This is a genomic window from Leptolyngbya sp. FACHB-8, from assembly GCF_014695575.1.
Lineage (GTDB): Bacteria > Cyanobacteriota > Cyanobacteriia > Elainellales > Elainellaceae > Vacuolonema.
Genome location: NZ_JACJOO010000058.1, coordinates 57,672 through 111,318, shown reverse-complemented (window position 1 = coordinate 111,318; position 53,647 = coordinate 57,672). Strand labels below are relative to the sequence as shown.

Annotated in this window: 40 protein-coding genes (1 of these 40 running past the window's edge); 17 read left to right on the top strand and 23 right to left on the bottom strand. The window is 50.6% G+C overall.

Annotated features, from left to right (window positions below):
* Positions 1–294 precede the first annotated feature (294 nt).
* From H6F91_RS14895 to H6F91_RS14880, 4 genes are all read right to left on the bottom strand, one after another.
* Positions 295–840, bottom strand: coding sequence for a hypothetical protein (locus H6F91_RS14895; RefSeq protein WP_199307838.1), 546 nt, complete (start codon positions 838–840; stop codon positions 295–297).
* Complete coding sequence (locus H6F91_RS14890) at positions 830–1,426, bottom strand: phycobiliprotein lyase (RefSeq protein WP_190775060.1); 597 nt, start codon at positions 1,424–1,426, stop codon at positions 830–832. Before H6F91_RS14890 ends, H6F91_RS14895 begins: the two co-directional genes overlap by 11 nt.
* A 1,038-nt stretch (positions 1,427–2,464) precedes the next feature.
* On the bottom strand, positions 2,465–3,490 hold the full coding sequence (locus H6F91_RS14885; RefSeq protein ID WP_190775049.1) for a long-chain acyl-[acyl-carrier-protein] reductase: 1,026 nt from the start codon (positions 3,488–3,490) through the stop codon (positions 2,465–2,467).
* 345 nt (positions 3,491–3,835) lie between these two features.
* Positions 3,836–5,509, bottom strand: a complete 1,674-nt coding sequence (locus H6F91_RS14880) for an ABC transporter ATP-binding protein (RefSeq protein WP_190775050.1) — start codon at positions 5,507–5,509, stop codon at positions 3,836–3,838.
* Between the two features lie 215 nt (positions 5,510–5,724).
* On the opposite strand from H6F91_RS14880, the gene H6F91_RS28310 reads away from it, so the two are divergent.
* From H6F91_RS28310 to H6F91_RS14865, 4 genes are all read left to right on the top strand, one after another.
* Positions 5,725–5,847 (top strand): hypothetical protein, encoded by a 123-nt coding sequence (locus H6F91_RS28310; protein WP_277874393.1) that lies wholly within the window; start codon positions 5,725–5,727, stop codon positions 5,845–5,847.
* Positions 5,848–5,937: 90 nt separating this feature from the next.
* A complete protein-coding gene (locus H6F91_RS14875) occupies positions 5,938–6,804 on the top strand; it encodes a M48 family metalloprotease (RefSeq protein WP_190775061.1) in 867 nt (288 codons plus the stop codon).
* A gap of 1,017 nt (positions 6,805–7,821) precedes the next feature.
* Positions 7,822–9,489, top strand: a complete 1,668-nt coding sequence (locus H6F91_RS14870; protein WP_190775051.1) for an alpha-amylase family glycosyl hydrolase — start codon at positions 7,822–7,824, stop codon at positions 9,487–9,489.
* 151 nt (positions 9,490–9,640) lie between these two features.
* Positions 9,641–10,459, top strand: a complete 819-nt coding sequence (locus H6F91_RS14865) for an alpha/beta hydrolase (RefSeq protein WP_190775052.1) — start codon at positions 9,641–9,643, stop codon at positions 10,457–10,459.
* 182 nt (positions 10,460–10,641) lie between these two features.
* Here H6F91_RS14865 and H6F91_RS14860 read toward each other — a convergent pair whose 3' ends face one another.
* The 3 genes from H6F91_RS14860 to H6F91_RS14850 are packed head-to-tail and all read right to left on the bottom strand — an operon-like array spanning position 10,642 to position 14,219.
* Positions 10,642–11,586, bottom strand: a complete 945-nt coding sequence (locus H6F91_RS14860) for a lysylphosphatidylglycerol synthase domain-containing protein (RefSeq protein WP_190775053.1) — start codon at positions 11,584–11,586, stop codon at positions 10,642–10,644.
* A gap of 23 nt (positions 11,587–11,609) precedes the next feature.
* The gene (locus tag H6F91_RS14855; RefSeq protein ID WP_190789392.1) at positions 11,610–13,277 is read right to left on the bottom strand and encodes a phosphatidylglycerol lysyltransferase domain-containing protein; all 1,668 of its coding nucleotides are present in this window, start codon (positions 13,275–13,277) and stop codon (positions 11,610–11,612) included.
* Positions 13,278–13,289: 12 nt separating this feature from the next.
* Complete coding sequence (locus H6F91_RS14850) at positions 13,290–14,219, bottom strand: alpha/beta hydrolase-fold protein (RefSeq protein WP_190775055.1); 930 nt, start codon at positions 14,217–14,219, stop codon at positions 13,290–13,292.
* 315 nt (positions 14,220–14,534) lie between these two features.
* Between H6F91_RS14850 and H6F91_RS14845 the strand changes: the two genes are divergently transcribed.
* Both H6F91_RS14845 and aspS read left to right on the top strand, forming a co-directional pair.
* Positions 14,535–14,924 carry a tetratricopeptide repeat protein gene (locus H6F91_RS14845; RefSeq protein WP_190775056.1) on the top strand — a complete coding sequence of 130 codons (390 nt, stop codon included), beginning with the start codon at positions 14,535–14,537 and terminating at the stop codon, positions 14,922–14,924.
* Between the two features lie 477 nt (positions 14,925–15,401).
* Positions 15,402–17,201 carry an aspartate--tRNA ligase gene (aspS, locus tag H6F91_RS14840; RefSeq protein ID WP_190775062.1) on the top strand — a complete coding sequence of 600 codons (1,800 nt, stop codon included), beginning with the start codon at positions 15,402–15,404 and terminating at the stop codon, positions 17,199–17,201.
* Positions 17,202–17,256: 55 nt separating this feature from the next.
* Here aspS and H6F91_RS14835 read toward each other — a convergent pair whose 3' ends face one another.
* The 3 genes from H6F91_RS14835 to H6F91_RS14825 all read right to left on the bottom strand — a co-directional run bounded on the left by H6F91_RS14835 (position 17,257) and on the right by H6F91_RS14825 (position 19,931).
* Positions 17,257–17,943, bottom strand: a complete 687-nt coding sequence (locus tag H6F91_RS14835) for a biotin/lipoate A/B protein ligase family protein (protein WP_190775057.1) — start codon at positions 17,941–17,943, stop codon at positions 17,257–17,259.
* A 57-nt stretch (positions 17,944–18,000) separates the two neighbouring features.
* Positions 18,001–18,456: a YbjN domain-containing protein gene (locus H6F91_RS14830; RefSeq protein ID WP_190775058.1), complete on the bottom strand. Its 456-nt coding sequence runs from the start codon at positions 18,454–18,456 to the stop codon at positions 18,001–18,003.
* A 572-nt stretch (positions 18,457–19,028) separates the two neighbouring features.
* Entirely contained in the window at positions 19,029–19,931 is a 903-nt protein-coding gene (locus H6F91_RS14825) for a ferritin-like domain-containing protein (protein WP_190775777.1), read from the bottom strand.
* Between the two features lie 388 nt (positions 19,932–20,319).
* Between H6F91_RS14825 and cax the strand changes: the two genes are divergently transcribed.
* Positions 20,320–21,423: a calcium/proton exchanger gene (gene cax / locus H6F91_RS14820; RefSeq protein WP_190775776.1), complete on the top strand. Its 1,104-nt coding sequence runs from the start codon at positions 20,320–20,322 to the stop codon at positions 21,421–21,423.
* 212 nt (positions 21,424–21,635) lie between these two features.
* Here cax and H6F91_RS14815 read toward each other — a convergent pair whose 3' ends face one another.
* Positions 21,636–22,559: a glycosyltransferase family A protein gene (locus tag H6F91_RS14815; RefSeq protein WP_190775775.1), complete on the bottom strand. Its 924-nt coding sequence runs from the start codon at positions 22,557–22,559 to the stop codon at positions 21,636–21,638.
* A 524-nt stretch (positions 22,560–23,083) separates the two neighbouring features.
* Between H6F91_RS14815 and H6F91_RS14810 the strand changes: the two genes are divergently transcribed.
* The gene (locus H6F91_RS14810) at positions 23,084–24,364 is read left to right on the top strand and encodes an oligosaccharide flippase family protein (RefSeq protein WP_190775774.1); all 1,281 of its coding nucleotides are present in this window, start codon (positions 23,084–23,086) and stop codon (positions 24,362–24,364) included.
* A 273-nt stretch (positions 24,365–24,637) separates the two neighbouring features.
* On the opposite strand, the gene H6F91_RS14805 is transcribed toward H6F91_RS14810, so the two are convergent.
* The 9 genes from H6F91_RS14805 to H6F91_RS14770 all read right to left on the bottom strand — a co-directional run bounded on the left by H6F91_RS14805 (position 24,638) and on the right by H6F91_RS14770 (position 41,130).
* Entirely contained in the window at positions 24,638–26,203 is a 1,566-nt protein-coding gene (locus H6F91_RS14805; RefSeq protein ID WP_190775779.1) for a hypothetical protein, read from the bottom strand.
* Positions 26,204–26,962: 759 nt separating this feature from the next.
* Positions 26,963–27,091, bottom strand: a complete 129-nt coding sequence (locus H6F91_RS28305) for a hypothetical protein (protein ID WP_277874392.1) — start codon at positions 27,089–27,091, stop codon at positions 26,963–26,965.
* Between the two features lie 167 nt (positions 27,092–27,258).
* Entirely contained in the window at positions 27,259–28,164 is a 906-nt protein-coding gene (locus tag H6F91_RS14800) for an EamA family transporter (protein ID WP_199307836.1), read from the bottom strand.
* 387 nt (positions 28,165–28,551) lie between these two features.
* A complete protein-coding gene (gene mgtE / locus H6F91_RS14795) occupies positions 28,552–29,898 on the bottom strand; it encodes a magnesium transporter (protein ID WP_190770225.1) in 1,347 nt (448 codons plus the stop codon).
* Positions 29,899–30,448: 550 nt separating this feature from the next.
* Positions 30,449–35,326 carry a PAS domain S-box protein gene (locus H6F91_RS14790; protein ID WP_190770168.1) on the bottom strand — a complete coding sequence of 1,626 codons (4,878 nt, stop codon included), beginning with the start codon at positions 35,324–35,326 and terminating at the stop codon, positions 30,449–30,451.
* A gap of 88 nt (positions 35,327–35,414) precedes the next feature.
* Positions 35,415–35,654 carry a winged helix-turn-helix domain-containing protein gene (locus H6F91_RS14785; RefSeq protein WP_190770169.1) on the bottom strand — a complete coding sequence of 80 codons (240 nt, stop codon included), beginning with the start codon at positions 35,652–35,654 and terminating at the stop codon, positions 35,415–35,417.
* Positions 35,655–36,160: 506 nt separating this feature from the next.
* Positions 36,161–38,644 carry a CPBP family intramembrane metalloprotease domain-containing protein gene (locus H6F91_RS14780; RefSeq protein WP_190770170.1) on the bottom strand — a complete coding sequence of 828 codons (2,484 nt, stop codon included), beginning with the start codon at positions 38,642–38,644 and terminating at the stop codon, positions 36,161–36,163.
* A gap of 406 nt (positions 38,645–39,050) precedes the next feature.
* Positions 39,051–39,569 (bottom strand): photosystem I reaction center subunit XI, encoded by a 519-nt coding sequence (locus H6F91_RS14775; protein ID WP_190770171.1) that lies wholly within the window; start codon positions 39,567–39,569, stop codon positions 39,051–39,053.
* 367 nt (positions 39,570–39,936) lie between these two features.
* Positions 39,937–41,130, bottom strand: a complete 1,194-nt coding sequence (locus tag H6F91_RS14770; protein WP_190770172.1) for an MFS transporter — start codon at positions 41,128–41,130, stop codon at positions 39,937–39,939.
* A gap of 240 nt (positions 41,131–41,370) precedes the next feature.
* Here H6F91_RS14770 and H6F91_RS14765 point away from each other — a divergent pair, with 240 nt between their 5' ends.
* Positions 41,371–42,096: a hypothetical protein gene (locus H6F91_RS14765; protein ID WP_190770173.1), complete on the top strand. Its 726-nt coding sequence runs from the start codon at positions 41,371–41,373 to the stop codon at positions 42,094–42,096.
* A gap of 145 nt (positions 42,097–42,241) precedes the next feature.
* The gene (obgE, locus tag H6F91_RS14760) at positions 42,242–43,309 is read left to right on the top strand and encodes a GTPase ObgE (protein ID WP_190770174.1); all 1,068 of its coding nucleotides are present in this window, start codon (positions 42,242–42,244) and stop codon (positions 43,307–43,309) included.
* Between the two features lie 442 nt (positions 43,310–43,751).
* Here obgE and H6F91_RS14755 read toward each other — a convergent pair whose 3' ends face one another.
* Positions 43,752–44,399 carry a hypothetical protein gene (locus H6F91_RS14755; RefSeq protein WP_190770175.1) on the bottom strand — a complete coding sequence of 216 codons (648 nt, stop codon included), beginning with the start codon at positions 44,397–44,399 and terminating at the stop codon, positions 43,752–43,754.
* A 362-nt stretch (positions 44,400–44,761) separates the two neighbouring features.
* Here H6F91_RS14755 and H6F91_RS14750 point away from each other — a divergent pair, with 362 nt between their 5' ends.
* The 6 genes from H6F91_RS14750 to H6F91_RS14725 all read left to right on the top strand — a co-directional run bounded on the left by H6F91_RS14750 (position 44,762) and on the right by H6F91_RS14725 (position 51,331).
* The gene (locus H6F91_RS14750) at positions 44,762–45,124 is read left to right on the top strand and encodes a hypothetical protein (protein WP_190770176.1); all 363 of its coding nucleotides are present in this window, start codon (positions 44,762–44,764) and stop codon (positions 45,122–45,124) included.
* 783 nt (positions 45,125–45,907) lie between these two features.
* A complete protein-coding gene (locus tag H6F91_RS14745; protein WP_190770177.1) occupies positions 45,908–46,696 on the top strand; it encodes an HpsJ family protein in 789 nt (262 codons plus the stop codon).
* Positions 46,697–47,370: 674 nt separating this feature from the next.
* Complete coding sequence (locus tag H6F91_RS14740; protein WP_190770178.1) at positions 47,371–48,114, top strand: DUF502 domain-containing protein; 744 nt, start codon at positions 47,371–47,373, stop codon at positions 48,112–48,114.
* A gap of 159 nt (positions 48,115–48,273) precedes the next feature.
* A complete protein-coding gene (gene nusB / locus H6F91_RS14735) occupies positions 48,274–48,903 on the top strand; it encodes a transcription antitermination factor NusB (protein ID WP_190770179.1) in 630 nt (209 codons plus the stop codon).
* A 99-nt stretch (positions 48,904–49,002) separates the two neighbouring features.
* Positions 49,003–50,532, top strand: a complete 1,530-nt coding sequence (gene ftsY, locus H6F91_RS14730) for a signal recognition particle-docking protein FtsY (RefSeq protein ID WP_190770180.1) — start codon at positions 49,003–49,005, stop codon at positions 50,530–50,532.
* Positions 50,525–51,331 (top strand): 16S rRNA (uracil(1498)-N(3))-methyltransferase, encoded by an 807-nt coding sequence (locus H6F91_RS14725; RefSeq protein ID WP_347280040.1) that lies wholly within the window; start codon positions 50,525–50,527, stop codon positions 51,329–51,331. Before ftsY ends, H6F91_RS14725 begins: the two co-directional genes overlap by 8 nt.
* Here the strand turns inward: H6F91_RS14725 and H6F91_RS14720 are convergent.
* On the bottom strand, positions 51,321–52,643 hold the full coding sequence (locus H6F91_RS14720; RefSeq protein ID WP_190770181.1) for a Rieske 2Fe-2S domain-containing protein: 1,323 nt from the start codon (positions 52,641–52,643) through the stop codon (positions 51,321–51,323). The genes H6F91_RS14725 and H6F91_RS14720 overlap by 11 nt on opposite strands.
* A gap of 85 nt (positions 52,644–52,728) precedes the next feature.
* Positions 52,729–53,106 (bottom strand): hypothetical protein, encoded by a 378-nt coding sequence (locus H6F91_RS14715; protein ID WP_190770182.1) that lies wholly within the window; start codon positions 53,104–53,106, stop codon positions 52,729–52,731.
* A 409-nt stretch (positions 53,107–53,515) separates the two neighbouring features.
* On the opposite strand from H6F91_RS14715, the gene uvrB reads away from it, so the two are divergent.
* Positions 53,516–53,647: the start of an excinuclease ABC subunit UvrB gene (gene uvrB, locus H6F91_RS14710; RefSeq protein ID WP_190770183.1), read on the top strand. Its footprint extends 1,923 nt past the window's final position; the window shows 132 of its 2,055 coding nt (coding positions 1–132); it begins with the start codon at positions 53,516–53,518; its stop codon lies off the right edge, out of view.

Sequence of the window (53,647 nt, the reverse complement as noted above, 5' to 3'; positions counted from 1 at the left end):
AAACTCCTGACCTCGGAACTCGACAAGATTTCCCCTGAAAGGGTTGCGTCATTGACGTCCTACGATTTCATTCTCGAAGCCCTATTTGGCGCAGCTTCATATTAAAACGGTATTACAGCCTCTTCCAACAAATTCTGGCTAAACTCAAATCTTGCACCAGACCTCCGAACCTTTATTTCTTCGTCAAAAAGCGACAAAAACAAGGGTTCGGAAGCTTGGTTTTAGAAAGGTAAAGGTGCAGGATTTCCTACAGCCTGCCTGAAGAGTTGTAGGAAATCTTGCTGTGTTCCTAGTTCAACGATCCATCCAAAAATCTAGGGCATTGGCAGTGGGTTTGTAATGGGGCCAATGCCGTAAGTACTGATCGGTAGCGTTGCTAGGTGGCGCGGGTAACCCTAACCCTAAACACAGATGCGTAAGCACCTGCACAAAATTTTGCTCATGACCAGGATGCCCAACGTGAGCATGAGCATACTCATGCACCACCAGGCTCAACCAGCTCTCCGGCTCTACCCGCCCGACATCCAACAAAATAGTGACGGGAAGCAGCCGAATGTTGCAGCATCCATCAATTCCAAACTTTTCGTTAATAGGCGCAGCCAGGATGCGAATTGTACGCTGCTGTTGCGGGTAAAAGCATTGGTGGCAATGGTGCAGCAGCTGTTCCAGACGCCCATTAATGGCCTCAATGCGAGTACCAACCCAGGTACAGAGGCGAACGCGATCGCCCAAATTATCAGGAATATAAACCATCTCTGGCTCTAGAGCCAGAGATGCAGCGTGATGCAGGTAGGCGAGGCCCCGATCATAGGGGGATTCAGCAGAAATATTACCAACCAAAGCTCGAAGAATAGGTTTTAGCAGCAGGAACGGCAGTAGCGGACTCAGATGTGGGAGCTTCTTCACTCGCACGGAACTCTGTGCAGAAGGAGGCGGTGCTGAAGCCACCAAAACGCTTAACGGTGCTGCTGCGTACCCGCAGATCAGGAGAGATAAACCAGAAGCGCTCAACGGAACTCATGGTCTCGTAATCAGTGGTCAACACCAGCCCATTGTCGTCATCCACTTCGTAGTGTCCGATAACGGGTACGATTTCGGCATAGCCACGCTCCCGCAAAAGCTTGCCTTGCCGGGGGTTGTCAGCATCCGGTACCAATACAAAAACCGTAGAACCCTGGTGGCTCTCATCCCCTTCCTGGTCCCAGGACATGGCTCCGTGCCAGGTTACATACGCCCCTCCAATTGCAAGGCTGGGGTCAGTGTCATGCATCTGACAAATTTCTAAAACTTTAGGATCGTCTACCGGGAGGGTTTCTACTTGAATTTCGGAATCTCCCGTTTCTGCGCGGCGGAAGGGAAGGTGATGAGTGGTGCGTTGCGATCGCCACTTACCCTCACTCATCCGAAAAAATTCCATCGCATCCATCATGGGGCTCCTAACCTTTTTAAACACACGATTATTAATTTGGCCCCAGTCGCGCTGGGCCACATCTCTCAATCTATCCTAATATCAAACTTGCTCAAAGAACCGAGGCATAGACAGGGTGTGGTACGTTGTGCCACTCCTGTCTATGCCTCGGTTCTATAGATAAAAGAAAAACCCCCGGCCGCGAAACCAGGGGTTTTGAATCAGGGTGCATCTACCATTCCACTCTTCCAGGGAGACTGGATGTCATCAGGACACTGTCATACTTTTTGGAGGAGAAAACTTAAGCTGTGTTCTACGGTTTTCTTTTCGTAGATCAAAGCACAGGAAAAAACAACCTTTCAAGCAGATTCTATAGCGCTGTGCGGGTTGATTAAGTACGGTGGTGTGGGGCACTTCGTGCCCCACACCACCGTTGCTGTACTTAACGCACTTGCACATTGCTATAGAAAAAAGAAAACCCCTGGCCGCGAAACCAGGGGTTTGAATCAGGGTGCATCTACCATTCCACTCTTCCAGGGAGACTGGATGTTATCAGGACACTGTCATACCTTTTTTGACGAGAAAGTTGTACTTCACTTGAGTTCGGATTAAGAGCAATTTTCGAGGGATACGCTTGAAGCGTGCCCCTCGAAAATGCCGTTTTGGCGTGTGCCGCGAAAAATATAGCAAAAAGAAAACCCCTGGCCGCGAAACCAGGGGCTTTGAATCAGGGTGCATCTACCATTCCACTCTTCCTAAGCAGGCAGCTGCTATCAGGACACTCCCGTAATTTTTTGGGCAACGCCCCGGCATTGCAGAATGGAAATCAACCTATGCTTGGTGATGTGGCCTCACATCATCAAGCATAGGCAAACTTAAGTTGCATAAATCTTCCCCCAGGAAAAATCAGAAAAAAGAAAGCCCCTGGCCGCGAAACCAGGAGCTTTGAATCAGGGTGCATCTACCATTCCACTCTTCTTAGACGAGGAGATGCCATCAGGACAGTTTGCACAAAATCACGACAGATGAGTTCGAACAAGGCGCAATCTATAGCCACTAGGAAGGTAGAAGCAATGGCTGGAAGCCGTGCTTCAGGGACACTTTACCGATAAGGTCCATTTTATCCAGCGTGATCTGGTTGCGGCCCCAGGAGAAGTTGGTGTACAGCTTCTCGAACTCTAACAGCATCGATTCTGCGAAGCAGGCAAAGAGCTGACGAGCGGGGGCATCCATATTCACGATGTCCATGATTTTCCACTCGATGTCGAGGGAATGCTCTACAATTCCGCCGTTGAGAACGTAAACGCCAGAATGCTGAATCTGGCTCGCCATGTTCTTGGGATAGCCGCCATCAATCATCAAGCAAGGCTGCTTAAGACTGTCGAAATCGATCTCCATCCCTTTGGGCATGCTGGCGACCCATACAACAATATCGGCATGAGGAAGCGCTTCTTCAAGCGGCATAATCTTGCCTCGCCCCAACTCCTCTTGCAAGTTTTGCAATCGCTCCTGGTTACGGGCAATCAGCAGCAATTCTTTGGTATCAGTGCGCTCGTTTAGCCAGCGGCAGACGGCACTACCGATATCCCCTGTAGCTCCACAGACAGCTACAGTTGCTTCGGAAAGATTGATACCCAGTTGCTTCGAGGCCTGCTCGACCTGACGGCAGATAATATAAGCCGTGTGGGTGTTACCCGTAGTAAATCGGTTGAAATCCAGGGTGATATTACGTACCTGTGGAATTTGAGACAGGTTAAAGTTTTCGAAAATAATCGAGGAGAAGCCCCCTAACGCTGTAATATCAATGCCGTGCTTCTGAGCGTGGGCCATCGCATTAATGATTTTGCGAGTGGCGGCCTTAATGCGCCGGGTGGCGAGCATTTCGGGTAAAAAGCAGGACTCAACGTATTGACCTTCAATTTCCTGCCCAGTGACGCTTTTGACTCGAATGTGATCGACGGTTTGCGGAGGGGCGCTACACCAGAAATCGAGCCCCTGATCGGCGTACTCAGGGTAACCCAGCTCGCGGGCGACAGACTGGGCGTGTTCTAGACTTGTGAGATGACCAATTAAACCAAACATTGATTGTTCTGATTTCCCCTTATCGACAGGGATAGCGAAGGTGGATAATGCAGTTGAACTCGATAGCGGGCGGTGGGTTTGACGGACTAACCCCCGCTAACGCCGAAATTCGACCCGATATTGAGGTTTACACCGAACAATACGGTTAAAAACGTCAACAAGAATACTATCAAATTGATTTGACCTATGTTTCTCGCCCTGGGACGGTTTCCTAAGGCGGGACAAGGTTTTGTGCGCTCTGATGAAAATTATTTACCCCTCCGCTACTCCTACACGATAGAAATCAACGTAGGCTTGACGGTTCGGAGTGCAAAACACTTCACCCCATCATGACGCTACCTGAAACTAGATGGCTGGTGGGTGAGCCAGCAGAGGGGCGGCTTGGAGAAGGGTTTGGGTGTAAGGGTGCTGGGGATGGTTAAAAATTTGCTCGGTGGTTCCCAATTCCACAATTTTCCCAGCGTTCATAACGGCGATGCGATCGCACAAAAACCGTGCTAACCAAAGGTCGTGGGTAATGAACAGATAGGTCAGGTCAAATTCCTGCTTGAGTTCTAACATCAGGTCTAATACCTGGGCCTGCACACTGGCATCCAGCATACTGACGGGTTCATCACAAATCAGTAGCTTGGGGCGAGTGATGAGGGCACGGGCGATCGCCACGCGCTGTTGCTGGCCTCCGGATAGATCTCCAGGATAACGGTTGTAATAATCCTCGACCGGAGTCAGCCCAACTCGTTCCAGCATGGCTTTCACCTGCTCGCGGGCTGCATCCAGAGTGGCTAACCCATGAATCAGTAGGGGATCAGCAATGCTATCGCCCACAGTCATCAACGGATTGAGGCACGCGTGAGGATCTTGAAAAACCATCTGCATTTGCCGCCGCTGGGCTTGCAGCTCAGTGCGGGGTAGGCCCGTGATATCTTTGCCGAGGAAGTTAATACGGCCTGCGGTGGGAGGGATGAGTTGCAGGATAGTACGCGAGAGGGTGCTTTTGCCACAGCCCGATTCACCCACGAGCCCAAAGATTTCTCCGGGGTAGAGATCTAAGTTGATGTCGTCTACAGCTTTAATGACGTTTTCGGGTTGGCGGTTTAGCAGTCGGGCGACGAAATTTTGCTCCAGCATATAGTGCTTCCGCAGGTTATCCAGCCGCAGTAGGGGGGCAGGTGCAGCTTCTGCTGCTGCCCGAGCGAGGGGATCATCCACATGGATGCGGAGAGCCGCTTGCAACAGCATTTGAGTGTAGGAATGCTGAGGGTTTTTGAGGATGTCCTGGGTATTGCCGGTTTCGACCACTTTGCCCTGGTACATGACGGCGATGCGATCGCAATATTCCCCCACTAATGCCAAATCATGGGAAATCAGGACCAATCCCATATTGCGCTCCTGGCAGAGTCGGGTCAGCTCCTTCAAGATTTGGGCAGCGACAGTGACATCCAGGCTGGTGGTTGGCTCGTCAGCGACGATGAGTTTGGGATTGAGCAGAAGGGCGAGGGCGATCGCCACCCGTTGCCGCATCCCCCCACTAAACTCATGAGGAAACTGGCTCCAGCGGTTGGCTGGAATTTTCACGGCTTCTAGCGTGGCGATCGCCTTGGTCTTGGCTTCTTCCTTAGAAAGTTCAGGTTGGTGCGCCTGTAGGGTTTCCAAACAATGCTCGCCGATGGTCATCAATGGATCCAATCGAGTCATTGGGTCCTGGAAGACGATAGATACCGCTTCTCCCCGAAACTTGCGAAGCTCTGCCGGAGATAGGTCAAAGACCGATTGACCGTTGAACAGAACGTGCCCTTCCACCTGGCTGGAGGATGGAAGCAACCGCATGGCCGCTCGTCCTAAAGTCGACTTACCGCAACCCGATTCGCCAACCAGGCCTAGCCGCTCTCCGGGATTGAGCGTTAAGGTCACATCATCCACAGCCCATTGAATAGTTGCCTCACCATTCGCAGCGGCCTGCCCTCGCTGGTGCGGATAGGCCACACGTAAATGCTCAATGTGGAACAGGGCATTGGTCATAAGTGAGTGAGCGAGTGGAAGTGGCGACGTTGCTTATTATACGAGGCAGGGGGGCGCAGGGGCAGACGGGGCTGGAGGCGTAGCTTGTTGGAGAGGAAGGTTTTTGTTTGCGAGCAAGGAGGTGTGGGAAGCCGTACGGTTGAGTGCGCCTGTCCGGTATAGGGAAAGCGGGGTGAGGGTTTTAGAATTTATGAAGAAACGTAACACAGATAGTTGTGATAAGTTCTGCGATCGCCCCAGACTTGCTGAAATACTGGGCTAAAACCAGTTTGAAGCAGCACTGGCCTCAATCGAACTCTCCCGAACTGGCCTGGAATGCGATCGTTATCTTTCCCTAAGTGGGTCCTTGATTCAGAAATTTTTGTGGTTGAAATCAACAAAAATTTCTCCATCATTCCCTGCGGGGTAACGTCCTGACGGAGGAACGAATTATGAATCAGATCAAAACTGTAAGTTTGCTAGGGCTACTCAGTGGTTTACTTGTGGCGATCGGGTATCTACTGGGAGGTTCGGGTGGAGCCTTGATTGGGTTGGTCATGGCCGGGGGGATGAATTTCTTTTCCTGGTTCTCGTCCGACAAAATTGCTCTGGCCGCTTATGGAGCGCAACCAGTGAGCCGAGCCGAGGCTCCGCAGTTATACGCCATGGTAGAAAAGCTGGCTCAGAAGGCCGACCTGCCAATGCCGGCGGTTTATATTATTCCAACTGCTGGGGCAAATGCATTTGCGACGGGTCGTGATCCGCAGCATGCCGCTGTTGCTGTGACCCAGGGCATTCTGCAAATGCTTCCGGCTGATGAGCTGGAAGGGGTCATTGCCCACGAACTGAGTCACATTAAAAACCGTGACACTCTGACCCAAGCTGTAGCAGCGACGGTGGCCGGGGCAATCTCCTATTTAGCGCAGATGCTGCAATTTGGCATGATGTTTGGTGGCTATGGTGGTCGAGACGATCGTGAGGGAAGTAATGCCATTAGTGCTCTGGCAACTATTATTCTGGCTCCTCTTGCGGCAACCGTTATTCAAATGGCAATTTCTCGTACCCGTGAGTTTGAGGCGGATGCTAGCGCAGCGCGTATTACAGGCAAGCCCCGAGCATTGGCCAACGCCCTGCGCCGATTGGATGCAGCAGCCCGACAAATGCCTATGGCGACAAACCCAGCTTTCGAGCCCCTGCTGATTATGAATGCAGTACCCAAGCAAACGTTCAGCAACCTGTTTTCAACACATCCCTCAACAGAGGCTCGGGTTGAAAACCTGCTGAATGTTGAACGGGAATTGGTCGGTCAGCGCTAGGGGAGTAGTATTCGTATTTGCTAAAACCCAGACCTTAACTTTGCTTTCGCAACGACATAGTTAGGGTTTGGGTCTTTACGATTGGAATTTAAAGTTCTTTGGTTTATGAGAAGAAAAGTATTAATCAATTGCCAGTCACTTTGTGCGTTTAGGGCCTATTCTTAAGATTGTTTTTTTGTACATGAAGTGCGAAAAAAAACGTTTCAGTAGACTTAGAATTACGCTTCAAGGTAATAAACAAAACGAATTCTTAAAAATGTATTCTCAGTTTTAGGTCAGTCGCTCAGGCTCATTAAACACAGAACGTAAATGGCCGTACAGCCATAAAGCAGACTGCATAACCCTTTGGGTCTTATGTTTAATTGCAAGCACCAACTTAAGTGATCCTAGATTAAATTGCTGATGCGAAAAGCCGCAGCTCTTTAAAGACCGATTCCTCTCAAACTTTGTTCCATCGTGGCTCTAATTTATATCCTTAGCATCCCAAGCTATATAGAGTATATAGTCTACAGATCCTTCACAAGATGGAGCATTGATAGCCATTTTTCTATCCAATGCGTGACGGAGAAAAGCGGGCTCATTCTTTAGGATCAAGCATAGTATCAAGGACTTTTTAAGACTTGCACTTCGATCAATCCATTAGCTTGCTAATTGGGCTGATAAATGGTTTTAAGGTGACAGGCGTGGGGGGGTATTTGTTCATCCGCTTAATGAATTAGAAAAGAAGTAGGGCGATCGCTACCCTCTCTTCTCCTCACCCTATCCTCTTATCAAAGGCGTTTGAGGAAGGCACTGTTCCTCAAGAAAAGACTTCATTAGGGGAGCAGAGTTCTTTCGTCCAGCAATTTTAGGACTGGGTACGGTTTGCATCCGGACAAGAAATGGCTAGAAATCGGAGGTTAATACCGAGCTGTGAAGTTGAATGCCTCTGAAAAAACATATTGTGGTCGTTTTTCAGAGCACCGATATTTATGCCTGAGTTCAAGTCAGGCATTTACCAACACTTAAAGGCGTGATATGTCTAACGAAATCGAGTTCAAACTGCTTGCACCCAACAACAAAGCCGTTTCATTGATTGGTTCTTTTTCTGATTGGAACGAGATTCCAATGGAGAAGGATGACAAGGGTTACTACCGCACGTCAGTTAAACTCGATGACGGTGCTTACGAGTATAAATTTAGAGTGCAATCTAACAGTTGGACGCACCAGCCTGATGAATGGGTTGAGATTGATGATCCTTATGCAAGAGAATTACACCCTGATAGCTGTAATAGTGTAATTCGTATCAAGGATGGCCAGCGTATTGTCGATGATTACGTCTGGACCCATGACGATAAGCCACTTCCCGCTAATAATCAACTCATCATCTACGAACTATTCATTTCAGACTTTTCGAGCGGTGATGAAAACTGTTCAGCAAAAGGACAGTATGAAGCTGTCATCGAGAAGCTCGATTACCTTTGTGGTTTAGGGATTAATGCCATTGAATTGATGCCCGTTAATGCAGCCCCCGAAGATGCGTCCTGGGGCTACTTGCCGAGTTTCTTCTTTGCGCCAAATCCTAAGTACGGTTCGACAAAAGACCTGAAGCGATTTATTGATACCTGCCATGGTTGTGGTATTCGGGTTATTCTTGACCAGCTTTACAACCACTCATCCGACCACAGCCCCTTATTAGCGATCGACCGCGATTACTGGTACTACCACGATCGCCATCATCCTGATCGCCCCGAAGACTATTGGGGACCCGAATTCAATTACGAAACCTATGATGAGCGGTACGATCGCCATCCAGCCTGGGAACTGATGGGCGACGTGGTGCGTTATTGGATCGAGGAATATCACATTGACGGCATCCGGTTTGATGCGGTTAAGGAAATTGATAATCCCGAATTTATGAATTGGGTTTGCCAGCAGACAAAACTCGCGGCTAGCATGAAGCCTTTCTATAACATTGGTGAACGCATTCCTGACACACCAGAAGTGGTGCGGCCGGAAGGGGCTTTGGATGCCTGTTGGCGAGAGACGTTTTACTACTTCTTAACGCCTCATTTGAAAGGCGAGGAAGAAATTGATATTCAACGTGCGAAAGAGCTGCTAGACCCGACACAGCATGACTATCCCGATCGCACGACTGGAGCCGTTCACTATTTATCTAGCCACGATCGCCCCCGTTTACTGGATAGCCTAAAAGAACAGGGGTTTTCCGAAGACGATGCCTTCCAGCGAATTAAGTTGGGTGCTGTAATGCTGATGACGGCGGTTGGGGTGCCGATGATTTTGATGGGTGAGGAATTTGGGGAGGTGAATAGTATGACTCCCAATAGTCCACACCCGCTGGATTGGTCTTTGATCGAGCGCGATCGCAACGCGGATCTCCTGACCTATTACCGCAAGCTTTTTGCGTTACGTCGTCAGTTCTCGTCGTTGCAAAACTCGAATATTGATTTTTTCCACGAGGATGCAGACAACCAGGTGTTGGCTTATCAGCGGTGGAATGAGGAGTCCTGTGTAGTCGTAGTGTTGAACCTGAAGAATATGGAGTGTGATCATTACCATGTGCACAACATTCCACAGGGCCACGTCTGGCATGATTGGCTTCAAGATACCCCCGTTGAGTTGCACGATGACCAGCTGATCTGCTCCCTGCGGGGTTACGAGGCTCGGGTTTATATCTTGCGTTAGTCAGCCCCTATCTTTACGGAACTAGCCAAAACGGAGCTCTTGCTAAGGAGGGCTCTGTTTTGGCCATTTTTGTGAGCATAGGCGATCGCCACTGGATTGTTATATGGCTGACATACTCATCCATTACTTTGGAAGCAGAACGAGTAAAGATATGGCACCCAACAACAGCCTGACTGGAGAACGGATTCACCTACGGCGGGGAGTTGAGCTTCAGGTATGTCATACGCGTGGGCGATCGCCGGCCTGGGTGTTCCTGCATGGGGGATTGGGAAATCGATTTAACTGGCGATCGCAATACGAATTCGCGCAAGCGCAAGGCTATGAGGCATTAGTGTACGACCTGGCAGGGCATGGGGATTCGCAACCCTACCCGCGCTATTCCATCGGACGGCACCAGCGGGATTTGCAGCGTCTGCTGCATCGGTTTCAGATTCATCGACCAGTTCTTTGTTGTCACAGCTATGGTGTACCCCTGGGGCTGGAATGGGCACAGCGGCATTCGGCCAGTGCAATGGTGTTAATTGCAGGGGGAACTCATGAGCTGGATCCCTGGTGGGAAATACCATTGATGCGATTCATGCACTCCGGTGGAAGGCATGCGTTTCGAGTGCCTCTGCTGCAAACGTGGGCTGCGCGACTCACAAGCACCCACCGCCACGGGACAGTGCAACAGTTCTTTAAGGAAAGCCCAATTCCGGTTGAACGAGAGCCCTATCAGGCCCTAAAAATCTTTTGGGGTTACAACTTCTTCGCACAACATCAAACCAAACACTGCTATGAAGTGCCAACATTAGTCATCACCGGAGCAAATGATCCCACCTTTACCTATGACATGGGAGAAAATTTAGCTGCTCTCTTTCTCCACAGCGAACATCTTCACCTACCAGGAGCTGGGCATGTCTTAATGGCGGAATTTCCGCAGGTCGTGAATGAGGCGATCGCCGACTGGGTTCATCGCTGGGCCGCGTGAAGTCGATGCTGTTGTTTCCTCTTGATCAATCGCTCCAATCAGTGGATTTCCTGCATGAATCGTTGCGCGGCTTTGCCGTAGAACAATCCACACAGAAAGCCTAATTAAAATCAGGCCCAAAATAGTGGATCTCTTGCTTTCCAAAAGGCACAACATTACTGAAAATCAACTTCAAATAAGCTTTAACGGAGCCGTTGTTTTACTTCAAAAGCGCCTAGCAGAATTACAGCAATCATCAGTGGCAGGAGATAGTAAATAGCTCGATAGGCTAACAAAGTGCCGAGCAATGTTGCTGATGAAAAAGATTTGGCCAGCAACCATATCATGACTGTTTCAAAAACCCCTAATCCACCGGGTACATTACTCACAACTCCCGCAAATTGAGCGAATAAGTAAATCCCTACAAATGTTGGGTAAGGTAGGTGAGCAGTTTCTGGTAATGTTTCTGGTAATAATGCATAGAAAACACTAGCAGCTAACGCCCAATCCAAAGAACCAACAAGAGTCTGAAGTAGGCTCAAGTGAGGGGAAATATGGGGAATGACAAATTTACTGATAGAAAGCGATCGCCCACTCATCCAGTTCCACATTCCATAGCCTCCAATCAGGCCTAGAAATGCCGCTCCGAGAGGGCGCGTGTCCACAAAGGGCAGCATCAGGTTTCGAGGAATCGTAATGGGATGCCAGACGAAAAAAATACCCCCTACGACGAACAAACCTAACCAGAATGTAATGTGGCAAAAGGTAACAATTTGAGCAATTTGAAGAGTTGAAATATTTGACGAGCTATACAGCCGGTAGCGAACAGCCGTTCCACTTAATAAGGAAAAACCAAGAGCATTTCCAATGGGAATACTGGTCAGCGCACCAAGAGCAGTTTTGATATAGGGTAAGGGATGGTGGATATAAGAAACCGAAAGGGTATCGTATCCGGTAAATACTAATAAATTGAGACAGGTAAGGGCGATCGCCACTACGACCTGTTGTTTAGGGATTCTAGTTAGCTGATGCCAAATTTCATCAATAGAGTAGTGCTGAAATTCTCGATGTAGCACCCAGATTGATGCCAGGAGTAACGCAACACCGACGAGGGAAGGAAGAATCGATTTGAGGCGCTGCATGTCCATAGGAAGCGGCCTGAAATAAAGGATTAACTGCCGGGTTTAAAGTAGTCGAGAAGGCGATCGCCCGAGTCTGCCCGCACTAGACCGACTAGTATGTCGGGCAGAGCAACCAGGCTGGGATAGACCAGATAGCGCGGTTCCCACCGGGGAGAAAACTTTTCTTTATAGCTATGAAGACCTTGAAAGTTGTAAAACTGATTGAGGTGTTGATAAAGGTAATGCACAGCTTTTTCTAAACGAGCCGCTTCCTCCGTTTGACCGACTCCCGAAAGAGCAGATAAGCCTAAGTTAAAGCCGTCATATCCTCGCTCTTTATAATGCTGAAACATGCTCGTAAAGAGGAAGTCCATCGTGCCATGTTCAATCTCAATTCGCCGCCGCATTAAGTCAATCGTGATGTCATTGTGTTGATATTCGGTGATGACATTGGCAAAGGCACTAATGTGTCCGTCAGGGGTTCGCACTAAAGCAATTTCGCAGTCTTGTAAGTATTGGTCATCAAACCATCCGAGGGAAAATCGCTTTTCAGATCCGTTCACTAATCGCAGCCATTCATCACTCACTGTCTTCAATTCGTGGAGCAATGCTGAGCCAATTCGGGGTTGATGAAATTCAACCGTATGCCCTGCCTTCGTTAACTTATTACGAGCCGTGCGTAGGTTTTGAGCCGCTTTTCCACTTAAGGTAAATGTGTTGAGATCAACGATGGCCTCTTCTCCAATTTGTAGCACTCGAAATCCCAGACTATAGTACAATTCCAAGTCATCGGGAAGGGTTTGATAAAACGCAGGATACCAATCATTTTGGGCACAGAATTTTTGAAAACTTAAGATAGCTTCTCGACGTTCTGATGCAGGGCCAATGGGATCACCCAGGGCGATCGCCCCTCGCCCCTTTGCCACATAAGCAACCACTGTCTTTCCTGATGGGCTAAAGTAATAGCTTTTGTCATCCAATAATGTGAGCCGTGCTAGAGACGATCGCCCATAGGCTTCCACAATCGCTTGGGCATGTTTATGCTCCTTTGTACTCGCTGCACCACGCAACAGAACGGGTCGTAGTAATAGAGTTAACGCATAGCCAAAGGTAACGATGCTAATAATATAAATGGAGTCAACAAAGTATTTTCCAAAACGAGTTGTTGGGCGTAACCCAGCATTATCATCGGTGAAGAACAGAACTATCGTTTGACGAAGAGCTGGAAGCAAATCAAACTCAATCGAGTAGTGGCGATCCAGAAAATAGAATCCGGCTGTACCGTAGGCCAGAGTAAAGAGTAATGCTCCTAATAAAACTCGCGCTCCTTGAGCAATGGAGGGGCGATCGGACTGAGCCGTAAATACCGGTCGCATAGTTATTAAAACCACTAGCAACCCGGCCGATAAAAGTGCCTCTTCATAGTCCCAGCCCTTCACCAGATGGCTGATGATGGAAATTACTAGAAGAATGACTGTTAACAGCCAGGCAACTTGCTTACGGCGTAACAAATTAGTGGCCAATGCTAATAGGAAAAAACCCGCTATGGCAGCGAATAAGTGTCCTCCCGTACGCACTTCGAAGGGGAAAATTTCGCGTAACCAGGCAATACGATTGGGAAGGCTCGGCGTAACAGCGGAAAGAAGATTGACAAGCCCCACAAATCCGGTCAGGAAGGCCACCATCCATAGGGCAATGCGTGTACGAGAATTTAGCATCAGCAATTTCCGTTAACTAACAGGTGAAGATGCACGCTGAAATTCTGCTCCGATATAGGTTAGGGAATCGTACAAATGCTTATGGAAATAGTTCCATCCAATATTAGGACCAGAAAGGCCATGACCACCCGGAAACGCATAGAATTTATTGGTTACACCAAGGCGGTTCAAAGTCTCGTGGAACTGCTGAGTAGAAGTTAAGAAATCAGTATCATTCTCCCCTGCATCTAGATAGACACCCCGCAATTGTTTTAATTGCGCCAGAGGTAGTGTTTGGATGAACTGATTAGGGCTATTTGTGGCTCCACTACTATCTGTAAAGTAACCACTATGGCTAAACAAGATATTAAAGTGGTTGAGGTATCGCAACCCAATATTGAAAGCACCCCAACCTCCCGAAGAAATCCCTCCCATGGCCCAGAATTTAGGGCTTTCTGAAGTACGATAACGTTCTTTTACAACTTGCACCAATTCTGATCCAATTAACGTTGCAACTCGACCATTAGGGCCGTCGAAGTATTGAGGATCCCATAGGGGGCTAGAGCCTCGTTGATCATTGCCATCAGGGGTAATAATGATGGAGGGTTCTAACTTGTGGGATTGATACAGGTCAGCCAAAACCTGAGCCATTCCATACTTATCAATGTAGGCACGGGCATCATCATGGCCACCGTGCAAAAGAAAGATGACAGGATAGTGCTGCGTTGAGTTTTGGCTATAACCAGGTGGCAGAATAACGCCATAGGTACGTGTAGCCTTCATTGCCTGGCTCATAAAACTTTCCAGGTGAAACGATAACCCCTCTTGCTGCATCTGTTGAGCTGATTGCACCAGGGGCGGATCCAACTGAGGAGCCCCCGCCATAAAAACATACCAGGCACCCGTACCGAGCATAACGATCGCCGATCCCCCGAAAGCCCTCCAGATGTTTTGAGGCTTCATATTTCCAAGCTCGCTGTGGTAGTTCTGTGCAGGGCTTACGGGTTGGCTGTAGCGTCTTACCTGAAGTCCTGTAGTTTTAGAATCGCAGAGAGAATTGTCAGTCAAATGCTAGTGCTATGACACTTCCATGACAATTCACAAGATCCTTGAACAAACCTCTTTGTGTATGCCCTAAATGTTTAGAAATGAGCTCTTCATTACTGAAAATGACTCACACAAGGAGTAGATTCCCCACCTTAGCCATCTAGAAATCCGCCCTACGGGTTCTTTCATTTATTTCAACAATAAAGGAGTAATCACTGGGAGAACGAAGCCATGGCTCTGAATGGATCCGACAGCCCTGAATATTGGGATTTGCAGGGCTGTGCCTTGTGTGAAAAGGAAGAGTATCAGGAGGCGATCGCCCACTTCGACCAGGCTCTCCAGCTCAACCCACACTACTGCAAAGCCTGGAACAATCGAGGCAATGCCCTCAGCGGCCTGAAACGCTATGCAGAAGCACTAGTCGCTTACGAACGGGCCGTCACCCTCCAACCGGATTACCACCAGGCATGGTTCAACCGGGGATTAATGTTCGCGGAAATGGGGGCCTATGGGAATGCATTGGAGTCTTATGAGCGGGCGATCGCCCTCCACCCCAACCCTATGTATCTCCATGCCCAGGAAGATATATGGTTAAAACGTAAGCTATTTGTCACGATATAAAAACCCGTTTGGGATGTGAGTTTCTCGACGAAAAACTCACATCCCAAACAAAGAAAGATTGACTCCGACTTGACGCATATCTTGCATCGAAACCCAGAACCCTGAACTTTGAGTGGAGCGAAGGGATATTTTGTGCCCCCTTGCTCCACCCAAAATCCAGAACTCTAGCGGCTGGCTCAAAGTTGCACATGCGTAAAGTAACTAACCTCAACTCGGGATAAGCCCAAGAGCCCATTTTGTCGTGCGCAGAGCGCACGACAAAATGGGCTTTTTCGAGGGGCGCGCCGGGCGCGCCCCTCGAAAAAGCCCTTAACCCGAACTCAAGTTAACTATGGGTTAGCCTGGAATGGTTTAATGGATTGTTTGGAAACCCTCACCAGCTTCTCCCCCTCAAGTCAGTTCAGAAGGGGTAAGGATCCTGGATAATGGAAAGGTTTTCAGTGTTGACTCTATTCTTTTCCTGCCATTTCTCTCATGATGCGAACCCACTACTGCGGCCAACTACGGGCAGAACATATCGGTGAAACAGTCTCGCTGTGCGGTTGGGTCGATCGTCGCCGAGATCATGGCGGGGTCGTGTTTTTGGATGTGCGCGATCGCACCGGCATCGCCCAAATCGTCAGCGACCCTGAGCGTACGCCCCTCTCCTACGAAGCAGCCGACAAGCTGCGTAACGAATACGTCGTGCGGATTACAGGTCGCGTCAGTCGTCGCCCTGATGAGTCTCTCAACCCCAAGCTACCGACGGGGGAAATCGAGGTCTATGCCGAGCAAATTGAACTGCTGAATGCGGTACGGAAGCAACTCCCCTTCCAGGTATCCTCCGCTGACAACGAAACCGTGCGGGAAGACCTGCGCCTGAGATACCGTTACCTCGACATTCGCCGTGAGCGCATGGCCCGTAATCTGCGTCTGCGCCACGACCTGATCAAAGCCATCCGTCGCTTCCTGGAGGATCAAGAAGATTTCCTCGAAGTGGAAACCCCGGTACTGACTCGCTCCACTCCTGAAGGGGCGCGGGATTATCTGGTGCCCAGCCGGGTCAATCCGGGTGAATTCTTTGCGCTGCCCCAGTCGCCGCAGTTGTTTAAGCAGATTTTGATGGTAGCGGGATGCGATCGCTACTACCAGGTTGCCCGGTGCTTTCGAGACGAAGACCTGCGAGCCGATCGCCAGCCCGAGTTTACCCAGCTCGATCTGGAAATGAGTTTCATGTCCCAGGACGAATTGCTAGATCTGAATGAACGCCTGGTCTGCCACATCTTCAAAACCCTCAAAGGCATCGACATTCCCCGGCCCTTTCCCCGCCTGACCTATGCTGATGCGATGGATCGCTATGGCAGCGACAAGCCCGATACCCGTTACCGTCTGGAATTGACCGATGTATCGGATTTGATGAAGGATTCCGGCTTCAAAGTCTTTGCGGATGCCGTGAAAAAAGGTGGAATTGTCAAAATCCTACCGATCCCCGGTGGCAACGACAAAATCTCTAATGTGCGGATTAAGCCGGGTGGTGATCTGTTTAAGGAAGCGGCCGAAGCTGGAGCCAAAGGTCTCGCTTACATTCGGGTGCGAGAAGGTGGCGAAATTGATACCATCGGCGCGATTAAGGACAACCTGAGCGAGGAGCAGAAGCAGGAAATCCTTAGCCGTACAGGAGCCGAAGCGGGGCACCTGTTACTGTTTGGGGCGGGCGATACCGCAACCGTCAACAAAACCCTCGATCGCCTGCGTCAGGTGATTGCTCGGGAAATGGATTTGATTGATCCCGACAAGATTAATCTGCTGTGGGTCGTCGACTTCCCCATGTTCGAGTGGAATGAGGACGAGAAGCGCCTCGATCCGCTGCACCACCCCTTCACGGCCCCCCACCCCGACGACGTGGCTGACTTAAAGACCGCACGCACGCTCTCCCATGACCTCGTTTACAACGGTTTCGAAGCGGCAGGCGGCAGTATGCGGATCTACCAACCAGACCTGCAATCTCAGGTGTTTGACCTGATTGGTATTTCTGAGGAGGAAGCCCACAACAAGTTTGGCTTCCTGTTGGAGGCATTTGAGTATGGCACCCCGCCTCATGGAGGTATCGCCTATGGTTTGGATCGCTGGGTGATGCTACTGGCCGGTGAAGAATCGATTCGCGATGCGATCGCCTTCCCTAAAACCCAACAGGCTCGCTGTCTCCTCACCAATGCCCCCAACGAAGTGGACGCGAAGCAACTCAAAGAACTCCAGATCGCTTCCACCGCTGAGCCAAAGGACAAAGAAAAGGTGTAATGGAGACGGTCTAAACGATTTGAAAGCCATAACGGGGACGGTAATACCGTCCCCGTTATGATTTGGATTTAAGTCTGGCCTGAACCATAACCCATTCGTCTTCCGAAAGGGGTTCTTCCCGCAACGTCACTCCAAACCATTCTTCGGCAGCTTGGGTGAGAGTCGTGATGGCGGTCGCCCGCCTCTCCTCTAAATCCGCTACCAGGGGTAGATCAGGAACCTGAATGGCTGTGCCAAACACCTGCTGAAACAGATCGGGATCAGGACAGAGACGCATAGAACCGTGCTGTAACACCGCTCCATTTCGCCGCAGTTGCGCACTGCCGATGAGCTTCGTTCCATCAGCCATGATCAGATCCGCTCCTGTCGCGGTTTCGAAGCAGTCAGGGTTATGGATGTAGCCCCGTCCTGCTTCACCATAATGGAGGGGGACGGCAAGCGATCGCCATCCCTGTACCAAAAACTCACAGAGGTACTGATAAACCTCGATGCGACCGCCCTTAAAACCAGAGCCAACAATGGCATAGGTCAGGTCACCCTGATGCAACACCGCACGGCCTCCGCTGGGGCGGAGGATGAGGGGAAGCGATCGCCCCTCCCATTTCAGATGATTCCAGTGTTGTGGAATCTGGCGTTGATGGTAGCCCAGGGAAAGGGCGATCGGATCCCAGGCATAGAATCGCAGGGTAGGTGGTATTGCCCCGGCAGCATGGCGTTCTAGTAGCCAAGTATCCAGAGCCATTTGTACAGCTCCAGATGCTGTAAGAAAGGGAATGAGCCGCCAGGTTGCCAATGTTCTTTAACCCTGTCCAAATTCCTGTTGCAGTGCTTCGTCGTAATTGTCTGCGACCGTAGCAACCACAGTAATATTGCGCGAGACTTCTGCCGGAGACAACTCGGCAACAGTGCGCTGAGCCAGCACAACGACCTGATCATCAGCGATACAAAAATGCGATTCAAACGTCTCTGACCAGTTCAGTTCTAACAGCTTCCGGTTCAGGGCGGGTTCGTCTTTGGCAGGCAGCTTGAGTACAGGAGACCAAACGACCAGCATATCTTCTTCGGATTGCCCAGTCAGTTGCACAAAGACTTCTACGCTGCCGTATTTGAACTTCCACAGGCGGCCCTGCTCGGTTTGGCTGACCATCGCGCTCTGGTCTTCCTGAAGGCTAGCAATGACCGTTTCAATCACCTCGACGTGATTGACCGACATAATTTCTTCACTAACCAGAACCTGGGTCGATTCAGCGTCCATAAAAACCCTCTCAACTGGACTTTACAACGATTGCCCTGTTCCCAACTCTAGCTCTTTCAGCTAAGGTCGGCATGATTCTCAGGATTTTCTTTGCCTTTGGAAAAAGCAAGCCCTGAGACATACTCCTTATGAATCGTATGGTCGGTAAGCTGGAATTGTTTGATTTGAATCCGGTGTAGCTGACAAATGGCTTTTCTTATGGTCGTCAGGCCACCCCAAAAGGGTTAAAGGTTTACTCCAACGCGTTCCATCCGCCATAACAACAACGTTTCACGGTATCAAAAACAATACTCTGGACAGTTTTTCTGAAACCCTTGATTTTGCGTGCGCGAAGCGCACGCAAAATCAAGGGTTTCAGAAAAACTGTCCGAACTAATGAAAAATAGAGCTCCATTTTGCTGTCGTATTGCAATCGCAAAATGGAGCTCTGACTTTATTTCAAGGTTTAAGAGAAGGGGATGCCGTATATCTACGGCATCCCCTTGAGTAGGTATTCAGGCACGTTTTAAAGCGCGCTGAAGGAGTTGTTTGTTCGTGCACTTATCACATACAAACAACTTTTAGAGCAGACTCTAGAGTTTCGCCTTTTCCGCTGGAGTATTGCGGTTCAGGCCACCCAGGAACAGGGGGATGAACTTTTCGACAAAGGCCTGAGGGTCACGGCTCCAGGCACGTTGAGCGATCGCAATCCGAGTCCGTTGCAAATCGGGAGCCAGGAACGCGTGGGGTAAGCGTTCTGCTAAATATTGAGGCCGTTGCCACAGAGGCATCGTGTTGGCAATATCCAACAGGTTGCCAACACGGCGCAGTTCCGCGCCCAGGGTAATGTCCATGCCACACTCAAAAGCCGCCTGCTCGATCGCCGCGTACTTTTGCTTGGCCTGGTTCACCTTCTCTCGGTACTCAGGGCTCTTGTCAGCCCATTGGGCCAGCATACGGTTGCCCCAACGCACATGCCCGGCCTCCTCCGGCAGGATTTTCTCGATGGTCTCACGAATTTTAACGTTCTCCTCAGTTTGAGGAGCCTGCTGCAGAGCATAGATGTGAGCCGAGAAATACTCACACCCGCGCTTCTCAGTGACATTAATCGCGGCTAGAGAGTTAATAACAAAATCATCCACATTGTCAGGAGAATTCTGCTCCTGATCCAACAAACGCTCGAATTCTTCGATGTAGGACGAGCCGGGTGGGGTACCGACATCGGCTCCCAGGTCTGTCAGTAGATCCGTCAGCCACATGGCATGGCGGGCTTCATCCGAAATGTGTCGGGAAAGGTCACGCACAAGAGCAGCAGGTTGGCCGTTCAGTTGTTCAATTAAATCGGTTAAATCTTTGCAACTCCGCTGTTCGCTGAAGCGATAGCGGTTCAACGTGATGTGGTGAATTTCGCGATCGCGCACGACTTGCCCTAAAATGTCGCGGGCACTCATAGCACCTAGGGAGCTTTGAAACTTACGAGGGTAAACAACAGCCATAACAATTGCTTAAGATTGTTGCGTTTTGTAAAAGTATTTTGATCCTAACCTAACTTCTTGGTTAGAGCATCCTCAGCCATTGCATTTCAGCCATTCTCCGTTGTATCTCACCCAACGGGAAAGGGTTATAGGTGCATCTATGCGACCATCAGTTCCCTGACAAAGGACGCTCCCGGAAAAGCGTTATCTCGGCGGGTAGATATACAGGTGTGCGCTCTGTAAGGGCGAGGGGAAAGGAGTATAACACTCCTGCCCTTAACCGTAGCGTTTAGCACCCGTGGACCCATCCTTACGCTTAGTTTGCAACCAACGGTTCCAATTCAGGCCTTTGCAGGCAAAATAGCAGAGGAAAGCTGTCCGCTTCCCCCAAACTCATCCACTTGCCAGTATGTCCATCAAAAACATTGTCTTTTCGGTTCTACTTATCTTTGTACCCATCTCTGTAGTGGCCCATTATCAGCACTGGGGGCCTCTCGTGGAGTTTGGATTGGCCTGTCTTGCCATTCTGCCTCTGGCCGCCTGGATCGGCACGGCAACGGAAGAAATTGCTGTTGTGGTTGGGCCATCTCTAGGTGGCTTACTGAATGCCACCTTTGGCAACGCAGCTGAATTGATTATTTCGCTCGTTGCTCTAAAAGCTGGACTTGTGAATGTGGTGAAGGCAAGCCTGGTGGGTTCGATTGTGGGGAACTTGCTTCTGGTTATGGGGCTGGCCATGTTTTTGGGAGGGCTGCGTCACAAGGAGCAAACCTTTCAGTCAATTGTCGCCCGCACGAACGCCTCTGCCATGAACCTGGCGGTCATTGCTCTGCTGCTACCGGCTGCTGTTAACTTTACCTCCGAGGGGATTGAAGAACCCCTCATGCAGAAAATTTCGATCGCCGTTGCCATTATCCTGATTCTGGTTTACATCTCCAGCATCTTCTTCTCCATGAAAACTCACAGCTACCTCTACGACGTAGGTGTGGCCGAATTTGAGGGAGGAGAAACTGACGCTGAGCACAGCAACCACAAACCTAATCTGAAAGTTTGGATTTCAGTACTCATTGTCGCAACGGTGTTCGTTGCGCTGGAATCCGAATTGCTGGTCGGTTCTCTGGAAGAAGCCACCAAAATTCTGGGGTTGACTGAGCTATTTACCGGGGTAATTTTGCTGCCCATCATTGGTAACGCCGCTGAAAACGCCGCTGCCATTGTGGTGGCAACCAAAAACAAGATGGATCTGTCTCTGTCTGTTGCGGTGGGTGCCAGTATGCAGGTCGCCCTGTTTGTCACCCCCGTTCTGGTGATCACGGGCTGGTTTTGGGGTCAACCCATGGATCTCAACTTCAACCCATTTGAATTGGTGGCGGTGGCGATCGCCGTCCTAATTGCCAACTCGATTAGCTCTGATGGACGCTCCAACTGGTTTGAAGGGCTACTGCTCCTGGCGGCCTATGGGGTACTGGCAGTGGCCTTCTTCTACCATCCTGTGATTGAAGGGATCGGTTAGGGTAGAGCCATTTTTCAAAGAAGGGAAGGATATGTTCACACATATCCTTCCCTTCTTTATGGTTATTTTTGAAAAGTTGCACATCAAAAGGGGCAATTCAGCTTATCTCAAACTGAGGTTCGGTTAATTTCCGCTGTGCAGGACCAGGAGTATTGCATAAAACAAAAGCTTGGAGGTAAACCTCCAAGCTTTTGTTTTATGCAATTAAGAACTTAACCGCGGAAAGCACTACCTCCAAATTTCAGGCGAATTTTTTCCGTCATTCCGACGTATCGCATGATCAGGATGATTCCAATGACCTTAAGCCTCAGGTCTATCCGTTGCAGGCGGCTATCCTGCCAGGCTTTTCTGATGTTCTTACCAATCCCTAGTAACAGCAGATCAGAAACAATAAAGCGGACAACGCGTTTGTTGCGTTTCCAAATGGAGTTTTCCTGAGTGACGTACATGTCATACATGCCGCCCACCAGACGAATAGTTCGCTTATATAGCTGTTGGAAGGAATCACGAGCCGGGTGAGCGATACGGGCATTGTCAGCGTAAATCAACTCATAGCCAGCGGTATGAACTCGCTTTCCCCACTCCATATCCCCGTGGGATTTCATTTGAGCTTTGAAATTACCTACCTGGTCAACCACATGTTTCCAGGTAAAGACATTGGCAGTGGCACCTGCCTTACGCTTGCTGATAAATTCGTCCTGAGGAAACCCCATAATGACGCCATCGTAGAGTTCGACGGCCGTCGGGTTCTCGGAATCCTTGTAGAAGATATCAATACGGCCTGCTACTAACCCACAGTGTGGGTGCTCTAAAAGACAGTGAACCCCTTTTTCAAGCCAATCTGGGGCGGGGATACAATCTGAATCGGTGAAGGCAATGATGCTACCCTTGGCGACACTAATCCCTTTGTTCCGAGCGGCATAGGAGCCGGGTGTTGATTCTTGCGTAAGGACAACCTGAGGAAATTGTGCGGCTAGCGCCTCAATTTCTTCAAAATTTTCAGAACCATTATCTACCACAATGACTTCATAACTGTCAGGTCGATAGGTTTGCTGAGCCAACGCTGACAAACAAGTTTTAAGTTTTTCAGCATCGTTAAAAACTGGAATAATCACGGAAACAAAGGGTTCAGGCATGGAATCCAAAGTGGATGCAAGGTGCTCATTTGTCTGGCAATTGTATTGCATAAGAGATCGCTCTGAATTTTGCTAAATTGCAGTCACAAAAGCGTCACCGGGGTAGACATGGCCTGACGGACCCTATAGATCTGCACAATCCTAGATACATTTCAAGAAAACCTTTTTCGAAGACGAAGAAATTAGTCTGAAAGTTTCCGGAAAAACGTACCCGTAAGATAGGCAAAATCTAAACATGGGCGTTGTTGTTAACGGAGAAAATCTTTTGTATGGTCAATTAAGATACAAAAGATTCCTTATCTGAACTATTAGGACTTTGAACAGTTCTCCGAAAAGGTAACGATATATTTCTAAAGTGCCAAGGGCCAAAGGAATGTTGACTTTTCCCGAGCTCTGTGCATTTACATCTACCTGAGTCACTTTTCCAGATTTTCCGTCTATATCAGCATGTCGCTGCTCACAAGCATCTAGTTTTAGTCCTCCAGAGTTTATTGACACAACTTTGGAATATTTAGCAAGAATCCATGCGGCTTACAGAACGAATTCGTCAGCTATTTCGTAGCGAATTGATCCGTCATACGCTAATCATGGCAGTATCCCAGGGGGTTCGTCTGGGGATTCAAGCAGGTTATTTTGTAATCATTGCCAGGACGCTAGGCGTCGAAGGCTATGGATTATTCATGGGTTTGCTCTCCCTGGCTGGAGCAGCGGCTCCCTTCGCGACCTGGGGTAGTGAGCATTTGTTGGTGAAAACGGTATCACGCGATCGCACCTGTTTTCGCGATCGCATGGGTAGCTCCGTACTTTTGAGCCTGTTCTCAGGTTTGTTGCTGACCCTGCTCTGCTACATTATTGGCAAATTGACCCTGCCAGCCTCTACCTCTGGTCTTATCATTGGGCTGATTTTGATCGCCGAATTGGTGGGGAAATCTGTTCACACTCAGTCCTATAACGCATTTCTAGCGGTCGATGACATTCGCACCTGTGCGATCTTGTCAAACCTCGTCAGCTTCAAAAATCTGGTAGCGGCTCTGATCCTGCTGTTGATTGCAGGACAAGGCCACACTCTTATCTTATGGACAGTACTCTACACGGCCAGTACCTTACTGGCTGCTGGGCTCAGCTTATGGGTTGTGTCCCGGAGAATTGAAGCACCTCGATTTGCGATCGCTCCCCTCAAGCAGTACGAGTTCCGCGAGGGCTTCTATTTCTCCATCAATCAATCGGCCTCCAGCCTTAATGCCAACCTGGATAAAACCATGCTGGCCAGCATGGGCTCTCTGGAGGGAACAGGTATTTACGCAGCAGCCTATCGCCTGATTGAAATCTCCTGCGTACCAATCCGGGCTATTATGTCGGCTTCCTACGCCAAGTTCTACAAACATGGGGCGGAAGGCGTTCGCTCGGGAGTACAGTTTGCTCTGAAGGTGCTGAAGCTTTCGGCAGGATATGCCCTGCTCATGACCCTGATACTCCCCCTGGTGGCCCCCATTGTGCCCATCATCCTAGGCCAGGAATACAGTAATGCAGTAGACGCGATGCGTTGGCTAGCTCCCATGGTTTTACTTCTGGGTCTACGATTTCCGGCAGCAGATTTAATCTCAGGCTTGGGACGACAGGGGTTACGGAGCACCATTCAGGTGTTTGTAGCGGGAGTCAACTTTGTCCTCAACCTGTTCTGGATTCCACTTTTTTCCTGGAAAGGGGCTGCTTGGGCGACACTGATATCGGATGGGCTGCAGACGATCGCCGTATGGGCTATGATTTGGTTCTTGATTCGCGCCCAACAGCGCCGTGAAGCTTAATCAGAGGTTCCAGATAACCTGTACCCGCAGGAGAGAGGTGAGCCTACGTCTCACCCCGCTCCTGCGGGTACAGGTTGTCCAGCACAGTACATACCCATATTCAACATCCTGCATCAAAACCCAGAACCGTTAGTTTTTGTCGCTTTGTGACGAAAAAACAACGGTTCTGGGTTTTGGCGTTGGAAAGGTGCAAGATGTGAGCATAGCAGTCAGCAATAGAAGGTCGGTACAAAGTACCGACCTTCTTCTTATATAAAAATAGCTGTAACGCTATTAGCGACGGCGACCACCGGGGCGACGGCCTCCTTCATCGTTACTACCGCCGTGAGGCCGTGAATTACCAGGATCACATCCTTCAGAACCATTGCCAATACCCTGATTGCAATTACGGCGACGGGGACGACCCTGATCATCGTCGTCGTCATCTTGATCATCATCTTGATCATCGTCATTATCTTGATCATCATCCTGATCATCGTCGTCATCTTGATCATCGTCGTCATCGCCACCGACGCAACCCAGATCACAAGTGGTGTTAATACTCCCAACATTAATGCTGGTGTATTGAATAGCGTAGGACGTGATCAGTTGAATAACCTGGTAACTCGAAATAGTAGTCGAGCTGACTGCGATAATTCGTGTGACTTCCCCTGGAATGGCCACGATCGCATTAACCAAGTTAGACGAGAAAACGCGAATGGTGCGGCTCACTACTTCAAAGGAACCGCTCTGGAACGAGGTGGGATAGATGCAGCCGCCCCGGGGAGGATTCGGCAATGTATTGACCTGGAAACTGCTGACATTTATTTGTTCGGTTGTGCGCAGGTAGGTGACTCGGGACTCGCGGTAGTTCTGGGTATTGGTAACCCGAGTGAAATAGTCGTAATAGGTCGTGCTGGTATCAATGCGGTTATCTTGATTGGCATCGGAACCATACACCGTTCTCACCAAACCGTCATTACCCACGGTATTGGAAAGGACCAGAGTGACAAGACTTTGACCCGCCAGCACTTCAAATTCGCTGTAGCCAATAAAGCGATTTTGGGTATCAAATAGGCGGACAACGACGCGATCGCCTGCTGTCAATCCTTCCACAAATTGTGCCGTGTCATTAATCCGGTAACGGAAGTCGCCCACAAATCGTTCCTGCGCAAAGCTCTGGCCATAGCGCTGCCGCAGTGAGATACGAGCGGTTACCCCTTGCAAACTGGACTGGGTTTGCCGAATCGCCAGAGAGAAACGGCTGGACTCCACTAACCGGAGTTGGCTGAGCTGAGTGAGGTTAGAACGGCCCAGTTCGCGGTAAACGACCGTACGTTCAAATTGGGTTTGGCGATCGCGCTGCCCGCCCCGTAGGTCATAGCGGCAATTCACCACAGCGCGAAACTGTACGTTCGATAAATCATTCACCCCAAGCTGCTGACGAATTTGTTCTACAGACACCAGTTCAGGAGGGAGGGCAATGCCTTGCTGAGAGTAGGTGATTAGCCGCGAACCAGACGTTGTGTAGACTTCCCGCCACTGCCCCTGATGGTAAGCATATAGTTGGTAAACCGCGTTGGCATAACTGGTTTCGGGCATATCCAGAATGTCAGCCAGGATTGCCAGGTGCGTAGTTTGCTGTTGCTCATTCACCACTTGCACAATTTGGCTGGCAACACGCCAACCATCTCGCTCTTCAGCATCATCGACCCGCTGGGCCAACCGTGTTGCAGTCGTTGGGGAAGCAACCTCTGGAGTGACAGCAGAGGCCAGGCTAAAGGGTAGCATTGGCCCTGAAAAAAATAATCCAGATACTAAACCCAGGGTCAGGGAGGAATTGACAGACAGGTGGAACATGAATGAAGACTCCAAGTACAGGTTTCGACTGAGAATATTGAGCCGTGCTAGCACCCTTTATTCGGCCAGGTATTCTTTGTTACTTACAACTTCTGGCTTGAGACGACTAATACTTTCACCGCTAAGGGAATAATTGGGCACATCAAATTTGCCAAACCATGCGTGGGCTTAGATTCGCCGAACATCATGAGATGGCGCTACGGTACTTCAGTTTTCGAGACTGGGAGTGAAATCAGTATGTTCCCAGTGGTTTCGGAAAAATATGACCGCTATGAACTTAAGTGCAGGTTAAGGGTGGTTTCGAATACTGTGTATTGGTGGACACTCAAAGCCACCCTTGTAACCCGAACTTACACGAATCCGATTGCAATACACTGGATTAGCGATGTGTGGCGCTACATGCTCAGAGCCAGGAAGTTTATTTTTGAAAAGCTTCACGGCGTGAAGCTTTTCAAAAATAAACTGTCCTAACCAGATTGCGTCAGTCTATAAATGCCATGCTGAGTAGTGGTCTGTCCATGTTCAAGTGCGGGGTTATCTCACATTTGAACATGAAATTTAAGGAGTTTTTGAGGGGTCTACGACCCCTCAAAAAATTACAAGGTTGCAGAGTGTTTTGGACGGGCACCGTCCGTCCAAAACACTCTGCAACCTGCTAATGCTGAGAAAGAAAAACCCGGCAGATTCTGCCGGGTTCATATTAAGAGGAGGTCGTAGCAATCGGACAACAGGTTAAGACTAAATCCCAAAAGTGCTGCGTTAAGCTTTAGGCTGGCGGTAGCGAGACCAGAAATCGAGCTGTCGGCGCACAGCATCCCGGTCAGAACCAGGATTGGTGTAGTAAAGCTGATGACGCAGTTCCCGAATAATTGTTTCTCGCTTATCCATAACTGGAAGGCTCCCAAAGGCTTGAGGATGGCAAATCCTTCTATGACTTAATACTACGAAAAGTCTCTGGCATGCTCATCATCCATATGGATAACCCTGATGGGTGAAAAATGCATATCGAAAATTTTCTTAAGAAGGAGAGCACGGTCTGAAGCGCCCATCCCCTCCTATATCTGAGGATTGGTGAGCTTGCGGGATTGTAGAGCTGTGACCGCCATTAAAACCAAAACACTGCCCAAAATTTGAGTCAGGCTGAGGGATTGATTTAACCAGAGCCAGGCAAACAATGCTGCTAAAACCGGCTCTAGAGTAGCAGCGATCGCCCCTCGTTCCGCACTCATTTGCTGAATACCCCAGCACATCAGGGAAAACGGCACCAGAGTTCCGGCAATGCCCACAAAGAGCAAACTGGGAAAATGAGCAGGTTGAAATAGCAACATTGATGGGCCCTGGGGCACCAGATAGGCCAGCCAGAACAAGCTTGAAATGAAGAAGCCTCGAAACATCACCCCTGTCGCCCCTAGCTGATGAACGAGGGATTCGCTCAGTAACGTATAGCTGCTGAAAAATAGAGCACTGAGGCCAGCAGCCATCAGGCCAATGCTATCCAACCGCAAATCCTGATCTCCCAGACCTGAAATCATGGCCACCCCTAACAGAGCCAACAGAACAGCCATGCCAACAGCCAGACTGGGTCGCTTGCGGTTACGAAACGCCGTCCACAGCACCACCAGAGCCGGAGCCATATACTGAATCACCACCGCTGCCGAAACAGAAATGCGAGCGATCGCCACATAATAACTGGCTGTCACTAACCCTAACGACAACCCCAGGGCCAACACCCGCCCATCTATCCGCCAGCGAAATCCGCCCCTTCCCAGAGATACTGCCCCCAGGCCCACAGCAGCGATCGCCGATCGCCCCCAAGCCAACTGAAACGGCGTTACCCCTGCATCAAATAGCTGCCGGGCCACAATAGCTGCGATGGCCCACAGTGCCGCCGCTATTGTAATGGCCAGTAATCCTAATCCAACTCGTTTGGGCGATCGCACCGCCATCAAACCCATTCCCATCACCCTTCCTCCAAACACATGCCACAGCGCTGATTGCCTCGTCAGCCGCACTGCAAGCTGGCGCAGACAACGTCTATAAACCTGTTTTAAAGCCTACAGATACAAAAGACCCAACACGTCCTCTGCACCCTCTTTTTTGACGAGAGGTGCCGGAGGACGGGCAGATGTCCCACCAGCAAGGGGCTAGAGGCAACACTCTCAAGCCAGCTTTTTGCAATCATCGCTCGTGGTGTGTGATGTGTGACGCACAGCACAAGAATGTCTGAGGAGATTTCTGAGAAACAATATCCCCATTATTTGGAAAAAAGGCGCGGCTTCGCCGCGCCTTTTTTCCAAATAATGGGGAAGTTCTTATCTGGAAATCTCCTGAGTTCCAACAGAATGAACTCACGCCACAATTTTCAACGTCGCAGACACCAATCCCAAAAACGTTAGAAATCCTACGGCATCTAAGGTTGTCGTTAGTAATGGCCCACTGATCAATGCTGGATCCAGATTCAACCGCTTCAAGCCCATTGGCATAAGCGTTCCCATCGTCGCCGCAACAAACACATTGATAATCATCACTGTTGCCGCCACCAGTGCCACCCATCGATCCGCTGCACTCGACCAGATCAACGACAAAATCCCCAAGGCCAACCCCAGCGACAGGGCTGTACCAATGCCTGCCAGGATTTCCTTGCGCAGAATTTTTAATGTATCGTCGGGTGTCACCTCTCCAATCCCCAACCCCCGTACCGTTACCGAAAGGGATTGGATAGCCACATTCCCACTGGTGTTCGACAGAATCGGCATGATCACCGCGAGCACCGGCACCAGGGAAATAACGTTTTGGAAAGGCGCGATCGCACTCGCTGCCCCGATATACAGCACAATATTTGCCAACAACCAGGGCAATCGCTTGCGAATGGTCACGGCTGGAGGTGAAAGTGCGGCTTCGTCTCCACCGGCAACCCCCGCCAGCTTCTGAATATCTTCAGTGGCCTCTTCTTCTAGAATGTCGACGACGTCGTCGATGGTGACAATGCCTACCAGACGATCTTCTCGATCAACCACCGGAAGCGCTAGCAGGTCATAGCGCTGCATGAGGTGTGCTACCTCTTCCTGGGAGGTCTCTGTGTAAGCCTTGATGACCCGACTGCTAGCAATCTCCCGCACCGGGGCTGTAGGAATCGAGAATAGCAGTTGTCGCAGCGAAACAACGCGCACCAGCTTGCGCTCATCGTCAGTGACGTAGGCGTAGTAGATTGTCTCCTTGTCCTGGTCACTCTGCCGGATTTTCTCTAGAGCTTCGCCAACTGTTAACCCCTGTCGCAGCCGCACATACTCCGTTGTCATCACGCGGCCAGCCGTGCCTTCGGAGTATCCCAGAATGGTGGCAGTTGCCTGCCGCTCCGCTGAGCTGAGCTGCTGCAACAGCCGCTTCACGACCGTAGCCGGTAACTCATCAAACAACTCCGCCCGGTCATCCGGGCGCATCCCCTCCACCAGTTGCCGCACCTGAGACGCGTGGAGCGACTCAATTAACGACTCCTGAACTTCGGGGGGCAGGTATTCAAATACATCCGTAGCCTGAGCTTTATTGAGCAATCGGAACGCGATCGCCCGTTCTTCCGCGGGCAAATCCGCAATGTAGTCTCCCACGTCTACAGCGGGGAGATGGTTCAATTCCAGCTTGAGCCGGTTGAAATCACTCAGATCCAAAAGGGCATCGCGGACATCCTGCGTAAGCATTGTCACCTCCTGAGGCTCCTCCGCGTCAGGAGACCCAAGCTCACCCAACGCTAGAGGAGTCGATTTATGTGTCGTATATAAGGAAATGGACTTCGGTCCATACCGGTAATCAACTCAACATCGGTGTCCGATTGGAAACCGCTACGGTCTATCGTAGCTTCTTTTCGGCTAAACTAACCCATCTGAAAGGACGGAATTCATGCAATAAAAGCATCTTGAGCCTCTGATTTATCCCAAAATTTACAGATGAGCAGCCTGAAGTGTATTTCTCAAGCCATAGAGGCTGTATTCATGGAGGTTCACATCCAATCCGGTCGAAGAACTGGAATCAGGGGTCATACGAACTCTGCTTCGTATAGGAATGGTATGTTTTTTGCTGAAATGCCCAGATAGCAAGCGCCTCAGCCAAAAATATACGGCTACTCGATAGGCAGATCCCAGCAGGTTTCGAATGACACCGCAGGTGATGTTTCAGATGCGTAATTGGATGACACGAAGTAACCCTTCTAATTCACCTAATCACACGTCTGGCACACTCCCAAAATTAGCGTTAGCGCTGTACAAGCAACCGTACGCATTGAATGAATTGTTCTGGATCTAGGGGCTTTATAGTGTGTTGCTGATAGCCACTTTCAAGCGCCCGCTGGCGATCTGCATCTCTGGCATATGCGGTTAGAGCGATCGCCGGAATTTGCCCCCCCTGCTCCGGAGACAAAGCCCGAATTTGTTGAATCAGAGAGTAGCCGTCTAAATCGGGCATTCCAATATCGCTGATTAGGAGATGGGGCTTAAAGGTTTCGAGGCTGGCCAGTACTTCCCGTGCAGAGTTGACGGCCATTACTTCGGCTCCATAAAGGGTGAGAAATGCCGCAACCAGCTCACGAGAATCAGGGGCATCATCAACGATAAGGACGCGAATGCCCGTAAAATCAGGTTCCTCCCCAGAAGGTATGTTGGAGGGTTCAGAGTTGACTTCAGTATCTAAGAGGGGCAGGCATACCGTAAAAGTTGCCCCCAACCCTTCACCGGGACTGTGTGCCGTTATCGTACCGCCATGAGCCTCGACTAACTGACGGACGATCGCCAATCCCAGTCCTAACCCGCCAAACTTGCGCGTGGTTGAGGCATCTTCCTGTCGAAAAGACTCAAAGATATGGGGGAGAAAGTCGGGGGTAATGCCTTTGCCAGTATCCCGAACAATCATGTGGACCTGATGATCCACTCGCTTCAACTGAATCTCGACTCGTCCATTGTTGGGGGTGAATTTGATCGCATTCGACAGCAGATTCCAGGCGATTTGCTGAAGGCGTGCTGCATCACCAGACACCCGCCCAATTTGAGGTAACACCGAATGAATCAGGATGTTTTTTGCAACGGCTGAGGCCTTCACTGTACCAATGGCAGCTTCACTGACAAACGCCAGATCGACTGGAACCATTTCCATGGTGAGTTTGCCACGCAGAATTTTAGCAACGTCTAATAAATCATCGATCAGTTGGGCCTGAAGTTTAGCATTGCGTTCAATAGTTGCCAGGGCTTCAGCCGTTTTAGCTGGGTCAAGCGTGCGATTTTGTAATAGTCTTGCCCAGCCCAAGATGGGGTTGAGCGGGGTTCGTAACTCATGGGAAAGAACCGCCAAAAACTCATCTTTAATGCGGTTCACTCGCAGAAGTTCTTCGGTCTGTTTCTGAAGCGACGTTAATAGCTCAGAACGTTCCAGGGCGATCGCAATCTGGTCACAAATAGCCTGGAAGAGAGACTGTTCAGAAGCAGTAAATTCAGTACGAGTGAGACTACCAAAACTGAGTGTGCCAAATAACCGTTCCCCAGCCAGCAGGGGTTGGCAGGCACAGGCTGTAGCTCCTAGCGATCGCGCCAGCTCTAATTTGGGATCATGCGAGTGCTGAATATCATGCTGCACGATCTGGCATCGTTGTTGTGCAACAGTACCACATACGGCTTCCCCCAGTTCTAGCCATTCAATTTGTTGAGCAACGTTTTCTGGAATACCACCATAAAAGGTTAGATGTAGCTTCTGCTGTTGTTCATCCAGGATGTAGTTGAGATAAACATCCAGACCCATTTGGTCTCTGAGTTTATTAAATACCGTTTCAATTAAGGTTAACGGTTGGGTGGAAGAGAGCAAATCACGGGTTGTTTCATACAGCAGTTGAATATGATTGCTGCGCTCTTGCAAAGCGGCTTCGGCTTGTTTGCGATCGCTCAAATCTAGAATAAATGCCACTGTCTCTTCCCGGGCCGCTCCAACCAGGGAATAGCCCAATAGCACCGGAATTCGGCTGCCATCTTTGCGAATGTATTCTTTCTCATAAGGGGTACAAGCTCCATGGGCTTGTGCTTCTGCGATCGCCTGCTCATCTAGCACCAAATGCTCTGGAGGCGTAATGTCAGCCCAACGCAACCGTCCTGTCTGTAAGTCTTCTCGGGTGTAACCAACAATCCTCAGCAATTCATCATTCGCATCATGAATGTTTCCATAAATATCACCGTAGAGCATCCCAACCACATTCGCTTCCACGAATCCTCGCAGTCGCGCTTCATTGGCAGCCGTGATCTCTTCAACTCGTTTTGAGTCATGAATATCTACCGCGCAACCAAACCATTTCTCAATGGTGCCTACACGATTGCGTTGAGATAATGTGCGGAAGCGATGCCACCGATATTTGCCGCCTTTGCTGCGGTAACGCACTTCGCCCTCGAAAATATTACCGGTCTGGCAACACCGCTCCCACTCGGGCAAAATTCTGTCCATATCGTCTGGGTGGAAAACATTCAACCAGCCCAAGCCCAACAGTTCCTCTGGGCAAAGCCCTGTGTATTCGCAGAAGCGCTCATTCACGAAAATATTTTCACCCGTTGGCAGGGCAACCCAAACGATGGCAGGTGCTGTGTTGGCAATGGTGCGAAACTCAGCCTCGCTGACGCGTAACGCTTCTTCTGATTGTTTGCGAGCGTGAATGTTTTCGGTTGTACCGTACCAACGGATAATCTCGCCCTGCTCATTACGGCGGGGTAAGGCGCGCGATCGCATCCAGGTATAGGCACCATCTAGGAGTTTAACCCGGTGTTCAATATCGTAAGGTTCGCCGGTTTCAATAGAACCTATCCACGCAGCCTTCATCGCAGGCAAATCATCGGGATGAACAATTTGCATCCACCCAGTTCCGAGCACCTGAGAGCGTGATATGCCAATTAGATTCAGCCAGCGATCGCTGCAATGGGTTAATTCCCCCGCAGGGTTCGCGTTCCAGGGCGACTGTGGGCTGAGTTCTACGGTGTAGCGTAGATGTTCTTCCGATTCGCGCAATTGTTCTTCTATTTGTTTGCGCTGGGTAATATCTTCGGAAAAGATGAGAACACCGCCAATCTCTCCATTGTCGAGGTACCAGGGATGAACTTCCCAGCGCAACCATTTCACCGAGCCATCCGCCAGAACTAAGCGGTCATCGTCACATTTTTCAATAGCACCGGTTAATCCTTGTTGGTGGGATTGTTTCCAATGCTCCGGGAGATTGGGAAAGAATTCGTAGTGAGAATGCCCGAGGACTGCATCAATAGAACCCAGATGATAAGCATCGACCCAGCATTGGCTAACCGCAAGGTAGTGCATGTTGCGATCAAACATCGCCACCCGGATGGGCGCATATTTGACAAACGACCTTAACTTCTGTTCACTTTCCTGCAAAGCTAATTCTGCTCGTTTGCGCTCACTGACATCTACCGTTGAGCCAACTATCCGAACAATCTGGCCCTGCTCATCTCGAATCAAGCATCCCCGTTCCCAGACATCAACCCAGTGACCATCTTCATGGCGCACCCGATACTCCTGTTCATACAGGTCCGTTGGGCTGGTTAATAAGGCAGCCCACTTCTCCTGCAACAAAGCCCTGTCGTCTGGATGGCATCGTTCATGCCACCAGGTTAGGGTCGGTGGAGCATCCTCCGCACGAACCCCCACCAGATCCAATAGCTTTTCAGAACGGTACGCGTGATTTGTGAGTAAGTCAGTATCAAAAACCAGGCCATCAACCGCTTGTAAGACCAGACGGAGTTGCTCCTCTAAGCGCTTCTGTCGATCAATATCGGTCAGGGTGCCAATCCAACCAATGGTTTGTCCCTGGCTATTACGCGTGGGCACTGCCCGGCTGATGAACCAGTGATAAATCCCGTCATGCCGGCGGAGGCGATATTCGATATCAATGGGTGCTCCACAACGAACAGACTGCTCCCACTGCCTCAGGGTGCGATCGCGATCATCCGGATGAAGGGCGCTAACACAGTTAAGGCCCATAGATTCTGCTTCGCTCAACCCAGTGTAATCGTACCAACGCTGATTTACGTAATTAATCACTCCCGTTGCATCTGCCGTCCACACAATTTGAGGCATGGCTTCTGCCAGCTCTTGATAATGGTAGTGGCTAGTTTTGGAAATAATTCCTGCTGGTTTAAGTTTAGAGGTATCTATATCGAACAAGGTTCCTAGTTCAGGAAACTGCTGCATTAAATCCTGAGTTAGGGTGTGCTTTAAAGCTTGCTTTAAAGGTTGTTCTTCCAAATGTTTTGCATATGAAAAAACAACCTTTAAAGCAGATCGGAGTTGTTGAATGGTTGCGTCAGATTGTTCTTGCTGCCTAATCGTTTCGGTAATGTCACGCCAGGAAGCGACAAAACCATCATTCAGCTTACTTGCTCGAATATCAAAGGCCCGAGTTAACTGTCGTGCTCCATACGTGTCTTCGTAAATGAGCGACTTTTTGATCAATGGTTTTCCAGTATCAACCAACTGGCAGTATTCATCAAACAACCCTGATTCTCGGTGCTTGGGCAATACCTCACATAACCCTCGCCCAATTTGCATTTCTCTGGGCATCTGGTTGTTTTCACAGGCTGCTTTATTGAGATAATCAATTCGAAAATCTACAATTTGCCCTGCATCATTGCGGATTGATGAAAAGATGCCAAAGCAATCCAGCATCGTCTCAACGGACGTTCGAAACTGATTCTGGCATCGTTGCAGTTCTTGTCGTAACTGTGCATTTTCAACAGCATCCCGCAACGCCAGTCGCAACTTATCTGGAGTGATTTGTTCCTGAACTAGATAATCCGCTGCCCCATGTTTAAATGCCTGTACCGCAGCTTCAATATCTCCATGACCAATCACGACAACGGGTGGGCAGTTTTCACCCATCTGTTGCTTCAATTGATTCAGGTAATTAAGGCGATCGCCTCCCGAGGCAGATACCTCCAGTAGCACCCCATCAATCCGCTGAGATTGACATGCTGCCAGGATGTTAGATTCCTGTTGCTCGGTTAGAACGGTAAAGGTTTCATCCAGCTGTAACGGGTATGCATCGCCCTCATTCGAAATGTTGTCGATGACCATTAAAATTTGGTAGGGCTTTGGCATACTCAGCATCTTCAGAGGCCACGGCAGGTTAAACAGAACAGAATGATGACAACGTCAAGCAGAGTAACCCTACTGCCCTGGTTGCGGGCTACTTGCAAAGGGATTGAGAGCGCCACTCTCGGACAGAAATCATGTCGGGTGTCACCAACTCCACTGCTTGCAGCACTTTCAAGACCTGACGAACGCTGGATTGGCTAAGTTGCGTGTGTTGGGCGATCGCCTCTACGGTCATTGGGTGCTCTGTATTACAACAATCCAACACCTTGAGTGCCGACTGATAGGGCTGTGCTAAGTAAGGACGGATTTGATATTGCACGTCGCGCGACAAACTAGAGTGAAACCAGAGTAAAAACGAGCTCGCAGACCCTATCTTGCTCAAACTTGAGTGGTGCATAAGGAGCTAAAACAATAGAGGCTTCTTAAAAACTGCTTCATTGTTACCCAAGGTGGGCCAATTAGACCCAAGGTATTACACGGAGGGACTCAATATATCTATCCAAAGGCGGACAGAGGCATGAGCAAAGCACCTATACCCAAAAGAGAGCGGGACGAAATCCACCACTCTCTTTAGAGGACAAGCTACCTCAGATCTTGATTAACCTGAGTTCGGGTTAAGGGCGTTTTCGAGTGCCGCGCGTTGCGCGGCACTCGAAAATGCTCATTTTGGCGTGCGCTTTGCGCACGCCAAAATGAGCACTGCAGCTTATCCCGAACTGAGGTTTGATTACGGCTATGCAGCCAGTTGGCGCAGGACCTACGTATTCTTAGTGTGTAGTTTGCGTCGTACACCACACACAACAAAATATAGCGAGCTTGCGTAAGCTCTATAGTCCATCAGTGCGCCGTTTTTTTAGGCTGAAGTTGCTGGTAGCCACCCAATAGTAGAATCCACACAGCCACTACCGCCCAGTGAAATAGAACCAGCCCCATCAGCGAACCTGTAAACCCATAAAGTGCTGTACAAGCAATTCCTAGCAGTGTACACAGCAGTAGAAATGGTTTGCTGAAAAATAAGGGATACCCGGCATGGTAAAACATACGGGCATTCAAAGGATGGTAAATCACATAGACAAACAAAGCCAGGTTTGCCCATAACCACCAGGCCAGGTAAGACATCCCTTCCGTTGGGTGAGGCAGGATGAGAATTCGTCCAAACTCTTCAACCAGAGCGGGAAGAAAGAAAATGCGCACCAGTAATATCGCTGTTTGGGGAGGGGTGAGCCCAGCATAGGTAGGCGTCAGGAACCCGGTGTGAATGCCGATCGGAATGGCGATCGCCGCATACACTCCCAATATCAGCAAGAACACCGCCCATTCATGGAACCGGAAGGGCGCCAGTACTGCCCCTAGCAGACGATTCAGCAATTTTGAGAAGACGGGCAATTGCCCCAATGCCATCGTTGGAGCCACCGGTTCAATACTGGGGTCAAGCCCACCTACCTGATCGGTGCGGAGGAACCAGAGTTGTGCCCCTGCATTTAACAGAATTCGACTGACTTCATCATGGGCCTGGCGAGGGAGAATGGAGCGCCAGCTTAGCAGCGCGTTTCTGAGCGTTGACTGACGGCCCAAATCGCCAGATCCACTAATCCCGGCTAAAAACTCCGCATTCTTCTCCCAGTCTGGGCGCACGACCCCTCGAGGCACCAACAAATCATTCAGCACCTTTCCTAGCTCCACGACGCGTTGAAACCGACGTGTTTCCGGATCCTGAGGATGATTCTTAATCCAGTTGAGAACATCGGGCCGCTTGAGGATCTCTTGCTGAAGCCGAGATAACGCGATATAAAGCGCCTGGCTAGAATCCTGCACACAGGATGTGGCTGGGGTTACAGCAGCCAGCCCAGTGCCGTCTCCGGTTCGGTAACGGGCTGCTATAACCTGGGTTTGCAGCATCAGTTCCCGCAAAATTGACACAGGTACTTCCTGATCGCCAAACTTAAACGGACGAGCCAGAGCATCCAACTTAATCACGATGTCAGACACCGGGCGGCTCCCCATCCAACCTCGCTGCAAGTCGCCCATATAGGCTGTCCAATCCAAACTGCCAGATACAATGCCATTTGTGTTATTGGCATAGATCTGCTGGTAGGTCATATCAAATTGCAATTCTTGGGTCAGCGGCTCCCGCACAACCTGGGCGATGCCATAGGAATAGTGCCCAGTAACGGTCCATCCCATCACAGGATCGCCATTTTCGCCACCGATGCCACCAAACAAGTGAATGAGGAGAGCCTGGTCTCCTTCCTTCCAGTCAGCGATCGCCTTCTCTGCTTCCCGATGCACCGGGTCCAGCAATACAGTATGCAGGGAGCCCTTGCGCTCAGCCATATCCCCCCAGTTGTGCTGGCTGATGTAGGTACGGCCCCGCCGCTTGCCCAGCAGCACTTCACCAGGGGCCAATTGGACGAGCGATCGCGGTTTAATTGCCTGTACGGTAAACATTCCTCCCGCATCAAAAGCCCCATAGATGTACCAACCGGCCCGGCCTGCCGAAGAACTGGCTAATTGATGGGGGGTTGAGAAAAATCGCCCACCTGCATCAGGGGGTTGCTGTGGAATCCGAATCACATCCTCAGGCCCATCGAACTGTTGCGTTTGAGGATTGTAGTGTCGTACTCGGTAGAGCTCACTCTCACACAACCGTTGCTTGACCGGACACGTTGCCGGGCGCACATTAGGCTGCTCCGTTTCGGGAGCTACAATACTGACCAATCCATACATCCGTCCCGTCACCTGTACGGGTTCGCGTTCCGTCCGAAGGACGGGTTCTCCCGCAGTGTTGGTCGTCAGCTTGACGGTGCCCAGGCTGGCTTCGAGATCATTATTGGGGCGAGCACCTGCCAGCGATTCCAACGGCCCAACCCGCCTCCATCCATCCAGACGAGTAGGAATTAGATTTCCCATTCCTTCAAATTGGCGAGCGCGATCGCTGAGGCGGACGTTGGTGGTGACGATGGGAGGGTAGTTCTGGGCAAAGGAAGAATCCCCCCATTCCAGTTTCACGGTCTTCCCAATCAGATCTTGTGAGTCTGGCGGAGCCTGATGCACTTCAAACCAAACCCAATCTGTAGCCCCTCTGGCCCGAAGTTCGGGCAAAATGAGGCGACCCACCCAGGGTTTTATTGGACGGTAGAATTCTGTTTTTGCTCCAGTGGGAGGGCGAAGCGGATAGTGATCGGGGCGGTTGAAACCTGCTTCCTGGCTCAAGGCATAGCTGGATCTCTCTGTAGCGTTGATCGGGTGGGCAAATAGCAGGATGGCGATCGCCACCCCCAGTCCCAACCCTACCCATCCCCAGACTGAGCGACGTTTCATCACCAAGAGCTTCCAGTAAATACAGGCTGGACTTCATGCTATCCCACCCACTTACCATCCACCCTCTAAAGTCCGTTAAATGTAACCATTGACGGTTGCCTTTATAGACGAAGTATACTGATCTCCCAGGTTCATAGAGGCTTGCACAAGTCTACCCTGTTGAGTGCATTTTTACTGTATGTGATGTGCACCGCAAACCACACACGATAAAAATTGTGTAAGTTAGGAGGTTTCTGCATAAGAATTTACCCAGAATGTTGGTGCTTTGCCCGCGAAGCGGGCAAAGCACCAACATTCTGGGGGTAATTTCATTACTGGAAATCTCCTTATGCTTCAGCGCAAGATATCTAAAAAAGTGCAGGAACCCAATAGGGCTCCTGCATCAAGGAGATTGATATCTTTAGATTTAGAAGGAGAGCAAGCCCCGAATGGCTTCAAAGTTCGACAGGATCAGGTAAGCAAAAACGGCACTTCCTGCGGCCCCAATAAAGAAGCCTCCTGCATACTCATTCCAGCCTTCCCCTGTATTCAATGATTCAGGAGGACGAGGGGTGGTAATCGTGCGGGTTGGATGGGGAGGATTGCTGGCCCCATACAGAGAAATGGCGAGAGTAGAAATAACAATTAAGCCGATCGCCGATAGCAAACCCGCTAAATCTGCACTGTCAGTATCCCGCAGAGGGCCAAGCCAAGCGAAGGGACCAACGAGCCAGAAACCATGCGCTAAGCCAACTTCTAAACCTCTTCGCAAGGCAGATATTCCCTCACGATAGGCTGGCAAGTTATTAATATAAACTCGTGTGAAATGAGAAAAGTTAATCGGTGTTGCTAAATTACCGACCTCAGGTGTAGCGGCAGAGTGAACGACCTCACGATTTCGGATGTCATTCGGATTGTCATTGTTACGAGTAACAGCTTGTACCATACTAACCTTACCCAACATTATTGAGGTTGTGAGCATGATACGGGAGCCGTACTACAGCAAGCCTCACCCCAAAGGCACATCAGAAAAGCCAAACAGCTCATGCATTAGTATTGGATGAGGCATTTCTCCAACAGTGCGAATGCTTATCTAGAAGTGAGTTTGCACAAAGTCTGAAGCTACCAGAAAACTTTTTAAAGAGTTTCTTTTTCTACTTATATCAAACCGGGGGCATCCCACTTTTGTAAGTGAAGCGGGCTTCGCCCGCTTCACTTACAAAAGTGGGTTTCCAAATGCCTACTGGCCACAGAAATTACTTTGACAATTCTCATGGAAGTGTAGAGCACTGCACACTTCCATGAGAATTCTTTTAACGCAAGTGAACGCCTTGCAACCCTCGTTGGCGTTGCCGCATCAGCCATAGCACGGACGCCATCGCCACCACCAGCGCTGGAATAGCAGCATAGTTCAACGTTACCCAACCAAAGCGATCTAGCAGTTCACCTGAAAGGTACGTGCAAAACGCCACAAAGGTGTACATCAAGAAGTCATGAGTGGCCTGAGTTTTAGCCTTCTCTGCGGGGGTGTAGGTTTCCGTAAGCAACGTCGTTGCACTGACATACATAAAGTTCCAACCGACGCCAAGCAAGGTCAGCGCTAAATGGAAATGGCTAGTGCTATCACCCATCAAATTGGTGCCAACACAAAGCAGATTCAATACGGCCCCCAGCAACAGCATCGTTAAGACGCCAAAGCGAGTAATCAAAAACCCTGTGAAAAACGACGGCGCAAACATTCCCAAAACATGCCATTGAATCACAGAGGCAGCAGAAGGAAAGGGATGCTGCATCGCCACCATGGCTAATGGGGTAGCGGTCATTAAAAACGCCATTACACCGTAACCTGCCATGCTTCCCACTACGGCCACACCAAAAGCGGGTTGTTGCATAATTTCTGTCAGCGATCGCCCCCGCTTCTGCCGCTCCGCTACCGGCAACGGCGGAATCTTCACCCCCAGCAACACCAGCACTGTGGGAATTTGCAACGCTACAACTACCAGCAACGTACCCGCAAACATGGCGTTCGAAAACCATTCGCTGGAGGCGATCGCCATCCCAGGCCCCAATAGGGCTGCCAGTACACCCCCGGCAACCACAAATGAGATCGCCTGAGGGCGGAAAGACTCATCGGCGGCATCGGCAGCCGCAAAACGGTAATACCCGGAAAAGCCGCTAAAAATACCAATGGAAAACAGCCCCAGGCTGAAGAGGGGAAAACTATTGATGAGAATGGCGTAGGCGGCGATCGCCCCTCCCACCATGGCAAACCCCGAGCCAACCATGAAGCCCAAACGACGACCCACCTGCCGCATCAGCATGGAAGCCGGAATGGTCGCTAGCATCACGGCCACTTGCATTAAGGCAATGGGCAAGGTTACCAGCACCTTATTATCAGTCATCTCATTGGCGGCCAGTGCTGCAACCGTAATCAGGACGGTCATCGTGGTCATGGCTAATGCCTGACAGAGCACTAGTAGGGCAACATTTCGCTTTGCCGGGTTCACAGTTCTCCTCCAAACGGAATCTCTGCACTGTATCGACCTGGGCTGTGCCTGGCTTCCCCCGCCTGGGTGACAGCCTATCACTTTGATAACGGGCCATGGGGCTATTTCCCAAATTCTGGCCCTTATGGCTGTATTTCGACGTTAATCGACATTTTTAAGATTCGTAGCATCCACCGGGCCCAACCGGGGACTCGTGATAAGGTGCTCCGATAACATTGTCATTCCAGGAATGAGCCTCCCATGCCTGATTTTCGCAATCAATCAATCCTTGGAACGCTAATTGCTGTGGGGATCGCGATCGCCCATCCCCTCACCGTCATTCAATCTGCCCAGGCTCAAGCCCCGGCACCTGCACCCAACCCATCTGCATCACCTTCTCCCGCAGCGGCTCCTCCCGCAGCGGCTCCTCCCGCAGCGGCTCCGGCCCAAGCCCCGGCACCCACGCCAACTCCCGCCCCAGCAGCGACTCCTGCTCCCCGAGCCGACCTTCCCCTTGTAGAACGTACAACCTACGTGGGCACCTGCCGCAGCAGTGGGAGCACGGCACTACCCGTTTATTCCAGCTCCACGCTGGGTCAGACCGTCGCGACGCTTCAACCCTACACCCGAATTGTGCTGACGGGAGTTCTGGGAAATGGCACCGCCCAAATTTCAAACCCTTCCTTGGGATGGGTGCGATCGGCAACTCTATTAACCGACTGCGACGCTGGTGAGGAAACAGGTGGACGAGGTGCTTGTTATCAAGTGGCTCCTGCTGTATTAGCAGTACGGACTGCCCCCTACGGTAATCTCATTGCTTCGCTGGCCCAAAATCAACGGGTCTATGCCACGGCTCCCCCAAACCGTCAAACCACGTCTGATGGCCGTATCTGGTTGCAAGTCTTTTATAACCAAACCTCCAATCTAGGTTGGATGGCTCAGACCGGAACCGGGGGATTGGGAGCTAATTTGGTGAGCTGCCCCTAACAGTGCTTGAAAAGCTGGTTTTCGTGGATTTTACCCACGAAAATCAGCTCTATCATTCTGTCTTCTGCCTTCCGCCTTTCCCCACACCTTCTGCCCAATAATCGCCTACCATCAGATCAGGAAGTTTGTTGGATGGCGATCGCCCATGCAGTTTATTGATCAGGCAGAAATTCAAGTTCAGGCTGGGGATGGCGGCGATGGAATGGTGGCCTTCCGGCGTGAAAAATATGTACCTGCTGGAGGGCCAGCGGGAGGAAACGGTGGGCATGGTGGCTCGGTGTATCTGGTCGCCGTTGAGAATTTGCAGACCCTATTAGATTTCCGTTACGCCCGCCTCTTCAAGGCTGATAATGGCAAACGGGGCGGCCCCAAAAATATGACGGGGCATTCGGGGGGCGATCGCATCATTGAAGTACCGGTAGGCACCGTCGTTTACGATGCTGAAACAGACGAAGTGATCGGTGATCTGGTAGCTAACGGCCAGGTTCTGGAAGTGGCTAAGGGCGGAAAAGGTGGACTGGGTAACCGTCACTTCCTCAGCAACCATAACCGCGCTCCAGAGAAAGCGTTACCGGGTCTACCGGGCGAAATGCGCATGCTTCGTCTGGAACTGAAACTATTAGCGGAAGTGGGCATCATTGGTCTGCCCAATGCTGGAAAATCGACGCTAATTTCATCCCTTTCGGCGGCCCGTCCTAAAATTGCTGACTACCCCTTCACCACCCTGGTGCCTAACCTGGGAGTGGTTCGTAAACCCACCGGAGATGGCACGGTTTTTGCCGATATTCCTGGTCTCATCGAAGGAGCCCATGAAGGTCTTGGCTTGGGCCACGATTTCCTACGGCATATCGAGCGGACGCGCGTGCTGTTGCACCTGATCGATGCCACCCAGGAAGACCCCATCGCCGCCTATGAAACAATTCAGAATGAACTGGAGGCTTACGGTCGAGGGTTAAGCGATCGCCCCCAAATTCTTGCCCTGAATAAAATCGACGCCCTGGCATCCGAGCCCGAGCAGGTAGAGGCGATCGCGGCTGAACTCCGCCAGCGCACCGATGTTCCCATCTTCACCATCTCTGCTGTTGCTCGTATCAACCTGGATACCCTCATGCAGGAAATCTGGGACACCCTGGACCGGATCGCACCTCCGCCAGTGCCTGCTGAGGAACCCGACGCCCTCACACCTGCCGCCGACCTGGAGCTTTCCTTGTAAAAAAGCTGTGGATCTGGATTGATGAAGTACATCAGATAGTGTGTAGTGACACTACCCGATGTACTTCATAAATTTGAATACCGATACAACAGTGGTCACAGAGCTTGCATAACCTTACGCCATTTGGTTAAGACAGTTTTTTGAAAAGCCTCCGGGTTCTGAACGCCCAGCGCTATCGCAATTCGCAAGTGCGTTAAGTACACCACCGTTCTTAATCAACGTGCACAGCGCTATATACCAAAGCAAGCCCGTTGCTGGGAGCTATGAAGATGGGATGTGGAACTGCGGTTCCACATCCCATCTTCATAGCTCCCAGCAATACCCAAGAAAGAAGGGCAGCGTATTACGCCACCCCCTTCGATTGGTCTGAATGTCCTAATATTGGCTAGAACTGCCAGGTGAACAGCGATCAACTATCAGTGCAACGATCCGGCAGATTGAGCTATTGCCCCATAAAAGGCTGAGAGGGCTGATCAGAAGACGGAGAAGGTTGCACAGAAGGTTGTCCCAACGGATCTCCAATGGAGGGCTGCCTAGAAGGTTGCTCGGTTAGAGGGCGGAAGCTGGGTAAAACGTTGCGGGGGCGATCGCCTGCCGCAATACAGCTCTCCATAGCCACATCTGTGGAGAAATCAATCTCTTCCCGAAGCCCCACAACACAGTTCGCAAAGCGTCTGGGCAACAAGCTCCGACGGCAATTATCGAGCACATTAACTGCGGCACTCGTGCCATCAATACCGCGAATGTCATTGAAGCACCGAGCCATTTCATCAGGACGGCGCACACGGCGGCACGCATCCAGCACCGCCGTTGCGGTTAAGGATTCGTTGTCGATACCTGCCACACAATCGGCAAGGTTCTCAGGGTTGAGGGCAACACCACAGGCCTGGGCCGCTTCTTCGGGTGTAATGCCTTCGCCAATCAGCCCTGCCGCGCACTCACGGTAGTCCCGTCGGGGAGGATCCAGGTCATAGCCAAAATCATAAAAAATTGCACGCGCTGGAGGTACCACTAGAACCGTCAAAGTGGCAGCAGCGAGGGCATAGGACGCATATTTGCTGAGGGGCGATCGCCCACCCACTGGTTTCATAGACAATCTCCAAAGGGGACTGAACAAAAACTACGGCAAAAATGAGGGCACCGCATCACCCAACCTGCCATTTACTTCAGCATCTTATCGCAACACCCTGAATAGTTTTTTGAACTATTTCTCACGTTCACCGTTATAGCTGTACTCACATCTTGGACCTTCTCTAAAACCAAAACCCAGAACTGCTGTTTTTTCGTCGCTTTGCAACGAAAAAACAGCAGTTCTGGGTTAGAGTTTGTGTGAACAAAACCGATGGCTACGCTACTATGGCTGGAGGACAGTCATATTAAGAGGGCGACACCTGACCATTGACCAGGGCTTTTCCCTCAAACCTATGTCATCGTTGACTGAGAGCCGATGAGATGAACATTCGCGCAGAACTCAATCGCCAGCGCGTCAAGCATATTGTCAGTAGCTATCAACTAGATGGCGACGAATCCGTTTCTTTTGGATCTGCTTTAGACGAGTTGCTTAGCCGCTATCCTCACGGTCTCATTGAATTGGCTCTAGTGGAAACCCTACTGGATGTTTGGATTACGGTGCCCCTGGTGCGAGGAATGTCATTCCTCAAGCAGGTACAGCAAAAGCTCCGGGTTTGGGAAGAGCAGCCCATTTGCAGTACTTTAACTCCCGCCCAGTTCAGCCAGATTACAGGTTTAGACCCTTCGCCTATTTTCGGTTCTGGTGAACTCCCTCCTTCCTGCCCAATTCAAGCACCCTCTTAACCATAATTTGAGATAAACCCAAGGGCCCATTTTGGCATGCGTAGAACGCATGCCAAAATGTTTTTTTTCAAGAGGTGCAATCAGTTTGGGTTAGAAGCTATTTTGGCAGCAGTACAGAGTACCACTCTCAAAAACAACTATTGGTGTGAAACGCCTCCTAAGCTGGTGGTCTGTCAATGTTCAAGCGTGGGGTAACCCCCAATTGAACATGAAATTTGAGGAGTTTTTGAGGGGTCTGCGCCCCCTCAAAAACTCCTTGACAGAGTACTAGGCACTCTAACTTGTACCGAACTAACATAACTGGACTTACACACAATAGGAATGCACTGAATATAAGGAGATTGCGTAAGTCCTAACCTCAGTTCGGGATAAGCTGCAGTGCTTATTTTGGCGTGCGCTTTGCGCACGCCAAAATAAGCGTTTTCGAGTGCCGCGCGTTGCGCGGCACTCGAAAACGCCCTTAACCCGAACTCAGCTGTCCTAATCAAATCTGAGTCGGTCTATTTCATAGAAGATTAATTCTAGAAGCTCTAATATGCAGGGCTTCTAGAACTAACCTTGATTTACCTTTGGCAGCAGGGCACTAGCAAGAGTGCACCCCACGTTTGCAAATCTGAAAACTAAAAAAGTGGGATGCACCCATCACCAAATCCGGTTATTTAACCGGATGTCCTATAACGCTGAGTGAATGCGTTATGCAAACTTCCATGCCGAAGACAGCTTCCATGGTGTTTAATGGCCTTTGGGTTTTCTTATAGCCCCTTATCGCTAACGGATACTTTCATGACATTGACCAACTCTCCTGGCAATCGCCCCATCGCCGCTTTAGCCGCCCTGGCCATGCGAGTAGCAGGGATCATCATCATTCTTTCGGTTCTGCTAGATTTCCTCATCTCACCCTGGCCCTACCAGTTGGGCGAGCGAGCGTGGCAACTAGCATTCGCGACCCAACTCGTGGATCGGGGATTGGTGCCGCTCGTAGGTTTGGCCTTAGTATTTGCCGGCTATTGGCTGGAGACGTCATTAAAAGACACAAAATCGGGCCGTTCACTCTGGCAAACTGTGCGGTTTTGGGCCGCTGCTTTGGCCTGTGTGCTGGGGGCCATATATCTCGTCATGTTTCCCCTGCACCTGAATAATGTGCGGTTGAACAACATTGATTTACAACAGCGCCTGACCCAAGAAGCACAACAAGCCGACACGCAACTTCAGCAACGTATTTCCCTGGCGGTACAGCAGCAGCGGGCGCAAATTGGCCAGCTGGTCAGTGCCAGTGATGAGCAATTACAGCAGGCCGTTCAGCAAAAATTGATTAGTGAGCAGGATGCCTCTCTGATTCGAGGTTTCAAAGAGAAGCCTGAAACTCTAGACCCTTACCTTCAGGAACAAGCTCAGAAGCAGCTTACCCAGGAGCAAGCGCGGATTAAAGAGCAACAAACAAAGGCAGCAGATACAGCCCGTTCAGAATCCTTAAAGTCTGGCTTACGGGTTGGTCTCAACAGTTTGCTCCTTGCCATTGGTTACATCATCATTGGGTGGGTAGGTTTACGCCTGCTGCGACAGGAATTTTAGTGTCTACTCAGCAGAGTTTTGGTTCCAGAAAGGAGGGGCGCAAAACGCCCCTCTTTGCTTTTTCCAGGAGGAGCACACAAGGCAATGCTGTGCAGCCTAGAGCCCATTTTCAAAAACAGGTCCATATTTCAATTACGTGATTGCCAGGGGTGAGAGGGGTGCTTAGCGTCCCCACCCCTGGCAATCACACGCCCAAAACAGCAGCAATTCTCATTTTGAAAGCCAGCCCAAAAACTGCCCACCTTTAGTGAGCAGTTTTTGGGCTTCAAAGCCAAGAGTGCGTGCCCGACGGGCACGCACTCTTAGCTTTGAAGCCCATACTGAGAATTGCTGCCAGAACAGCTTCAAAGGAGGAGAGGACCCCAAATGTTAGTTATGATACAGGTAATGTCTTTCGTGGTCTTGAAGGAAGACGGTTGAGAGCGTATGGGGCTCTACCCTTAAATCCCTTGCAACATTTCTTTACACGCTTTAAAACTATATACAGCTTCTCTTTTTAAGGAATCACACTTTCCTCCTTTGAGAGAATAGCTCCCCCTTTCGTGAAATCAGATCCCGTCTTTGTGAGATCACAGCCTCATCAATATCCTTTGCGATCCCCTTCACGGTTTTCGCTCGTCCCTATACTCTATCCATAAGGCAAACACCCATCATCTAGAGGGAGATCTGTTAGCTTGTCCGTACTGCAACGCCTAAAGCAAGATTTGAAGAACGACCTGATTGCTGGGCTTCTGGTCGTGATTCCTCTCGCCACTACCATTTGGCTAACCATCACTATTGCCACCTGGGTTTTTAACTTTTTGACCCGGATCCCCAAACAAATTAACCCATTCAACGAAATGCCTCCATTTATGGGGGATTTTTTGAACTTGGTGGTTGGGCTGACGGTTCCCCTCGGCTTTATTCTGCTGATTGGCTTAATGGCTCGCAACATCGTAGGGCAGTGGTTCCTGGATGTCGGTGAAAAGGTACTGCAAGCCATCCCCCTGGCGGGAGCCGTATATAAAACTCTGAAGCAACTACTAGAAACCCTACTGCGGGATTCCAGTGGTCGGTTCCGTCGAGTGGTATTGGTTGAGTACCCTCGCAAAGGCTTATGGGCTTTGGGCTTTGTCACTGGGAGCACCGCACCTGGGATTCTGCCTCACTCCTCCGGCTCGATGCTGAATCTCTTTATCCCAACAACACCCAACCCAACGACAGGTTGGTACGCCATTGTGCCCGAGGACGAAGTGTTGAATCTCTCAATGTCGGTGGAAGATGCCTTCAAAGTCATTGTGTCGGGTGGCATTGTAGGGCCCAACCTCTCGGCGGCATTACCCCCCGGTTTACCAGAAGGCCGTCGGCTAGAATCAGTATTGGAGCCATCGGTGGTTGATTTACGGCAAAATTATGCCCGTCTGCCTGAGGAAGGCTAGGGATTCTGGTTCAATAAAGATTGCTGTCTTCTCAACCAGTGAAGCCAGGATACCCATTCGTCGGTATTTTGTAGAAAGCTTAGGAGCATAGAGCTTCTAAGCTTTAAGTGTCTACTGGTTACCGAACTATCACCCTATTGTTGTTTCTAAATTTAGACTATGCAAGCTCGTCGTATTGCCCGTGAATTGGCTCTTTTGAGCTTGAGCCAGTTGCCCACCAATCCCGATAAGTTACAGGCTCAGGAGTTGCCCCATATTCTTCTAGCCGCTATCCGTACCCTGACAAGTGAAGTGCAGGATGCCCTCGAAACTGCTGGAGGCGAATTGGAACGGGCAAGCGATCGCCTCCTCAGCAGTGAAATTAACGCCGCTGACTTACAAAGTGCGCGTGAAATGGTTAAAGAGGCCGTCGAACAAGCCAAAAATTCTGTCAATCGTCTGGGTATCGCCGTTGATCTGCCCGAGTTCATTCAACTGGCTAACCAGCAGGAAGTCCGAGACTATGCGCTCGATCTCCTCACGACAGTTCGGCAAGAGCGGGAGACGATCGACACCATCCTCGCCAACGATATGGTGAACTGGCAGATGCACCGCCTGCCTCGCATTGACCAGGACATTCTCCGTATCTCTGTAGCAGAGCAGAAATTCATGGGCGTTCCCGACCGTGTGGCGATTAATGAAGCTATTGAACTGGCGAAACGCTATAGCGGCGAAGAAGGCCATCGTTTTATTAACGGGGTCCTACGGCGAGTCAGCGACAGCAGCAGCAGTCGGCCATCCGTCACTTAAGCTTGCTACTACCCTGCTACCATGAAGGTTGATTTTGCATCATGTCCAATAAGTGCAAAATCAACCCTAACGCTATGTCCGTGGCTGTATTGAGGTGCTATGTCGTCGTTTAATTGGTTTAATCGGCAATTTACCGACTCCACTCCCGCCCCTGAGGAGGCAGCCTCTCAGCCATCCGAGGCTCCCCAGACCGATGCCCCAGCGGAAGTATCGCCGGAAGACTATTTGAAGTGGGCCAAAGCGGCTTACAAGAATATCCAGAAACGGCAACAGGAGGAAGTAGCCCCCGAAGCTACGACGTCCACAGAAGCAGAAGCTCCGGCTGCTGAGCCAGTCGCGGCAGAGGTGGCTACTGATGTCGCTTCTGAAACCGAGCCAGTAGAGGCACCCAGTACTGCTGAAGTTACTCCGGTGGTCGAGCCTGTAGCTGCGGTTGAAGCAACTCCCGTAGAGGCAATAGCTCCAGAACCGGCTCCTGTTCCTGTAGAACCTGTCCTTCCCCTGTGGGCTAGAGCTGAGGCCGAGCGTCAGGAACGCCTGGAGCGTCTGAAAGCTGAAGCCATTGAGGAACCCATTGCTGAACCCGTCGCGGCTCAAGCCACTACCGACGTTGCCGAAGCCGAACTCGACGAGAACTTCTTGTGGTCGGCACGGGTGCTAGCAGCCCAGGGACGCCGCGCCGATGAAGTAGACCTGGAAGAAATTACCTGGCTGAAGCGCCTGCGTCAGGGGTTGGACAAGACCCGTCGTAACTTGCTCAACCAGCTACGGGCTATTGTGGGTCAGGGGCCGCTGAATCAAGATGCGGTGATGGAGATCGAGGCGCTGCTATTGCAGGCCGATGTGGGCGTTGAAGCCACCGACTACATCATTGAAGCATTGCAGGCGCGTTTGCGTGAGGATGCGCTGCCTCCGGAGGATGCGATCGCCTACCTCAAACAAATCCTGCGGGATATGCTCGACAATCCCGGTGGCAAACCGGCCAACCCCACCTTCGCTCCCGAGAAAGAAACTCTCAACATCTGGCTGATGACCGGGGTAAATGGTGCGGGCAAAACCACTACCATTGGCAAAATTGCCCACATTGCGCAGAAGTCCGGCTACAAAACCCTGATTGGGGCAGCCGACACCTTCCGAGCTGCGGCTGTAGAACAGGTGAAGATTTGGGGCCAGCGCAGCAACGTGGAAGTCATTGCTAACCCCGGCAAGAACACCGACCCGGCAGCGGTGGTGTTTGATGCCATCAGTGCCGCCCAATCTCGCGATGTCGAGCTGTTGCTAATTGACACCGCAGGCCGGCTGCAAAACAAGAAAAACCTGATGGATGAACTATCCAAGGTACGCCGCATCATCGACAAGAAAGCCCCCGGTGCCCATGTGGAATCCCTGTTGGTACTGGATGCGACCCTTGGCCAGAACGGTTTGCGGCAGGCAGAAGTCTTTTCAGAAGCAGCCAATCTAAGCGGCGTCATTCTGACCAAGCTAGATGGCACAGCCAAGGGTGGCGTAGCCCTGGCAGTTGTGAAGCAACTGGGCTTACCTATTCGCTTCATCGGAGCCGGGGAAGGCATTGAGGACTTGCGCCCCTTCTCCAGCTATGAGTTTGTGGAAGCGCTGTTGAGTGGCTAAAGGTAACAACGCAGGGGCTAATCCTCAGGATTGGAGCCGCTTGCAACGGGTGGCGATCGCTCCCTCTCAAATCCACTCGACTGAACTTCACCTGAACGACAAGCAGATCCACTACCTGCAACGGGTTCTGCGATTACAGGTAGGCGATCGCTTTGTTGCCATGGATGGCCTTGGCCACTGGTGGGTAGCTCAACTGGAGACAGTGAGCGATCGCGCAACCCTTCTAGAATCCTTACCCGTTGCGAATGAGTTACCGATTCCCATAACCCTGCTCGTGGCGATGCCCAAAGGCAGCGGGATGGATGATATTGTTCGGCAATGCACTGAGTTGGGTGTGCATACCATTGTGCCGGTGGTGAGCGATCGCACTCTTCTCCAACCTAGCCCCCAGAAGCTAGACCGCTGGCGACGCATTGCCTGCGAAGCCGCCGAACAATCCGAGCGGCAAATCATCCCGGCTATTGACAAACCTCTTGCTTGGGCCGAAGCCCTGTCCCTGGGCAATCCTGAGCAAGACGCTCGCTATCTCTGTGCGGCCCGGGGAAATTCTCCCTTGTTATTGAACGCATTGACTCAACAACTTGCCGACAGTCCCAAGCCCACTTCGATTGTGCTGGCCACTGGGCCAGAGGGTGGGTTTACAGCAGGTGAAGAGGAGTTGGCGATCGCTCACCAATTCCAGCTCATTTCTTTAGGACGGCGTATTTTGAGGGCGGTGACGGCACCGGGGTGTGCGATCGCTGTTGCGGCAAGTGTTCTGGAATCGACTATGGGTTCAAAACAAGGCTTCAGCGTTTAGCGTGGACATAGTCTACATAGTGGAATTTGGGTTCCAGCCAGTACTTTAGAGCTGCATAAACGCCCAATCCAAAGAGAGCCGTTAAAACTAAAGGCACACTAATTCTCAGGCGCAATTCATCAGGCATCACAGCCGCTACTGACAAGACAATAAAGAAATAAGCCAGTAATCCTGCCTGTAAACGATGCACGTTTTTCAAGGCCTGACGACAACTTCCGCAAATCATCGTGTGTTGATGGTAGCGATCAAGGAGATGTTGGCGATCGCGAGTTTCTAACGAAATCGCCACATCTGCTCCTTCCCAGGGCAATTGCCCCTGACCATATTGATCGAGCCACCGACGAAATTCAATCACCATTCGATCGGCACTGGTGGGCAGCTTGTAAGCCGTTTTCCAGCTTTCCGTGTGAGATCGTTGTTGCAAATCTCGTTCTTGATAGTGCAGCAAAACCATATCCCCATCCAGCACCAAGTTGCGCACAGAGACATGGTTCCACCAGCGGGGCACCCAATCGTGTAGGCGCTTGGCGAAGTTACGGGGAAACTGGGCTACAATTCTGGACTTGCCCGGAGAAACGGGGATGCAGTAAGTAACTAATCCAACCTGGCGATCGCCACCCAGGTTAATGGCATATTCCAGATGGCAGGGCGGTGTGAAGGTGATGTGAGTTTCAAAACGACCCTCGGTTTTTGCTTCTATGCAATCCTGGGCGGATTTGACAATCTTGATAGGGACTGGACTGGCCTTATCCCGGTTGCCCTGTACGCCATGATGGGCGAATGGGACATGGGAGGGATCAGAAACGTTTTCAACTAACGTTTGCCAGTCATATTCCAGGTCACGCACCATGGATGACCAGACAAAGCCGCGATCGGCATCCACCTGGGGCGAAAGGGGCAAAGGGTGGGAGGGGGCGATCGCCGCCGATTCGGCATCGGGCCAAACCCATAGCAAACCATTAGCCTCCTGCGTAGGCAGAGTCGTTGCACAATAATGTTCGCGGTTCTTCGCAATCAAATCAGGGTCGTCTGCCTGAGGAATATGGGTGCAAACGCCTTCAGCATCGAAGAGCCAGCCATGATAGCTACACATGAGCTGCCCCGTCTTCTCATCCACGCGTCCTTCACTCAGGGGCGCTAAACGATGCGGGCACTGGTCGAGAAAAACACAGTAGTTTTTTGAGAAGTGGGGTTTCCATACAACCAGCCTGCGCCCCAGCAAAACGACCGATGTTGGACAGTCAGGGTCGAAGTCTTCAATCGGTGAAATGGGGTACCAGTGTTGAAAAAAATTGAATGTTGAATCTGTCATTTAAACCTCTTGCGTACTTATCTACCGCAAGCGCAAGAACTGAATGGATCGATTATTGACGATCTCTGTAAAACTCTGAGTAGACTTACCCTTGAATCAGCTGATCGAACAGGCGGGCGAATAGTTCGTAGCTCAGTACGAGGAGTGGAAAAGCCAGACCAGCCAAACCAAACCAGGCTACGAGCCGCCATCCCAAAACGAGTAGGTTACGTATTGTTTTATTGGGGCGTTGGCGATCGCGCGCTATCCACATCGGCGACAGTGCCAGTAGAAATGCCCCCATCACCCCAAAAATAATGCTCAGAAGAAACCATCCCTGATACCGAGTGCCGGGCTGAATGATACCCGCTCCCGGGAAAAGGGCAAATGTGAAAAACTCCAGTCCGAGCCAGACACCCAGGCCCATGAGGAAATCACGCCGAAAGGTTTCGCTAAGTGCAAACAGGCTAGGAGACTTAGTCATAGGATTCTTCCTGATGCAAAGAGTGGCGTGTTGGGGATTGGAGCCCTGCTCCAGGGTAACCGTGATTAGAATACCACTTGTCTAAAATAATTCCTTCAGGACTTACGTCAGCCCAGCAATTCTCAGTATGGGCATCAAAGCCAAGAGTTCACGCCCGTAGGGCGTGAACTCTTGGCTTTGATGCCCATACTGAGAATTGCTGACGTCAGCCCGCTAGAGGCTGTTTTTTTGATCCTTCCCGGACAAAAAGCACCCCTTTGAGTAACCGTTCAATTCAAGAATTCTGTCGGACATACAGCGGCCTAAAACCGCTCTAAAGACTGGAAAACCGCCATTCCCCAATTCTCGTAAGATCCGTCATTATAGATAGACAGTCTGCGTTTCCCCTATCTCTAACGCTTCACAATTTATGGACTTCAATATTCAGGCACCTTTTGCCCCGACTGGAGACCAACCGAAGGCGATCGCGCAACTTGTTCAAAGCCTGAAAAGCGGCAACTGCTACCAAACCCTACTGGGGGCAACGGGCACAGGTAAGACA

Excerpts from the sequence above, each read along its gene's own strand:
- H6F91_RS14890 (WP_190775060.1), bottom strand. The coding sequence starts at position 1,426 with ATGGATGCGATGGAATTTTTTCGGATGAGTGAGGGTAAGTGGCGATCG.
- H6F91_RS14885 (WP_190775049.1), bottom strand. The coding sequence starts at position 3,490 with ATGTTTGGTTTAATTGGTCATCTCACAAGTCTAGAACACGCCCAGTCT.
- H6F91_RS14880 (WP_190775050.1), bottom strand. The coding sequence starts at position 5,509 with ATGACCAATGCCCTGTTCCACATTGAGCATTTACGTGTGGCCTATCCG.
- H6F91_RS14870 (WP_190775051.1), top strand. The coding sequence starts at position 7,822 with ATGTCTAACGAAATCGAGTTCAAACTGCTTGCACCCAACAACAAAGCC.
- H6F91_RS14865 (WP_190775052.1), top strand. The coding sequence starts at position 9,641 with ATGGCACCCAACAACAGCCTGACTGGAGAACGGATTCACCTACGGCGG.
- H6F91_RS14860 (WP_190775053.1), bottom strand. The coding sequence starts at position 11,586 with ATGGACATGCAGCGCCTCAAATCGATTCTTCCTTCCCTCGTCGGTGTT.
- H6F91_RS14855 (WP_190789392.1), bottom strand. The coding sequence starts at position 13,277 with ATGCTAAATTCTCGTACACGCATTGCCCTATGGATGGTGGCCTTCCTG.
- H6F91_RS14850 (WP_190775055.1), bottom strand. The coding sequence starts at position 14,219 with ATGAAGCCTCAAAACATCTGGAGGGCTTTCGGGGGATCGGCGATCGTT.
- H6F91_RS14845 (WP_190775056.1), top strand. The coding sequence starts at position 14,535 with ATGGCTCTGAATGGATCCGACAGCCCTGAATATTGGGATTTGCAGGGC.
- aspS (WP_190775062.1), top strand. The coding sequence starts at position 15,402 with ATGCGAACCCACTACTGCGGCCAACTACGGGCAGAACATATCGGTGAA.
- H6F91_RS14835 (WP_190775057.1), bottom strand. The coding sequence starts at position 17,943 with ATGGCTCTGGATACTTGGCTACTAGAACGCCATGCTGCCGGGGCAATA.
- H6F91_RS14830 (WP_190775058.1), bottom strand. The coding sequence starts at position 18,456 with ATGGACGCTGAATCGACCCAGGTTCTGGTTAGTGAAGAAATTATGTCG.
- H6F91_RS14825 (WP_190775777.1), bottom strand. The coding sequence starts at position 19,931 with ATGGCTGTTGTTTACCCTCGTAAGTTTCAAAGCTCCCTAGGTGCTATG.
- cax (WP_190775776.1), top strand. The coding sequence starts at position 20,320 with ATGTCCATCAAAAACATTGTCTTTTCGGTTCTACTTATCTTTGTACCC.
- H6F91_RS14815 (WP_190775775.1), bottom strand. The coding sequence starts at position 22,559 with ATGCCTGAACCCTTTGTTTCCGTGATTATTCCAGTTTTTAACGATGCT.
- H6F91_RS14810 (WP_190775774.1), top strand. The coding sequence starts at position 23,084 with ATGCGGCTTACAGAACGAATTCGTCAGCTATTTCGTAGCGAATTGATC.
- H6F91_RS14805 (WP_190775779.1), bottom strand. The coding sequence starts at position 26,203 with ATGTTCCACCTGTCTGTCAATTCCTCCCTGACCCTGGGTTTAGTATCT.
- H6F91_RS28305 (WP_277874392.1), bottom strand. The coding sequence starts at position 27,091 with ATGGATAAGCGAGAAACAATTATTCGGGAACTGCGTCATCAGCTTTAC.
- H6F91_RS14800 (WP_199307836.1), bottom strand. The coding sequence starts at position 28,164 with ATGGGAATGGGTTTGATGGCGGTGCGATCGCCCAAACGAGTTGGATTA.
- mgtE (WP_190770225.1), bottom strand. The coding sequence starts at position 29,898 with ATGCTTACGCAGGATGTCCGCGATGCCCTTTTGGATCTGAGTGATTTC.
- H6F91_RS14790 (WP_190770168.1), bottom strand. The coding sequence starts at position 35,326 with ATGCCAAAGCCCTACCAAATTTTAATGGTCATCGACAACATTTCGAAT.
- H6F91_RS14780 (WP_190770170.1), bottom strand. The coding sequence starts at position 38,644 with ATGAAACGTCGCTCAGTCTGGGGATGGGTAGGGTTGGGACTGGGGGTG.
- H6F91_RS14775 (WP_190770171.1), bottom strand. The coding sequence starts at position 39,569 with ATGGTACAAGCTGTTACTCGTAACAATGACAATCCGAATGACATCCGA.
- H6F91_RS14765 (WP_190770173.1), top strand. The coding sequence starts at position 41,371 with ATGCCTGATTTTCGCAATCAATCAATCCTTGGAACGCTAATTGCTGTG.
- obgE (WP_190770174.1), top strand. The coding sequence starts at position 42,242 with ATGCAGTTTATTGATCAGGCAGAAATTCAAGTTCAGGCTGGGGATGGC.
- H6F91_RS14755 (WP_190770175.1), bottom strand. The coding sequence starts at position 44,399 with ATGAAACCAGTGGGTGGGCGATCGCCCCTCAGCAAATATGCGTCCTAT.
- H6F91_RS14750 (WP_190770176.1), top strand. The coding sequence starts at position 44,762 with ATGAACATTCGCGCAGAACTCAATCGCCAGCGCGTCAAGCATATTGTC.
- H6F91_RS14745 (WP_190770177.1), top strand. The coding sequence starts at position 45,908 with ATGACATTGACCAACTCTCCTGGCAATCGCCCCATCGCCGCTTTAGCC.
- nusB (WP_190770179.1), top strand. The coding sequence starts at position 48,274 with ATGCAAGCTCGTCGTATTGCCCGTGAATTGGCTCTTTTGAGCTTGAGC.
- ftsY (WP_190770180.1), top strand. The coding sequence starts at position 49,003 with ATGTCGTCGTTTAATTGGTTTAATCGGCAATTTACCGACTCCACTCCC.
- H6F91_RS14720 (WP_190770181.1), bottom strand. The coding sequence starts at position 52,643 with ATGACAGATTCAACATTCAATTTTTTTCAACACTGGTACCCCATTTCA.
- H6F91_RS14715 (WP_190770182.1), bottom strand. The coding sequence starts at position 53,106 with ATGACTAAGTCTCCTAGCCTGTTTGCACTTAGCGAAACCTTTCGGCGT.